At 35.3% G+C, this 57,671-nt stretch carries 39 protein-coding genes (2 of these 39 cut by a window edge); 10 read left to right on the top strand and 29 right to left on the bottom strand.

The window, feature by feature from the left end; all coding sequences use genetic code 11:
- From AVL50_RS25685 to AVL50_RS25665, 5 genes are all read right to left on the bottom strand, one after another.
- Nucleotides 1–1,202, bottom strand: the 5' portion of a protein-coding gene (locus tag AVL50_RS25685; RefSeq protein WP_062620041.1) for a 3-phosphoshikimate 1-carboxyvinyltransferase. The gene continues 10 nt to the left of window position 1, outside the view; 1,202 of the gene's 1,212 nt are visible here — the first part of the coding sequence; the start codon lies at nt 1,200–1,202; its stop codon lies off the left edge, out of view.
- 7 nt (nt 1,203–1,209) lie between these two features.
- Nucleotides 1,210–1,959 (bottom strand): lipoyl(octanoyl) transferase LipB, encoded by a 750-nt coding sequence (gene lipB, locus AVL50_RS25680; RefSeq protein ID WP_305728374.1) that lies wholly within the window; start codon nt 1,957–1,959, stop codon nt 1,210–1,212.
- Between the two features lie 119 nt (nt 1,960–2,078).
- On the bottom strand, nt 2,079–2,450 hold the full coding sequence (locus AVL50_RS25675) for a hypothetical protein (RefSeq protein ID WP_044211452.1): 372 nt from the start codon (nt 2,448–2,450) through the stop codon (nt 2,079–2,081).
- A 244-nt stretch (nt 2,451–2,694) separates the two neighbouring features.
- Nucleotides 2,695–3,630, bottom strand: coding sequence for a UDP-glucuronic acid decarboxylase family protein (locus AVL50_RS25670; protein WP_062620039.1), 936 nt, complete (start codon nt 3,628–3,630; stop codon nt 2,695–2,697).
- 106 nt (nt 3,631–3,736) lie between these two features.
- Nucleotides 3,737–4,363: an L-threonylcarbamoyladenylate synthase gene (locus AVL50_RS25665; protein ID WP_062619801.1), complete on the bottom strand. Its 627-nt coding sequence runs from the start codon at nt 4,361–4,363 to the stop codon at nt 3,737–3,739.
- A gap of 18 nt (nt 4,364–4,381) precedes the next feature.
- Between AVL50_RS25665 and AVL50_RS25660 the strand changes: the two genes are divergently transcribed.
- The 3 genes from AVL50_RS25660 to AVL50_RS25650 are packed head-to-tail and all read left to right on the top strand — an operon-like array spanning nt 4,382 to nt 6,633.
- Nucleotides 4,382–5,038, top strand: a complete 657-nt coding sequence (locus AVL50_RS25660; RefSeq protein ID WP_062619800.1) for a GNAT family N-acetyltransferase — start codon at nt 4,382–4,384, stop codon at nt 5,036–5,038.
- A 35-nt stretch (nt 5,039–5,073) separates the two neighbouring features.
- Nucleotides 5,074–5,655, top strand: coding sequence for a non-canonical purine NTP diphosphatase (locus tag AVL50_RS25655; RefSeq protein ID WP_062619797.1), 582 nt, complete (start codon nt 5,074–5,076; stop codon nt 5,653–5,655).
- A 42-nt stretch (nt 5,656–5,697) separates the two neighbouring features.
- Nucleotides 5,698–6,633, top strand: a complete 936-nt coding sequence (locus AVL50_RS25650; RefSeq protein WP_062619796.1) for a hypothetical protein — start codon at nt 5,698–5,700, stop codon at nt 6,631–6,633.
- A 169-nt stretch (nt 6,634–6,802) separates the two neighbouring features.
- On the opposite strand, the gene AVL50_RS25645 is transcribed toward AVL50_RS25650, so the two are convergent.
- The 3 genes from AVL50_RS25645 to hemC are packed head-to-tail and all read right to left on the bottom strand — an operon-like array spanning nt 6,803 to nt 8,768.
- Nucleotides 6,803–7,294 carry an NADH-quinone oxidoreductase subunit C gene (locus tag AVL50_RS25645; RefSeq protein WP_062619794.1) on the bottom strand — a complete coding sequence of 164 codons (492 nt, stop codon included), beginning with the start codon at nt 7,292–7,294 and terminating at the stop codon, nt 6,803–6,805.
- A 3-nt stretch (nt 7,295–7,297) separates the two neighbouring features.
- Nucleotides 7,298–7,822 (bottom strand): NADH-quinone oxidoreductase subunit NuoB, encoded by a 525-nt coding sequence (gene nuoB, locus AVL50_RS25640; protein ID WP_044211443.1) that lies wholly within the window; start codon nt 7,820–7,822, stop codon nt 7,298–7,300.
- A 16-nt stretch (nt 7,823–7,838) separates the two neighbouring features.
- Complete coding sequence (gene hemC / locus AVL50_RS25635) at nt 7,839–8,768, bottom strand: hydroxymethylbilane synthase (RefSeq protein WP_062619792.1); 930 nt, start codon at nt 8,766–8,768, stop codon at nt 7,839–7,841.
- Nucleotides 8,769–9,142: 374 nt separating this feature from the next.
- Here hemC and AVL50_RS25630 point away from each other — a divergent pair, with 374 nt between their 5' ends.
- The 3 genes from AVL50_RS25630 (at nt 9,143) to AVL50_RS25620 (ending at nt 11,014) form a co-directional block, all read left to right on the top strand.
- Nucleotides 9,143–9,541, top strand: a complete 399-nt coding sequence (locus AVL50_RS25630; protein ID WP_062619791.1) for a metalloregulator ArsR/SmtB family transcription factor — start codon at nt 9,143–9,145, stop codon at nt 9,539–9,541.
- A gap of 8 nt (nt 9,542–9,549) precedes the next feature.
- Nucleotides 9,550–10,080, top strand: coding sequence for an RNA methyltransferase (locus AVL50_RS25625; RefSeq protein ID WP_062619788.1), 531 nt, complete (start codon nt 9,550–9,552; stop codon nt 10,078–10,080).
- Between the two features lie 238 nt (nt 10,081–10,318).
- Complete coding sequence (locus tag AVL50_RS25620) at nt 10,319–11,014, top strand: hypothetical protein (RefSeq protein ID WP_062619786.1); 696 nt, start codon at nt 10,319–10,321, stop codon at nt 11,012–11,014.
- 292 nt (nt 11,015–11,306) lie between these two features.
- Here AVL50_RS25620 and guaA read toward each other — a convergent pair whose 3' ends face one another.
- The 13 genes from guaA to AVL50_RS25560 all read right to left on the bottom strand — a co-directional run bounded on the left by guaA (nt 11,307) and on the right by AVL50_RS25560 (nt 42,111).
- On the bottom strand, nt 11,307–12,836 hold the full coding sequence (gene guaA, locus AVL50_RS25615; RefSeq protein ID WP_062619784.1) for a glutamine-hydrolyzing GMP synthase: 1,530 nt from the start codon (nt 12,834–12,836) through the stop codon (nt 11,307–11,309).
- Nucleotides 12,837–13,009: 173 nt separating this feature from the next.
- On the bottom strand, nt 13,010–14,638 hold the full coding sequence (locus tag AVL50_RS25610) for a SusD/RagB family nutrient-binding outer membrane lipoprotein (protein WP_062619782.1): 1,629 nt from the start codon (nt 14,636–14,638) through the stop codon (nt 13,010–13,012).
- A 19-nt stretch (nt 14,639–14,657) separates the two neighbouring features.
- Nucleotides 14,658–17,897 carry a SusC/RagA family TonB-linked outer membrane protein gene (locus AVL50_RS25605; RefSeq protein WP_062619780.1) on the bottom strand — a complete coding sequence of 1,080 codons (3,240 nt, stop codon included), beginning with the start codon at nt 17,895–17,897 and terminating at the stop codon, nt 14,658–14,660.
- Nucleotides 17,898–18,418: 521 nt separating this feature from the next.
- Entirely contained in the window at nt 18,419–19,813 is a 1,395-nt protein-coding gene (locus AVL50_RS25600; RefSeq protein WP_062619779.1) for a SusD/RagB family nutrient-binding outer membrane lipoprotein, read from the bottom strand.
- Between the two features lie 41 nt (nt 19,814–19,854).
- Nucleotides 19,855–23,076, bottom strand: coding sequence for a SusC/RagA family TonB-linked outer membrane protein (locus AVL50_RS25595; RefSeq protein WP_062619777.1), 3,222 nt, complete (start codon nt 23,074–23,076; stop codon nt 19,855–19,857).
- Nucleotides 23,077–23,973: 897 nt separating this feature from the next.
- A complete protein-coding gene (locus tag AVL50_RS33750; protein ID WP_256366141.1) occupies nt 23,974–24,099 on the bottom strand; it encodes a hypothetical protein in 126 nt (41 codons plus the stop codon).
- A 1,031-nt stretch (nt 24,100–25,130) separates the two neighbouring features.
- Nucleotides 25,131–26,561: a RagB/SusD family nutrient uptake outer membrane protein gene (locus AVL50_RS25590; RefSeq protein WP_062619775.1), complete on the bottom strand. Its 1,431-nt coding sequence runs from the start codon at nt 26,559–26,561 to the stop codon at nt 25,131–25,133.
- Nucleotides 26,562–26,567: 6 nt separating this feature from the next.
- Nucleotides 26,568–29,756: a TonB-dependent receptor gene (locus AVL50_RS25585; protein ID WP_062619773.1), complete on the bottom strand. Its 3,189-nt coding sequence runs from the start codon at nt 29,754–29,756 to the stop codon at nt 26,568–26,570.
- Nucleotides 29,757–30,579: 823 nt separating this feature from the next.
- The gene (locus tag AVL50_RS25580; RefSeq protein ID WP_062619771.1) at nt 30,580–32,028 is read right to left on the bottom strand and encodes a SusD/RagB family nutrient-binding outer membrane lipoprotein; all 1,449 of its coding nucleotides are present in this window, start codon (nt 32,026–32,028) and stop codon (nt 30,580–30,582) included.
- A gap of 11 nt (nt 32,029–32,039) precedes the next feature.
- Nucleotides 32,040–35,192, bottom strand: a complete 3,153-nt coding sequence (locus AVL50_RS25575; RefSeq protein ID WP_216639088.1) for a SusC/RagA family TonB-linked outer membrane protein — start codon at nt 35,190–35,192, stop codon at nt 32,040–32,042.
- A gap of 476 nt (nt 35,193–35,668) precedes the next feature.
- Nucleotides 35,669–37,129: a SusD/RagB family nutrient-binding outer membrane lipoprotein gene (locus tag AVL50_RS25570; protein ID WP_062619768.1), complete on the bottom strand. Its 1,461-nt coding sequence runs from the start codon at nt 37,127–37,129 to the stop codon at nt 35,669–35,671.
- Nucleotides 37,130–37,149: 20 nt separating this feature from the next.
- Nucleotides 37,150–40,329: a SusC/RagA family TonB-linked outer membrane protein gene (locus tag AVL50_RS25565; RefSeq protein ID WP_062619766.1), complete on the bottom strand. Its 3,180-nt coding sequence runs from the start codon at nt 40,327–40,329 to the stop codon at nt 37,150–37,152.
- 906 nt (nt 40,330–41,235) lie between these two features.
- Nucleotides 41,236–42,111, bottom strand: coding sequence for a TIGR01777 family oxidoreductase (locus AVL50_RS25560; protein ID WP_062619764.1), 876 nt, complete (start codon nt 42,109–42,111; stop codon nt 41,236–41,238).
- Nucleotides 42,112–42,236: 125 nt separating this feature from the next.
- Between AVL50_RS25560 and AVL50_RS25555 the strand changes: the two genes are divergently transcribed.
- Together AVL50_RS25555 and AVL50_RS25550 are read left to right on the top strand one after the other, a co-directional pair.
- A complete protein-coding gene (locus tag AVL50_RS25555; RefSeq protein WP_062619763.1) occupies nt 42,237–45,245 on the top strand; it encodes an amidohydrolase family protein in 3,009 nt (1,002 codons plus the stop codon).
- Nucleotides 45,246–45,302: 57 nt separating this feature from the next.
- Nucleotides 45,303–46,595: an amidohydrolase family protein gene (locus AVL50_RS25550; protein ID WP_062619761.1), complete on the top strand. Its 1,293-nt coding sequence runs from the start codon at nt 45,303–45,305 to the stop codon at nt 46,593–46,595.
- 225 nt (nt 46,596–46,820) lie between these two features.
- On the opposite strand, the gene mrdA is transcribed toward AVL50_RS25550, so the two are convergent.
- From mrdA to AVL50_RS25530, 4 genes are read right to left on the bottom strand one after another with little or no spacing between them, the layout of a single operon-like run.
- A complete protein-coding gene (mrdA, locus tag AVL50_RS25545; RefSeq protein ID WP_063850918.1) occupies nt 46,821–48,767 on the bottom strand; it encodes a penicillin-binding protein 2 in 1,947 nt (648 codons plus the stop codon).
- A gap of 18 nt (nt 48,768–48,785) precedes the next feature.
- Nucleotides 48,786–49,820, bottom strand: coding sequence for a VWA domain-containing protein (locus AVL50_RS25540; RefSeq protein ID WP_062619760.1), 1,035 nt, complete (start codon nt 49,818–49,820; stop codon nt 48,786–48,788).
- A 24-nt stretch (nt 49,821–49,844) separates the two neighbouring features.
- Nucleotides 49,845–50,753 carry a hypothetical protein gene (locus AVL50_RS25535; RefSeq protein ID WP_062619758.1) on the bottom strand — a complete coding sequence of 303 codons (909 nt, stop codon included), beginning with the start codon at nt 50,751–50,753 and terminating at the stop codon, nt 49,845–49,847.
- A 30-nt stretch (nt 50,754–50,783) separates the two neighbouring features.
- The gene (locus AVL50_RS25530) at nt 50,784–51,656 is read right to left on the bottom strand and encodes a DUF58 domain-containing protein (RefSeq protein WP_044207638.1); all 873 of its coding nucleotides are present in this window, start codon (nt 51,654–51,656) and stop codon (nt 50,784–50,786) included.
- A 171-nt stretch (nt 51,657–51,827) separates the two neighbouring features.
- On the opposite strand from AVL50_RS25530, the gene AVL50_RS25525 reads away from it, so the two are divergent.
- Nucleotides 51,828–52,199, top strand: coding sequence for a DUF4296 domain-containing protein (locus AVL50_RS25525; protein ID WP_062619757.1), 372 nt, complete (start codon nt 51,828–51,830; stop codon nt 52,197–52,199).
- A 260-nt stretch (nt 52,200–52,459) separates the two neighbouring features.
- Entirely contained in the window at nt 52,460–54,655 is a 2,196-nt protein-coding gene (locus AVL50_RS25520; RefSeq protein ID WP_062619755.1) for a radical SAM protein, read from the top strand.
- 144 nt (nt 54,656–54,799) lie between these two features.
- Here AVL50_RS25520 and AVL50_RS25515 read toward each other — a convergent pair whose 3' ends face one another.
- The 4 genes from AVL50_RS25515 to nhaD all read right to left on the bottom strand — a co-directional run.
- A complete protein-coding gene (locus AVL50_RS25515; RefSeq protein ID WP_062619750.1) occupies nt 54,800–55,375 on the bottom strand; it encodes a GIN domain-containing protein in 576 nt (191 codons plus the stop codon).
- 9 nt (nt 55,376–55,384) lie between these two features.
- On the bottom strand, nt 55,385–55,573 hold the full coding sequence (locus tag AVL50_RS25510; RefSeq protein WP_062619748.1) for a hypothetical protein: 189 nt from the start codon (nt 55,571–55,573) through the stop codon (nt 55,385–55,387).
- Between the two features lie 97 nt (nt 55,574–55,670).
- Nucleotides 55,671–56,267 carry a hypothetical protein gene (locus AVL50_RS25505; protein WP_062619746.1) on the bottom strand — a complete coding sequence of 199 codons (597 nt, stop codon included), beginning with the start codon at nt 56,265–56,267 and terminating at the stop codon, nt 55,671–55,673.
- 198 nt (nt 56,268–56,465) lie between these two features.
- Nucleotides 56,466–57,671, bottom strand: the 3' portion of a protein-coding gene (gene nhaD, locus AVL50_RS25500) for a sodium:proton antiporter NhaD (RefSeq protein ID WP_253764325.1). It continues 165 nt past the right edge of the window; only the last 1,206 of its 1,371 coding nucleotides appear in the window; its start codon lies off the right edge, out of view; the stop codon is at nt 56,466–56,468.

Below are 57,671 nucleotides of genomic sequence, written 5' to 3'. Positions count from 1 at the left end.
TCCATTAAGAAACCTGCACTTTTCAAATCTTCCCAATAGCTAGGGTATGATTTTGCGACAACGCCAGGCTCTTCTATATCTAATTCTCCGAGCATTGATAAAGGAGCGAATGCCATTGCCATTCTGTGGTCATCATAAGTATCGATCGTTTGTCCATCGATTTTGATGCCTCCTTTTGGTACTCTGATTTCTTCATCACCGATTACTTCAATCTCCAATCCTAATTTTTTGATCTCGTTTTGAAGTGCGGCAATTCTGTCTGTTTCTTTAATTCTTAAGCTTTGAAGACCAATCATTCTTCCCTCCATACCTAAAGCGGCTACAAGTGAAACGATTGTCTGTGCTAAATCAGGACAGTGTGTAAAATCAAAGAAGAACTTATCTGCTAATGCTGTTTTTGTCAAACGAACACCATCTGCTTCAAAAGTACTCTTCACACCCAATTGCTCCATGATTTCAACAATTGCTTTATCACCTTGTAAAGAATCTTCTCTTAAATTCATGATCTTCACTTCTGCCTCATCCGAAAGTGCAACAATGCTATACCAGTAACTTGCACCTGACCAATCAGATTCAATAGTATAAGCACCACTTTTGTAATTTTGAGGAGCTACAGTGATTACATTGTCTTCCCATTTATATTCTACACCAAAACGTTCCATTAAGCTTAATGTCATCATGATGTATGGTTTTGAGTTCACATCACCTTCCAATACGATTTTTAATCCTTGAGGAAGTGAAGGAGCTACTAAAAGCAATGCAGAAATATATTGACTACTAACATCACCTCTAATGTTCACTGTGTCTGAAGCTTGAGAAAAACTTTTGATTTTATGTGGAGGATACCCTTCATTGTTCATATAATCAATGTTTCCACCAATAGAACGCAATGCATCAACTAAGATTCCGATAGGTCTCTCTTGCATTCTAGCTGTACCTGTCATAATCGTTGGGCGATTATTGGCAGTAACATATGCAGTTAAGAAACGCATAGTTGTTCCAGCATCCAACACATCTAAAGTTAACTCATCGCTATCCAATAAACGCATCATTGTTTGCGTATCTCTCGCCATAGAGATATTATCCAATTGGATCTCCTCTTTTGCTGATGCTTGAATAATTAATGCTCTGTTACTTTCACTTTTAGAAGATACCAAAGGCACATCTAAACTTACTTTCTTTGTAGGGTGATAAATTTTCATTTGTCTGTTAGTGATTTTGGTTCTCAAAAATTTCCATCTCAAAAAGCGTTGCAAGGTGGTTCTTCAACACCTCTTCCACCTCTTGCATATTGACTTTGTGACCTAATTCTTGTTCCATTGAGGTAACTGCCTTATCAGAGATACCGCATGGCACAATGTTTCCAAAGAATTTTAAGTCAGCATTGACATTAAGTGCAAAACCATGCATGGTCACCCATCTACTTGTTTTGACACCCATCGCACATATTTTTCTTGGGTTTGGATCATTATCATCACCAATCCAAACGCCAGTTAATCCATCTATTCTACCTGCTTTAATACCGAAATCAGCTAAAGTCAAAATGATAGCTTCTTCCAAAAAGCGAAGGTATTTATGTATATCCGTAAAGAAATTATCAAGATCCAAAATTGGATAGCCAACTATCTGTCCAGGACCATGATAGGTGATATCTCCTCCTCTGTTGATTTTAAAAAACTCAACATGTTCTTTTTCCAATCCTTGTTGATCCAATAAAAGGTGCTCTTCTTTGCCACTTTTACCTAATGTATAAACATGAGGGTGCTCAACAAACAACAAATAGTTTTTTGTCTCAATTGGTTCTTCTCCTCGATCTGTTCTTTTTCTATTTTCTAATTTTGTCTGAACTATAGCGTCAAACAATTCTGTTTGGTAATCCCACGCTTTGGCATAAGGCATCTTACCGATGTGTTGAAACTCAACTTTTTTATTCATGTTCCTCTCATTTTCTGTTGTAATTCACGACATGTTGCCATAACTACATTCTCACGAATACGAATACTTACGCGAATTTGCACAAAAAAAACCTCTCCTTTATAAAGAAGAGGTTCATATCTACTAAAAAGTATCTTTTTTTTCTAATTCGCTGACTTAATATACGCTAAGAAGTCACCTTGCACGCCTAAAGTGTTTGCCAATTTAAGCATAGCGGTAGCCTCCATCTCACTGATATACCCTTTTCTATTGTTGGCATCCCATGCAAGACGTATATATTTTAACCTGGTTTCTGGAGGAAAATCCATCATTACATCAGAGAGATAATCCTTAGCTCTATCAAAAGCATTTACATAATCTTCTCCGATAAACTGCGTTGCCCATTCCAATTCTTCATGACCTTGAATGTTAGTGGCAGTCTCCTCCAAGATTGCTTGTTCATCCTCATCTAGCCCGTGATAATGGAATATCACCGATTTGATTAATAGATAAGCTTTTTTCTCTTCACTAGTCATTTTTTCTAATTGGAGGTTTTTGTCTAGACAAATATAACATTAATGTTAGTTCAAGCAAATAAACGTTAACGATTAAAATAAAAATCTGCTTACAAAAATAGTTTAAAAGTGAACTTTCATTCGTTTATCTTTATAAATTTTAGAGCATATTTATATAAATTTATTTTCATAAAAATACATTAAACATGCTCTAAACTATTTTTCTAAACTAAAGATACAGCTATCTGGACTTTAAAGTCAAAAACTATTTCACTTTTTCCATAAAATATTCCAAAGTACGCTTAAGTCCTTCAGAACGATCTACTTTTGGCTCCCAATCCAATATTTCTTTAGCTCTAGTTATATCCGGCTGACGTTGTTTTGGATCATCTTTAGGAAGATCATGATAAACAATCTTAGAACCTGAATCCGTCAACTTCACAATTTCCTCTGCAAACTCTTTGATTGTGATTTCCTGAGGGTTACCAATATTGACTGGATCATGGTAACCCGACATTGTCAATCTATAGATTCCTTCTACTAAATCATCAACATAACAGAATGATCTTGTTTGTGAACCATCACCAAAAACTGTAATATCTTCACCTCTTAATGCCTGACTCATAAATGCAGGTAATGCTCTACCGTCATTCAGACGCATACGAGGTCCATAAGTATTAAAGATTCTTACCATACCTGTATTTACACCATGGAAAGTATGGTAGCCCATTGTAATTGCCTCTTGAAAACGCTTTGCTTCATCATAAACACCTCTTGGACCAATTGGGTTTACATTACCCCAATAATCTTCCTTTTGAGGGTGTACGTTTGGATCACCGTATACTTCTGAAGTAGAGGCAATCATAAAACGTGCTTTTTTCACTCTTGCCAACCCTAATAAGTTGTATGGTGCTAATGAACCTACTTTTAGGGTCTGAATTGGCATTTCTAAATAGTCAATTGGGCTTGCAGGAGAGGCAAAATGTAAGATATAATCTAAATCACCTGATACATGAACAAATTTAGTAACATCATGGTGATAAAATTCAAAATTTGGATTTCCAAAAAGGTGTGAAATATTGTTTTCACTACCTGTCAGGAAATTGTCCATTCCTACTACTTTGAAACCATTTGCTAAAAATTTGTCACATAAGTGTGAGCCAAGGAAACCAGCGGCTCCCGTGATTAATACTCGTTTCATGATATATTTAATATGTAAATTTTTGTCTTTAATGTAGTTCAACATTCAAAATCAAAACATTTTTGCTACTGCAAATAGGTCTATTCTGATTTCAATTATTTATCTACTATAAATAATCTTCTATGTCTCCCAAACCTTGACGAACTACATCAAAATCTCCACTAACTAGGTTAATTACAGTAGATAAATGAATATTTCCGTATCCACCATCAATAACCGCATCTACTAGATGACCATATTCTTCATAAATTAGTTCAGGATCTGTAGGATATTCTTGAATATCATCTTCCATTTTTAATGAAGTGGTTACAATCGGATTGCCTAATAGATTAACTAGTTCTCTTGGAATATTATGATCTGGAACACGAATACCTACCTCTTTTTTCTTGGAATCAACCAATTTAGGTACTGAATTACTCGCTTGCATGATGAAGGTAAAAGGTCCAGGCAAAGCTTTTTTCAACACCCTGAAAGTCGGTGTCTCAATATGCTTCACATAATTTGTAATATCTGAAAGGTCATAACAGATAAAAGACAGGTTCATTTTATTTGGTTTTAATCCTTTAAAACGAATCAGCTTTTTGAGTGCATTTTGGTTCATAAGATCACATCCTACACCGTAAACTGTATCCGTTGGATAAATTATTAACCCTCCTTTTCTTAAGATATTTACCACCTGATTAAGTAATCTCTCTTGGGGATTATCCGCGTTGATTCTAAAAAATTCTGCCATGGCTTTACTTTTAAAGGAGTGAAGATAATCTATACATTATTAAATTACCCATATCTTACGGTAAACTCAACAAAACTTTTCATTAATATTGAAGATCTGAATAAAAAAATTGAGAAGGCGATGGGTTATATCACTATTCCTGTAAAAACATGGTATTTACAGAAAGACAAACAAATACAAATGCATTTAAGTTTTCCATTAAAGGGTAAAATTGAAGAATGGCACCCTGTTAATAACACTGAATACCTTGATGTATATAATGCTATTGGAAAAGATTGGGGATGGACTGGGAGAGTTTTAATGAAAGAGAACGAGCTTCAAGATTGGTTAAACTCTGATCAGTCGAAATTTTATATTCTCAAAATTGAAAATAATGCAGCCGGTTTTATGGAATTGGATTTCAAGGATCCTTCAAGACCTGAAATAGTATACTTTGGTCTTATGCCTGATTATATAGGTCAACAACTTGGCCTTCCATTTCTTACTCATACAGTTCATACTATCGAATTACTTGAGGAAGTAAAAAACGTGTGGCTCCACACCTGTGAGTACGACCATCCTTCTGCTATCAAAGTATATCAAAAGGCTGGATTTGAAATTTATAAGGAAGAAGTTGATGAGGAACCTTATGATGAGGATTTTTTGAAAGAGTTTAAAGAAAAGTTCCGTAATTAGTAGTTCAATAGTGTGTGTTATTAATATAGAATAAAATGAAAAAAATCTGTTTTGCGACAAACAATGTCAATAAGTTAAAGGAAATTCAACAACAATTAGATGGACTTTATACTATTGTAAGTCTTAAAGAAATTGGTTGTGAGGAAGAACTTCCAGAGACACAAGAAACATTAGAAGGTAATTCTCTTCAAAAAGCTCAGTACGTTTGGGACAATTATGGCGTTAGCTGTTTTGCTGATGATACAGGCTTGGAAGTTACTGCTCTTGATAATGAGCCAGGTGTTTATTCAGCAAGATACGCAGGTCCTCAGCGTGATTCTGAAGATAATATGGATTTGGTATTAAAAAATCTTGAAGGAAAGAAAGATAGAAGTGCTAAATTCAGAACTGTAATTACATTACTTTGGGACGGAAATATAGAGCAGGTAGAGGGTGAAGCAAAAGGTGAAATCATCGCGGAAAGAACAGGTGATCAAGGTTTTGGATATGACCCAATCTTCAAACCTGAAAATGAAACAAAAACATTTGCACAACTATCTTCAGCTGAAAAAAATAAAATCAGTCATAGAGGAAGAGCGGTCTCCAAATTAATTGAATTATTAAAAGATAAAGCTTAGATTTAGAATTGTTCATACGAACTTTCACTACTTTTTGATATTATGAATAAACTAACATTACAATCTGAAAAAGAGTACAAAAACTTCGGCCTTGCTTTTGGACTAGGTTTTATTATTGTACAAATCTTTCCTCTTATTTATGGATTAATTAATGGAGGAAATGCAAACACTTGGACTACAATAGGCCTCATTTTCACAAGCCTTTTCAGCTCGCCTGCCATCCTATTTTTAGGTATCGGATTTTTAAAAGGATATAAAGAAAAAGCAATTTTCTGGTTGGGTATAATGGGATTATGGATGAATGTTATGCTAAACCTTTATATACAACAAGGAGGTGAAGTGGTTTACCTTGAATCTATTTTACATACTCTATCTAGAAAGCTTGTTGCTTTGATCATTTCATTATTGATCATTCGTCATTTCATCAATACCAAAAACCTTTTACAATTGTTCCTTGGTTTTGGTATTTATGTAATAATGTCAACCGCTAGTTCTTTTATTCAATTCAGCGACAACCTGAGTACTGATGAGATTGTAAGTCAAGCACTTTGGGGAGCTTTATTTTATGTCTTTGGATTAGCTTTCGGCTACACCCTGTTTAGCGTCTTTTCTGGTAAAAATGATCATGAAGGTAAACAAGCTGATGTGATAACTCCTGGGTTCCAGAACGCACAATTAGTTTTCTACTTTATGATTTTCTGCCTTTATTTTGCAGATATCTGGATGGGACAAGCCAATTTAAGAACCAATGTCAATGTGCTTTTCCAATTACTTTTTGCTTCTATTGGTATTATTTATTTCACAAAAAATATCATTACGATTGGCATGGCCTTGACACTGCTTTCACTTATTGGTAGAATTATCGCCTTCTCTAAAGATATGAGTGTGGCCAATACTTTGGGCGTAGCAATCACTTTACTTTTCTTAGTTTTATTTGAAATGTCTAGAAGGCAATTTGGCAATAAATCAAAGAAGTAAATTTATCTTCTTACTTTAAGAATAAAAAAGCAATTGTAATCTATAAAAATTACAATTGCTTTTTTTGATTATTGAAAACAGATGGATACCTACCCCTCATCAATATTTGGTGAACCTATAGGGTTAGGTTTACATTAAGGACGGGTTAACATATAGGTTTACCCCTACGTTAATCTTTTTCATATTTGATTTTAATGCCATGATACCTTTCCTCAGGTTCATAATCTTTCTGTAATGGATGACCCACCCAATCGTCAGGAGATAAAATTCGCCTTAAATCAGGGTGATTTTCGAATTGAATACCAACCAAATCATAAGCCTCTCTCTCATGCCAATCTGCCGCTCTCCATACTGAAGTCACACTAGGTAAAGCTGGATTTTCCCTCTCCAACATTACTTTTAATGTTAACTTATGACCAAAAGGAATTGAGTATAAATGGTAAATCACTTCCATAGTTTTCTTTGCTGGACCATTATCCACCCCTGTCAAACATGAAAGTGTATCAAAATATGTTGTTTTATTTTTCTTTAAGAACTGACAAACAGTTTCAATATCTTTTCCTTCCACAAGAATTTCATCTTGCGGTTTTATGGGATTGTAAGTCAATGTACAATCTGAAAGATTTTTATTGATAATCTCTAATATCTCTTCCGTTGTCATATCTTAAGCTGTTTTTTCTTTTAATAGATTTTCTACAGCAGTTGGCGCCATTAAAGTTTCTTTTTTGATTTCATCTCTCAACTTTAAAATACCACCAATTAATGCTTCTGGTCTAGGAGGACACCCTGGAACATACACATCTACCGGAATAATTCTATCGACACCTTTTACTACATTGTAACCATGTTCCCAATAAGGACCTCCACAGTTAGAGCATGATCCCATTGAAATTACATATCGAGGCTCAGCCATTTGCTCATATAAACGACGAACTCTGTCGGCCATCTTGAAAGTAACCGTTCCTGAAATAATCATACAATCCGACTGCCTTGGCGTAGCTCTAGGAAATACACCAAAGCGATCCAAATCATAATTGGAAGCAAATGTACTCATCATCTCAATTGCACAACACGCCAAGCCAAAACCCAAAGGCCATAACGAGGACAAACGTGCCCAGTTGATTAGATCATCTACTTTTGATATAACTATTTCTCCTTGACCGAAGTTTTGGTCCATTAGTCCTTTCATAGTGATGTAGTAAAGTTTAGTTTTTTAATTCTGCTAATAATTCGGCTCCTCCATTCGCTAAAGTTTCCTTTGCTATTTGAGTACCTGCCTCTTCTACTTTATCAGCATCTACAGTGTAAGTATAACGAATTTGTGACTTACCTTCTGGTACTGCTAAACCGCCTGTAATATTAATTTGTTTATCTTCGGTCCAAGTTGCCAGACAAAATGCAGGAATACTACAACCACCTTGCAATTCTTTTAAGAAAGCTCTTTCACCTCTCACACAACGTTCAGTATCTTCGTCATTGATTGCCTTTCTAACCGCTTCCTTCACTTCAACATCAAGTGTAACAGCAGATTCAATAGCAACACAACCCTGGCCTGTAGCAGGTGTAAATGTATCTAATGGCAATTCATGAACGATCATATCATCGTATTCCATTCTATGAACTCCAGCATAAGCAAGCATCAAAACATCACACAAACCGTCTTTCATTTTCTGAATTCTAGTTTGCAAGTTTCCTCTTACATCTACGATTTTAGCATTAGGGAAGTGATTTTTGAGCATTGCTACTCTTCGCACAGAAGACGTACCAATGACAATTTCAGAAGACGAATTGATTTCCAATCCTTCTTTATGACTTACAAATACATCATGACATGCTTCTCTCTCTGTAAATGCGATCAACTCAAAATCATCACCTAACGACGCCTGCATATCTTTTGCACTGTGCACTGCTATGTCAATACCGCCATTTCTTAATTGCTCTTCCAACTCCTCTGTGAAAACACCTTTTGAGCCAATTTTTGATAATGAGCGATCTAAAATTTTATCTCCTTTTGTCTCAATCAGAACTAGTTCAGCCTTATGGTTGTTTTTTTCCAAAAGCTCTTTTACATAATAAGCTTGCCATAAAGCGAGCTTACTTTTTCTAGTACCGATTTTTATTATTCTCTCTGCCATAATTGTATCTTTCTAATGTCGCGAAGATACACACTAAGAAATTCAAAATAAAGACCTTATAACGGAATACAAAAAAAAGACATCCAATATCTATCGAATGTCTTTCCACAACTGGTTAATGTTACTGGTGTATCATGCCATATAATAGGTGACTAACCTATTATCTTTACCTATAACAATAATAATGTATAGAAAGTTCATTTTGAAACATTTTTAGAAATAAAAATGATTTTCTTAGAATTTTAATATGATATTTCCTCTAAACTTCAATTTTTTAGCATTTTTTCTTAACAAGATGTAAAATCCTGATATAGTTCTTATTTGAAATCAAGATTAGTATATTTGTCAATGCAAATTAATGCGAAGACTATTATATGAAACTTAAACACTTTAATCTTTCCATCGGTACCCAAATCATGAAGGCCCTTGGTGAGGAGTCGAGAATACGTATCATGCATCTTCTTTATGAAAATGAAGAAATGTGTATTTCTGATATTGAACTAGTTTTAGATTATACACAGACTAAAACTTCAAGGCATTTGATTTATATGAAAAATGCTGGGTTACTTAATGTAAGAAAAGTGGATCAATGGTCTTTTTATTCTATCAAAGAAGAAATTTCTGGAATCATAGAAACGATCTTCAATTATATGGAAAAAGACACTACATTAATTGAAGATCAGACCACTTACAACACCTTGTTCAGTAACAGAGAGCTGGCAATCAATAAGATTGAAAGAAGAAGAATGAGTCATTATCCAATTGGAGATTAATATATAGCATGAGAAAATTAAGTATGGATGAACTTAACAGAGTGAGTGCTGAAGAGTTCAAAAACCAGGAGAAAAATAATATTGTCGTTGTTCTTGATAACATTAGAAGCCTTAATAATGTAGGTTCTGCTTTCAGAACAGGCGATGCTTTCGCAATTGAAAAAGTTGTTCTTTGCGGTATTACTGGCAAGCCACCTCACCGCGATATCCACAAAACTGCCTTGGGTGCACAAGACACTGTCACTTGGGAACACTTTACAGATACAGTGGAAGCGATCAAAAGTTTGAAAGAAGAAGGTTATAAAATCATTGCTGTTGAGCAAGTGGAAGGCTCTACTTCTCTTCAAGATTTTAAAACAACACCTGAAGAGAAAGTTGCTTTGATTTTCGGTAACGAAGTGATGGGTGTGAGTCAGGAGGCGATTGAAGCTTCTGATATTGCGTTGGAAATTCCTCAATTTGGAACAAAGCATTCATTGAATGTATCTGTTACTTTGGGAGTTGTATTGTGGCAGGTTTTACAACAAAAACTGGATTAGCCTTTCTTCAAAAAACAAGCTATTTATTTTGTTCTAAATTGTATATATAACAAAGTAGACACAAAAATAAATAGCTTATTATTTTTTTATACCATTGATATAACTAAATTGTACTTCGAAAAAGAGCAAAACTAATTATTAATTTAAAAAGCTTGGTGTATAGTATAATAAATCAATTATTTAAACATTAAACTGACTTCTCAACTCAAGCTAAAATACTTTTAATTATTTAAACTAAATGAAAAAGCTAACTTATGCATTAACATTAATGCTGGCATTCGCTATATCTTGTACTTTAAACAACAAACAAGAAGAGGCTATTCTGCCAATCGAACAAGAATCTTCAAATCTTAGAATTTCTGAGACCTATTGTAATATTCAACAGGGGCTTGGTATTATAAAACAAGGGTATCATACTAATTTCAGTATGATTACTTCTGGTATTAACAGTCCAATATCATATAGATGGTCAGTAATAGGTGGTGAAATCACAAGCTCTGCAACTGGAAGTTCAATTACTGTAAAAGTAAGTTCTAAATCTACAAAATTGACCGTAAGATGTATTGTTGAAGGAGACGTTCCATGTGGGGATGAAAAAACATTTGATGTTGAATCCTCTGGCGGTAATGATGGCAACCCTTTTACCAATGTCAACTTAACAATCAATGAATTAATCTCACCATGTTATCCAATGGGTCACCCATATGCTAGATATGAGTACTCAGGTTCTGTACCTTCTGGTACATCGGTAACTTGGTCAGTAAATACAGGTGTAATTATGTTAGCTTCTGGTAACCAGTGTCATGTGAAACCTACTTCTGTAGGTGGTATGACTGTAAAGGTTACATTAAGCAAAAATGGATACACAAAAACTTTTAGCAAAAGCACATATACTCAAAGTTGCTCAGGTGGAGGTCTTTTTCCTATAAAGTAAAACTTCATAGTTCTTTTTCAAGATAAAAGGTTCGGTTTGAGTTGAGACAAACCGAACCTGTTTTATAAAGAAACCACCCCGGTTTAAAGGGTGGTTCTGCTAGTTATTAGATAAGACTAGATTATACATTACAAATCAAAATATAATTGCAAACAACTGTAAATGCAATTTAATCATTTTTTTGTAACAAAAAATAAAAGGCATAAGGTAATATCATATTTACCCTATGCCTTTTTATATTATTGATAGGCAAGGGTAGACACATAGGTCTACCCCTACAACCCCATACAGATTATTCCCACTCAATAGTTGCAGGTGGTTTAGAACTGATATCATATACCACTCTGTTTACACCTTTTACTCTATTGATGATATTGTTACTGATTTCAGCAAGGAACTCATATGGCAAGTGTACCCAATCGGCAGTCATACCATCTAATGATGATACTGCTCTTAGTGCCACTACTTTTTCATAAGTTCTCTCATCACCCATTACACCTACAGACTGTACAGGAAGAAGCATTGCTCCTGCTTGCCATACATTGTCATATAAGCCGTGGTCTTTTAGACCTTGGATGAAAATATGATCTACTTCTTGTAAGATTTCAACCTTTTCAGCTGTAACGTCACCTAATATACGAATACCAAGACCTGGACCTGGGAAAGGATGACGGCCTAAGATTTCTTGAGGGATGTTTAATGCCTTACCTACCAAACGTACTTCATCTTTGAATAAAGTATTTAATGGCTCTACTACTTTTAATTTCATATAGTCAGGAAGACCACCCACGTTGTGGTGAGATTTGATCGTAGCTGAAGGTCCTTTTACAGAAACAGACTCGATTACGTCAGGATAAATTGTACCTTGACCTAACCACTTCGCGTTTTCTACTTTCTTAGATTCTTCTTCAAAAACGTCTACGAAAACTTTACCGATTGCTTTTCTTTTTGCTTCCGGATCTGTTTTACCCTCTAATTCAGCATAGAACTTATCTTTAGAATTTACGCCTTTTACATTAAGACCTAAACCATGGTAAGATTTTAATACTGATTCGAATTCGTTTTTACGAAGTAAACCATTGTCTACAAAAATACAGTGTAAGTTTGCTCCAATTGCTCTATGAAGTAATACCGCAGCTACTGAAGAGTCAACACCTCCAGACAAACCAAGAATTACTCTATCGTCACCTAATTGCTCTTTTAAAGATGCTACAGTTGCATCTACAAAAGATTCAGGCGTCCAGTTTTGGTCACAACCACAAACACCTACTACAAAATCTTGTAGCATGAATTTACCGTCTGTAGAGTGTGTTACTTCTGGGTGGAATTGTAAACCGAATGTATCTTCACCGATGATTCTAAAAGCGGCAACAGGAATACTGTTTGTGCTTGCAATCACCTTGAAAGTAGAAGGAAGGTTTAGGATAGTATCGCCGTGTGACATCCAAACTTGTGTATCGTTTGGAATACCTTTCATCATTGGGCTTGTGTGGTCAATGAAGTCAAGGTTTGCACGACCGTACTCACGGTGCTCTGAACGTGCTACAGTTCCTCCATTTTGGTGAGCTAACATTTGCGCTCCGAAACATACACCCAATAAAGGCATTTTTCCTCTGATGTCAGAAACATCAAAATTAGGTGCATCTTCTTCTAAAACTGAGTGAGGGCTACCAGAAAGGATAACACCTTTATACTCAGAGTGATCAATCTTTGGCTCGTGATTGTAAGGGAAAATCTCACAATAAACGTTTAACTCCCTGATGCGTCTTGCAATCAGCTGAGTGTACTGTGAACCGAAGTCGTAAATTAGGATCTTGTCCATAACAAAGGTTGTATTCAGAGATTATTTTTTGATCGTGCAAAGATGCTGTTTTTTATTGAAAAGTGATAATTATGAATACATTAATTTATACATAACTATACACTTACCTCATAAAAACAGAAAAAGGCTACCCTTTAAAAAGAGTAACCTTTTTCCTAATATTAGCTCAACAATTAATTCTTATCCCAGAATAATTTTGTTGTTTTTTCGTCACCTCCTATTGCTGAAGATGCTGATGTTTTATTTGACCCATTCAATGTACCTTCTTGAATTGGGTAAATAAATCTTGTTGGAATATCAGATAATTCTAAACCTGGAGGTGCTACAAATCCTTCGAAGTCAAGTCTTCTCCAAGTAGTCCAACCTTCAAAACCTCTATTGTACAATGCTAACCATAATTGAGATCCTATCTTTTGTTTCCAATTACCTTCAGCTGTTGCATAAGCAACATTTGGGTCAGCCAGATAACTATCAATTACAGTTGCGTCTGTAATACCCCACTCTGCCATAGACGCTTTGATACCATTATTATAGTACATTTCTGCATCTGCTGAGTTGTAACCTGCAACGCCTCTTTCTGCTAATTCAGCCTTAAAGAATTCAATTTCAGAATAACTCAAAATTACACCTGGTAAATCAGGCTCATAGAAAGCGTTACCAATATGTGAAAAACTTCCGTATGAGTTGGCTGTACCGTAAGTACCACCTTCAATCAATCTTACACCTTTTTTCTCTTCAGCAACTGTAACTGTGAAAGGAGCTGTTTTATAGACAACCGAATCAGAACCATCTTCAGCAGTATAAATTAAAACTTTACCTATTACGTCATCAGCTGAGAATGTTGAATCTAACTTTATTGTTTCACCTGCACCATTCTCTTTTGTCTGATAAGGGAAATCAATTGGATCCTTTGCAAAAACAAATAATCTAGGATCATTTAAATCATTCAACTTATTTACAACAGTGTTAGCAACAATATAATCTTTACGTCCACTTTGTACTAACGCCTCCCAAACTGGGTTTGTACTTGGCGAAGTACTAGCATACTCAATAGAAGCGTTATCTGCATTACTTGTAAAGATGTGGTCTTTAGATGCATTAATTAGAGCTTCAGCTTTAGATGGATCAGAATCCAAAAGCATTACTCCTACTTTAAATTTCAAAGTATATGCGAAAGTTTTCCAAGCAGTTACATTACCGTGATAGATTGGATCTTGGATATCTGAAAAACCAGCTGATCCATCAACAATACTTGCAATAGAGTTATCAAGTACTTCAACCATAGCATCATAAACACTTGAAGCATCATCATACTTTGGTGTTAAAATCTCTATATTAAGTGCATCCGTATAAGGTACATCGCCAAATGCATCAACAAGTGACAAATAAGTATATGCAATACAAATATCAATAATCGCTAATTGATTTGTAACCTCTTCTGAGTCAACATTTATATCCTCTAATAAAGGTTCCGTTACTCTTTTTGCTTCAACCAGGTTATTCAAAACATATACATAACCATTTCTCCAATAACTATCTGGAATTTGGCGAGGTACCATTTGGTACTGACTCTCTTCTGGATATGTGGTCTGTGCCCAATATTGAGAATACAATCTGAATGGATTTTCATTCACACTAGTATTTACCATCATATCAAACATTTCCCTTGCTCCATTTGTAAAAAGAGTATAACCAGGAACTTCTGTAGGGTTCTTAACAGGGGAATTAATGTCTTCAAACTTATTATCACTACAGCTCACTAATGAACCAGCGACTAATAAGGATAATATTATTTTTTTCATCGTTTTTTATCAATTTAGATTAGAAAGAAAGGTCTAACTTGAAACCGTAAGTAGCAGTTGTAGGATAAGCACCCGATACATAACCTTGTGCATTACCAGCTGATAAACCTGATTCAGGATCGAAGTAAGGAGTATTTTTGTGAAGAATCGCTAAGTTTCTACCTACAAATGATACTGTTACATTTTGAGCCCATGAACTGACTAATTTCTTAGGTAAAGTATATGATAAAGACAACTCTCTTAATTTGATATAGGTTGCATCATAAACTGTCATCTGACCTGGGTTTCTTTCACCATTACCCCAATAGAAGGCACCAGCATAGTAATCTGCAGGAGCTCTTACAGTATTTGGAGTACCATCTGCTTGAACGCCTGGATTCAATACTCCACCACCTTCTTCCAATGAATTTCTTACTGGGTTACCAAGGTCATTTAATCCAACTGTATTTGCTGTAACACCAGTACCTTGTCCATAGTGCATATCAAGTGAATAAACATCTCCACCTTTTTGCATATCCAATAAGAAACTTAATCTCAATCCTTTATAAGAGAATGTGTTTGTTAAACCACCATTCCACTCTGGGTTTGGATCACCGATTATTTGATCTGCAGAAGCTTTGTAATAACCATTTTCGTCAACAATTTTTTGACCATTATCATGGTAAGTATATCCAGTACCTCTTAAAATACCATACGGTTGACCTACTGTAGCGTTTGAACTAATACCGCCTTGGAAAGATCTGATCACTAAGTTATCTACATTGTCAATTAGTGATATTACTTCGTTTCTATTTCTAGACCAGTTTAAAGTAATATCCCATTTAAAGCCAGATTTCATAATAGGAGTACCTTTTAAAGCCACTTCCCATCCTCTGTTTTCAATCTCGCCACCGTTAATAAACTTACTTTCGTAACCAGTTGCTCTCGAAGTTGAAACATTGAAAATTTGGTTAAATGAATTCATCTTATAATAAGCTAAGTCTAAACCAATTCTGTTATTCAATGCAGATAATTCAATACCAGTTTCAAAACTATACGTTTCCTCAGGTTTTAAATCCTGATTGTTTTTCCTTGTTGGTAATGTGTAAATGATAGAGCTTCCGAAGTTGTCATTTCTATAATAGAAATCTGCAGTTCTATTTGGAGATGTATCATTACCTACTTTACCATATGAAGCTCTCAACTTACCAAAACTTAACCAGTCTGTTTTCAACATTTCAGTAAAAATATAAGAACCCGCTACTGATCCATATAGATATGAGTTACTTGAAGTCGGAAGAGCTGATGAAACATCATTTCTTGCCGTTAAATCTAAGTATAACATATTTTTATACCCCAAACTTACATTTGAGAAGATACCATAAACATGTTTCTCCGTTTTTTCTTCAATTGGATTTAATAATGGCAATACTGAATTACTTAAAGCATAAATACCTGGCACAGCTAAACCTCCATTAGTAGAAGAACTAACACTTTCAAAATTTTGAACACGAATATTTGAACCTAGTAAAGCAAATAAAGAAAAATCATCATTAAAATATTTGTTAGCAGTTAACATTAAATCATAGTTAAACTCGCTTACGTTTCTTTCTAATCTTGAATATCCTGAGCTCTCATCATTATTAGCCACACCGAAAGTAGTTGCTACTGAACCTACTGCTCTTCTTTCTTCTCTGATTTCTGTATATTGATCCATCGTTGCGCGACCTAATACACTTAACCATTTGTTAGGCTTATAATTCAATGATGCATTACCATATACTCTATTTCTTGAATCAGTTTGGTAGTTTTCGAAGCGGCTCCAATAAGGGTTGTCCCAGTAGATTGGAGTTTCAGGATCATTATAATCTGCAGCGTTCCATGTAATGTTTCTACCTGTTTTATGGTAAAGGTGCTCTAATGATTTTACATCAACGTTTGTTTGCCACCATTGTCTGAATTGAGACATTAAGTTATCAGAATAACCAGTAGAGTTACGACCTGTAGTCGAATTCATATTTACGTTAACACTAGCAGAAGCTTCTAATTTTTCATGCAGTTTTGTTGTACCAGTTAATGAGAAATTGTCTCTCTTCATTTCACTGTTAGGCAAGATACCCGTAGATTTATAATTTGTATACCCTAACCTGAAAGTACTTGTCTCATTACCACCCTCTAATGAAATACTATTATTGAAAGTGTATGAAGTTTCAAAGAAGTCCACTGGTGTTGTGGCCCCAGCGGTCCAAGCATAAGCTTTTCCATAATTTTCAGAATCTTTGACGAAAGAATCCCAGTGGTAAACATTTAAATTAGGATCGAATTTAGCACCAAAAGAACCATCTTCTGTTGTTGGAACTACAAAATCCAAATTGCCATCACCATTTACATCATCATCTAAGAAATATCCTGTAGACCCATAATAAGGTCCATAACCTGCTCCATATTGATTTTGGTACTCTGTAAAAGTGTTTTTAAGAATTTTACCTACAGTAACACCAGTTGAAATATTGATACCAATACCTTTTCTTTTTGAACCTTTTTTAGTTGTAATTACAATCGCACCATTTGATGCTCTTGAACCATAAAGAGCAGTTGCAGCGGCACCTTTTAAGACACTCATTGTCTCAATATCTTCTGGGTTAATATCTGAAGCAGCATTACCATAGTCATAACCACGACCACCTTCTTCTTGAGATGTTGTATTACCAGTACTGTTATCAATTGGCACACCATCTACTACAAATAGAGGCTGGTTATTACCTGTAATTGAGGTAGTTCCACGAATCACAATGTTAGTTGACCCACCAAAGTTATTGTTTGTTCTGATTTGAACACCAGCAACTTTACCTGATAATGAATTTACAAAGTTTGCTTCTTTTACAGTAGCAACATCTTCTCCTTTTACTGTTTGAGTTGCATAACCTAAAGATGCTTTTTCTCTTGTTACGTTCAATGCCGTAACTACAACTTCTTCTAGTTGTTCTACATCTTCTTCAAGAGAAAGTGAAATTTGTGATTGAGAACCAACAGTAACTTCTTGTGATTTATACCCTACTAATTTGAAAACTAATATTGGATTTTCTCCTGTTGCTATTAAACGGTAAGAACCGTCAATACCTGTTACCGTACCTTCAGTGGTACCTTTCACAATAACAGCTACACCTGGCAAAGTTTCCCCTGTAGGGTCTTTGATTACACCAGACACTGTTCTCTCTTGTGCCAACGTAGCAAAAACTACAGAAAGCATAAGAGACACTAACAAAAGTGCTTTTTTCATAATAAAATAATTGAATTGGAACTTAAAAGTCAGTCCTAGACATAGATTGAAAAGTCTAAAAAATGGACTCTAAATTATCTTGTTGAGATAATGGAAAATTAACGGTTAAAAGTTATGTTTTTGGAACTTTAGTTTAGAAAGTAAAAATTTGACCATAGTATAGAATTAGTTTTAAAATAAATTGAAATTGGAATGTTGGTTCTTGTAATAATTGTATGTTTTGTTAATTACTACTTCGCTAATGTATAACATTAACTTCTATTCTCTAAAAAAATACAACGAAAAAAATTTATTATTTTTAACAAAACAATCTAAAAAAGTCTTCTATATATAGAAATAATACAATGTTATCAGATTATTTTTAAAGAAATGCTAAATATTATACAATTTAAAAAAAGTTCTATTTTTTGTATACCATTTCTATTCGAATTCAAGAAATAAAAAAAGAGGTGATCTCAAAATGAGACCACCTCGTTCAATCTATAAGGAAGAATCCACTTCCAATTTCAATTATTTTCTAATTATTGATTTACTGCAGTTGGAGTAAATACATCAACCAATTCTGGAGTATTTGGATTTGTATTAATTTCCACCTGTGGATACAGTAATCTTTGAGGCAATTGAGTACCTGTATTAGGAGTAATTTGAACTCTCAAAGGATCTTTGTAAGTTCTTCTCATTTCTGAAAAACCTTCCAATTGACCAACTAATGCAGTATATCTTTCCGCTAAGATCTCACGAACATAAGCATCTGCTTTAGATATGTTATCTTGATTTAGCATTCCACCTGCATCAAAATCTGCATCTGTATAAGCATCATACTGTAAAGCTTCTCCATCTACATTATGGTACAATGGATCAATATATCCACCACTAGCCATATAACTTCTGTATTCATTAAGTTTTGTCAATGCAGTAGCTAAATCATTAGCTCTTGCTGAAGTTTCAGCAATTGTTAAAACATTTTCTCTGTAAGTTAAAAGAGGGAAAGTAGATGTTTGACCAAAGAATCCATCTTCTAAAACATTTAGATCATGAGAATAAGTAGTACCTTCTTTATATAAATAGCTACTTAAGTGAACTGTTTTTGTTTTTGCATTAGCTCTACCTTCAAGGTACCCTACCCCAAATGAATTATCAGCTGTCAAATAATCAGGTCTTTCAACTGTACAGAAAGTCCAATAAATATTTGAGTTGATTGTCAATGAAGTACCATGCTCTATTTCAACATTTTGATCAGCTGAAGAAATACCCAACTGAGCATTCTGAAGAGCCATATCATAGTTTTTAGTATGCATATAATATCTTGCTTTCAAGCTATATGCAGCCTCTAAACTAAAGTTTAAGATATCACTTGAAACTACACCTTCATTTGATTTGATATCTTCAATTGCCTGATCCAACAATGTTTGCACCGCAGTAAAAACTTCTGCTTGAGAATCATAAACTGGAGTAGAAATTCCATCAATTGCTTTTCCTGCTTCAGCTCCAGGAACATCACCCCAAAGGTCAGCTGCAATACCTAAGCTATACGCCATAACGATTTTACAGTAACCTGCTAATATTCTGTTCCCTCTTTCCTCTGCATCTTCCATTGCCACTTTTGCATTACCATAGGATACTCTATATAAGATATCCCAAGCAGAATCAAAATCGCCTGCTACAACGTTATACTCATGGATGGGCTGGTACTGTAATACACTTCCTGAGAAGTATCCTGACCAAATACCTGCAATTCTTGCAATATCACCTTCATTGATCATTGCCAAACCTAATTGAGAAGATGGCAATACAACACTAGCTGGAGCATAGGTAGGTGAGTTAGGACTTATGTTAGTATCCTTTACAAGCTCGCTACAAGACATTGCTCCTACTGTTGCAGCTGCTACTAATATATTTTTAAATATCTTTTTCATTAGATATATATTTCTTATTAAAAATTTATGAATCGGAATGATTACCAGTTAAATGCTGCTGTAAACACCCATGATCTTGTACTTGGGTTGTTGAAGTAATCTAATCCTCTACCATTTGCAGTTGCTCCTGTTAAGTTTGTATCAGGGTCAACACCTTTATAATCCGTCCATAAGAATAGGTTACGTCCTGTTACAGAAAGATCTATTGATGAAATCTTGATTGCTCTCTTTAAAGCAGGCATTCTTAAGCTGTAGCTTAATGTAACTTCTCTTAATCTAGTCCAAGTTGCATCTTCTACGAAGTTTTTACCAGGACCTGTGAATCCAGAACCAGGACCAGAAGTATACCAAGACTGATCTAATGCTACAGGACCTCCACCGAAGTCAGCAATTTCACCTCTGAAAGTATCTCCTGATGCATAAGTAGTACCATCCCAAGCTGTAACTTCAGAGCTTGCTGTAGTTTCACCACCTTGATCAATTGTCTTACCAAAGTACGATAATGCTCCTCTTGTACCATTCCATACATCACCACCTTGAGAATGTTCAACTAAAGCGTATAATCTGAAACCTTTATAAGATACAGTAGCACCTAAACCACCTCTCCAATCTGGATTTGGATCACCAATTACTTTTTCTTCTGGATCTTCCATTGGGAATCCATTATCATCTAAAACGTAAGAACCGTCATCATTTCTTTGGAAGTCAGTACCCCAAAGTGCTCCTACTGGATGTCCTTCAGCTGCACCAGATGCTGTTGAAGTGAAACCTGTTAATAAGATAAACTGTGAACCATTGATATCAGTTACTTTACTATTGATCTTCGTCCAGTTTAAGTCTACTGAAACTCTCCAATCTGCATTTTTAAAGATTTCATATCCTAAATCTAATTCGATACCTTGGTTTTCTAGAGAACCTGCATTTTGGAATTGGTTAGCAAAACCAGAAGAAGGAGCTAGATCAACATCTAATAATAAATCATTTGTCTCATTAGAGAAATAAGTAATACCTAATTTAGCCTTATTTGATAAGAATCTTAAATCTGTACCAATCTCCCATTCAGTCTTGATTTCAGGCTTAAGGAAAGGGTTACCAGCTCTAAAAGACTGGCCGAAACCTCCACCATAACCAGACATCGCTAACGAAGGACCCCATGATTCAGTTACTGTTGTAGCTGCATAAAGAGTTCTAGTTAAATATGCTCCTGGCTGAACACCAACTTGCCCCCATGAAGCTCTTACTTTTGCAAAACTCAATGCTCCTGAATTTGTATTTAAAATCTGGTATGCAGCATCCGCTGAAGGATAGTAATAAACTGACTTTTCCTCTTCTCCATAAGTTGAAGCAGCTTCACCTCTTAGAGTACCATTCACAAATAATCTATCTTTAAAAGAGAAATTAGCTGTACCATAAACTGCTGCAGTTTTGATTGTTCTGTAGAAGTTTGAAGGTGAATTAACGTCGTTTGTTGAGTTTGTAAAGTTAGGAGGTGCTGTAGCTAATGTAAATTCATTCATTTCACCACCTCTACGCTCATAATCTCTTTGGTTATAGTTGAAACCAAGAACACCTGTGAACATTAAATCTGAAGTGATTTGCTTTTGCACACGACCTAATAAATCCACATTAAACTGTAATTCTGAAATATTATCTTCTTCATAAAAACCTGCACCACCTGTTGCCGCAGACCCTTCTGCAAAATATGTAGCTCTATTTTCTTGGAAATAATCTACACCAGTTCTTAAAGTAAAGTCTAACCATTCTACAGGTAATAATTGAGCTTCGGCAGTACCGATAAATCTATTTAATTTTGATGGGTTCGATTGCTCGTTTACAGTCCATAGTGGGTTATCGTAACGCGGAGCACCTGTTCCTAGAGGATCTCTATAAGTTCTTTGAGTGTTTTCAATTACGGTACCATCTTCTCCATAATATGTACCTTTATAATCTCTCATATCAAAATCTGCAGGAGTTCTTAATAAACCTAGCATCAAACCTGAAGTATTTGAACCTTTCTGAGTTCTTTCTGACTTTGAGTGAGTGTAATTGAATGTGTTCGTCAATTTGAACTTATCAGAAAAACGTTTCATTGTGTTCAAACGAGCTGTTGTTCTTTTGTAGTTCGAATTTTTAACTACACCTCTTTGGTCCATATCAGACACCGAGAACATAAAAGAACCGTCTCTATCACCACCTGAGATTGAAATATTTTGATCTAAGAATGATCCATTTTGGAAAATTTCATCCCAGTTTGAATTTGTGTATACGTCACGACTATTTTTCTCAGAAATAGGGTAGTAAAGGTTACCATTTTGAGCTTCAAATCTAGAACCTGTTTCATCATAAATATCGCTTCCTCCTTTTCTATCAGCAATTTTATCTCCCCAAGATGTAAGGATACCTTCTACGTAAGCACCGCCCCATCCTTGTCCATAAGTAGATTGTAACTCAGGCTTTCTATTGATTTCATCTATTGAGTAAGACGCACGATAAGAAACATTCATTTTTTTACCTGTCGAAGAACCTTTCTTTGTTGTAATAACAATTACACCATTTGCAGCTCTAGAACCCCAAAGAGCAGCTGCGGAAGCACCTTTCAACACTTGCATAGACTCAATATCATTAGGGTTAATATCATTTAGTCTTGACTGCTGTGCTACACCATCTACTGAGTTAGTAGACTCTCCTACACTTGAGTTGTTGATTGGCATACCATCAACAATAATCAATGGATCTAGACCTCCGTTAATTGTTGCTTGTCCACGAATTTGGATAGATGAACCAGCACCAGGATCACCAGATGTACTGTTAATTCTTACACCTGAAGCTTTACCTGCTAAACCATTAATAAGGTTAGCTTCACCAGATTGTACAATACTTTCAGCTGCTATTTTTGAAGGAGCTGATCCTAGTTTGTCAATATCTTCCTCAAAACCTAAGGCTGATACTACAACTTCATCCAGTTGTTTCATATCTTCCTCTAGGGATAACGAAATAGCTGAGCTAGAGCCTACCGCTCTTTCAACCTGAACAAAACCTACCAGTTTGAAAACTAAAGTTGGATTCTGACCAGAAACTGTCAGCCTATACCCTCCGTCGATGTTTGTTACAGTACCTTGTGTAGTACCTTTTAATATTACGGCAACACCAGGCAACGGCTCGCCATTCGCATCCGAGATTGTACCGGATACAGTTCTCTCTTGAGCAAGCGTAGCAAAAGACAAGCTCATTAGGAGAGAAAGAAGCATAATTGCTTTTTTCATAGTTAAAATAAATTGAATTGGAACTTAAAGTTTAAATATCGGTTAGGTTTAGTCCAAAAAACCCTTCCTTCTATAAAAAATTTTGCTCGTTATGAATTGGTAGCAAAAAATATATTCCGTTTAAATATTAGTAGTTATATACAAAGTATTAGTAGTACATTATATCAAATGATTAATTATCACGTCCTCAAATGTAATAGAAATTTCTTAAATATGTAAACAAATGTTAGTATTTTTTTAACTTTTCTTAAAAATTACACTTAAACAAACACAGTGAAATCTTCCAATAGTACAATAATCACCCAAAAAATTAAGGATTTTCTTCAAAAAATAATAATTCCAATTCTTCCTAATTTTCACCCCTAAATTAATGTTAAATTCCACAACTCTTTATTTTTATAGTATTCATAGCTAACCTATATACTATTATAACAAGTTAATCTTCATGGATAAAAAGCTTTAATTTATTCTTTTCTGATTCGTCCTAACTCATATACATTTCACTTTCAAAAGACTTTTATTATTCTTTAATTTCTTATACGAAGTTGTAAATAAGAATCATCTTTTCCTTTATTACTCTTGTCAAAATTGTTACATATGATCAATAATTAGGGAATTCCGGTAAATAGTTTCATCACCCATTAAAACAGAAGTATTCTATCTATTTTAGTGGGTGGTTTTATATAGAATTAGTTCAAAAAAATACCCCATTAAGAACTATATAGACACATTTATCCAAGGGATATTGGGAAAGTGACTTTTTATACTACTAATTTAAATTGCCTTTCTTGTGGTATTTCAAGTGGTTTCGTTTCTTTTTTTTCCTCATTAAAACAGCATTAGAAATAAGAATTCCAAACACAATCTATTGTTTTTCATCCGCTTCTGTTCTCACTTTTATCTTGCCGAGCCCATAACTTCTTTTATAGGTTCCAAAAAAACTTCCATTTGGGGCAGTCTTCCTTTTGCGATGATCTCAACTATGCTATTTTCTTCCTTTGTATAGGATTTTGGATCTTTCATTTTAAAGTTTATGAAGGTGTTTTTACTAGTTATCGACGGTTTTTATTGGTAGCATAGATCCCATCTGCTCTATTTTACTTCTAAAGATTTTTTGATGTTTATAGAAGCTCTATTTTGGTATGTACCTTCACTAAAAGCATTGGATGATAAATGATCAATAATACTGATTCCTTCTACTTACAGAATATGAGCTTTGAATCCAAAATCTACTTTTTTAGTTCTCCTCTTACAATCGGGCGAAACCAAGGCTTGGAAAGGGAGATGATACGGTCATCAATACGTTCCTTTTTATGATCAAACATATATAGTTGATGGAAGTATATTTTCTTGATTATACACAATTTACCACTTTCATAACAGGTAGTATCCATCAGTAATAGATTAGAAAAATCAATACCTTCTTTCCTGTATTTTAATAAGGTAAATTGAAGTTCATCAATATCAATGATTGATGAAATGTGAGAACGAGTTGTACTTGGTAGAGTGTAATGTATTTTATTGTTTCATTATCTTTTAAAAAAAGCGAAAACAAAACACCTGATAAGTTCAATCTGTATTCAGTCTGTCAATTAATTAATCATCTCTTAAACCAGAGTAGGACTTCAGAAACATAAGAGCTAGTTTGTCCTTAATTATTGAACTATGACTTTCTTCCCTCCTTTTGGGAAATAGGAAGTATATAATTGCTCAAGTTTTTCTCAGAGAATTTTTTCCTAATTCAGGATTCTTAAATTTATATTATTGAAGAGTTTGAACTTGTTCAAGCTTGAATATTTCGAATTGCATACTATTTTGAGCTTGATTTGTACCTTTTTTTTGTGTGGCAATCCAAATTTAGGCAAGCTAAAACCCCTGAAAAAGTCAATTTTGACATTTTCAGGGGTTTATTATATATTCTTATATTGTATAGAAATCAAGTAGTTAACCTTTTACCACGATTCCCCAATTATTATCATATAAAAAGAGACTGTTCCATAAACTTAGTTATGAAACAGCCTCATATATAACTAATTAGTTATTATAAACCTTAATTATAAATTAGGGTTCGCATCAAGTTCAGCTTGTGGAATTTCAAAAACCCAACCATCAGCTCCAACTTCTCTTTCCATTACCTGTGCAAAACCTGAATTATGACCACCATTTGTTCTATCAAGTCTTTCTTTCTTTCTTAATAAATCAAACAAACGATAACCTTCACCCCATAGTTCAACTCTTCTTTGGAAAGAAATTTCATCTAGTAATGCAGCACCCGTTAACGATGTGACGTTGTGACTAGCATCTCTTACTGCAACTAATTCTTGTAAAACTTGTGCGGCTTCAGCATTCTGTCCTAACATTGCTTTTGCTTCAGCTTCAATTAAAAGCATTTCCTCAGCACGCATTAATACATAATCACCTGCCCAAGTAGATGGAGATGTCATTCTATACTTATTAAACATGTAAGGTATATCTGCATCACCATCTGTAATTAATGATTTCCTAGAATCAGTATCTCCCAAACGATCAAATAATTGTTTATTAATACACTTTTGCATACCTAAACCAGCATAACCAAATACTGTGTTATCCACAAAAGAGAACCAAGATGCATAGATAGTACTTTGATCTCCAATCACCTGTAATCCCCAAAGCCAACCTTCAGCTCTTGACGCATTACTAAAGCCATTATTAAATGCAGTACCAGTTGCAAGATTAATACCAGCTCTTGCTTTACCTGCATACTCTGCAGCAGTCGCCCACTGGTTCTTAATTAAAGCAGCTCTTGCTTTTATACCATAAACAACCTTTGCATCCACATGTGAAGAGTGTTCTTGAGAGTGTGCTGGCACTTTATCAAACTCCGCTTCAGCCGCTACTAAATCTGCATCAACCTGATCATATACTTCTTGAACAGTAGATCTAGCAGCTGGAGGTGTATCAGGAGAAGATGGTTCTATATAAATAGGAACTCCTGGTGCTGCCTCATTTCCAACATAAGTTTGTTGGTAAAGTTGCACTAGATTTAAATAATAATAAGCTCTCAAACCTAACGCCTGACCTTTAACTACTGCTTTTTCATCATCAGAACCTGCTAGCTCATCTACTTTTGCTAGAATTGCATTTACGTTAGCGATGTTTTCATAGTAATAGCTCCAGATATATTCAGTTCTATCTAAAGTAGCGTCATAATCGGTCCAAGTATAAGCATCTGTGAACCAACCATATCCACGATTTAAGTGATAAAAATCATCTGCTTTCAATTCTAACGCCTGTTTAATAGCCATTTCTCCAAAATGGTCAGTTCGTTCAGAATATGAATACATGTTTCTATATATACCATTTAAAGCTACTTCTGCACCTTGTACAGAACTTAGAAGTACACCCTCAGATACATCACCTGTTGGGGCAACATCTAAATTATCAGTACAGCTTGATAAAATACCGACAGCTGCAAGTAAGCCTAAAAATTTATTGAATTTCATATTATATTATAAAGATAAGTTCAAACCAAATGAAATTGTACGAACAGGCACATAAGTATAATCTGTTAAGCCTGATGAAGCTGGATTAATAAATAATCCCTGACGAGCATTCGAATACCATAAATTATCAGCTGTAACGTATGCTCTTACGTTTGAAGTTTGGATTTTATTTGCAATACTTCTTGGCAATGTATAACCTAAAGTAAGGTTTCTAATACCAAAGTTTGTTGCATCTGTTAAAAATCTTGTTGATGTTCTGTAAAGGTTTGCATTTTCATCTAATTGTAAACGAGGCACATCAGTAACATCTCCTGGTTGTTTCCATGCTTTATGTACAGCATCTACATGCAATGCACTACCTGCTCTAACTCTGTTTAATGTTGCATATGATCCATCATAAACACTACCTCCTACTGAGTATGTAAATAATACTGAGAAGTCAAAACCTTTATATGTAAAAGTGTTTGTAATTGAACCTTGGAAATCTGGAATAGCAGTTCCTACAATATAACGTCCTGCCTCAGAATAAACATTTGTTGTTTCACGTTCTCCAGTAGGTTCACCATCATCTCCAATAACATCTTTATAGTAAAGAGCATCACCGTTTTGAGGATCAACACCTGCAAATTCTCTTAAATAGAAATCATAAATAGAGTTTCCTACTTTCCATTGTTTCGTACCGTTGATAAATTCACCTTGTGGTAACTCAGTAATTTCGTTTATGTTTTTACTCCATAAAAGACCAATATCCCAACCGAAGTTCTTAGTTCTAACAGGAGTTGCATTTAAAGTAATCTCTACACCTCTATTTTGTACTTGACCAATGTTAGCAATAATACTACTAAAACCTGTTGAAGGAGCTAGTGGCTTACTCATGATACCGTCTTCTGTTGTACTTTGATACACTTCGATGGCACCTGAAATTTTATTCATGAAGCTAAAGTCAACACCAATGTTAAACATTGCATTTTTCTCCCATTCCAAACTTGGGTTTGCTAATGAGCTCAATTTACCACCAGGGTATGACGAGTTAGAGAAACTTAAATTATACAATGCTTCCCATGGGTAGTAATCATCATCTCCATTACTATCTACAACTTGCTCGTTACCTAATTTACCGTAAGAAGCACGAAGTTTTAATTCATCAATCCAAGAAGTTGATTTTAAGAAGCTCTCTTCTGATAATCTCCAAGCACCACCAACTGACCAAAAGTTACCCACTCTTGAATCTTTATTAAAACGTGATGTCGCATCTTGACGTAATGAAGCAGAGAAGAAATACTTCTGATCAAAGTTATATTCTAAACGACCAAAGTAAGAATCCATTCTATGATCTAACTGATAAGAGCTAGCACCAGAGATTGTCGTTGCAGGGTTCAATTCTGTTAAACCTGATAATGGGAAACCTGTTTTTGTTGCTGACAAATATTGGTAATTCAATGAATAATATTCGTGACCTAATACTGCATTTACATTATGCTTATCAAAACCTTTTTGATATGTCAAAATTTGGTTAAATGTATATGACATATTCATATCATTTGTTCTCACAGTACGACCAGCTACATTTTGCGCATCACCATACTCACTATTTTGATGCTCAAGGTAGTTAGTTGCATAGGTATCTGTTGATATATTCGTTTTAAAACCAAAACCTTTACCAAAATCAAAATCTAAATAACCTCTTGCTCCAATACTATGTCTTTCGTTATAGTTTTGATCTAACTGAGTTGTAGCCACTACATTTGAATTACCTGCATAAGGTCTTACTAATGATTCGTAACCTTCATCACCTGGATTCAAATCTGTATTGATGTTTATTTGCTCACCGTTACCAAAATCAAAGATTTTGTTTCCGTTATCATCATAAACAAAATTACCTTGTCTATCTCTAATGTATACTGGATAGATTGGACCCATTGCACGAGTTGAATAGAATGGATTAGAAGTTGCTGTTCCGTCAGCACCTAAAAAGTTACTTGTTGTGTAACCATAGTTTACATTCAAACCAGCTTTCACCCATTTCTTAATATCTGTATTTACTTTTAACCTTGCTGTAAACTTTTCAAAACCAGAGTTCTTTACAATACCTTCTTCATCTAAATAACCTAGCGACAATAAATAATCAGTCTTATCACTTGCACCGTTTACATCCAAGTTGTATTCTTGACGTATTCCAGTACCGATTAATTCTCCTTGCCAATCATCTTCCCAAAGCATTTGAGCAGTTTCATTAAACTCTCCAAACTCATTGATTAATGGTTGTCCATTTGAAATTTTGAAATTATTATAATTACCAGTAGTACCCATCAAGTTTTTTGACGCTTCTAAACCAGCCTCTTCTGCAGATAGTGGATTATCTTCTCGGTTCATGTATTGTTGCTTAAGACCTTCATACATTGCCGACATATAATCCTTAGAACCTACTCTCTCGTATTCCTTGAAAGCTCTTTCTGAAACACCATATCTTGTCGAGAAGTTGATTTTTGGAGCACCTGTCTTACCACTTTTTGTAGTAATCATAATGATACCATTTGTTGCTCTTGAACCATAGATGGCTGTACCAGATGCATCCTTTAATACTGAGAATGATTCAATATCATTAGGGTTAATTGCATTCATTTGACCATCAAAGATAGCACCATCTACAACAATTAGTGGAGCATTTGAAGTACCGATACCTGCAAAACCACGAACAACAATATCTGGAGATGATCCTGGTTGTCCTGAAATACCAGTTACTGATAAACCAGGTACAGAACCTTCTAATGAAGATAACGGGTTTGATGTTTGTACCTTAGTAATTGTCCCTGAGTCTACAGTAGTTGCAGCACCAGTAAATGAAGTTTTCTCTGTAGTACCATATCCGATTACTACTACTTCTTCAAGTTGTTCTAAATCTTGATTTAAAGTGACATTAACTGTTGATTGAGTACCAACTGCCACTTCTTGTGCTTCATAACCTACAAAACTGAATACCAATACATCAGATGCAGATTGTTGTTGAAGTTTGAATGCACCATCGATATTGGTGATGGTACCTTTTGATGTCCCTTTAATGACAACTGTTACACCTGGAAGAGGTTGACCGGTGCCTTCTTCAGTTACAACACCTGAGACAGTCTTTTCTTGTGCAAAAGTATTTACAGCGAGAGCTAAAATAAATACAATTGACGATAGAAGTCGTTTGTACATAAATAATTGAATTAAATTAAGCTTAAGATTGCAGTATCCGTTTTTAACAGAATTATTGAATTGGAAGTCCCTAAAAAAACGTTTATACTTTAAATAGTTGAATCTTTAAATCTTTTCCTAAAACTTAAAAAAAGAGAATATTAAAAAATTTAACCTATGTTTACATTGCAATATCTTATTTTTCACATATTTTTTTTAACTATCTTTAGTTAATGAATGTGAAAATATACAAATAAAAATATAAACACCTGAATAATAACAATTTAACATTTAACCAAATTCATCAATTAATTGAATAATATGCTTTATAGTAGGGTTAAATTTGAGATTCGCCACTAAAAAATATAATTTCAATTTAAACCATTAATTTTAGAGTTTGATGCAATAGGTAATTTAACTTTCTCAACACCTCATTTAACATATCAATTTATAATAAAGATTATACTCTTTCATTTTTATTTTAAGGGAGATAAACTTCAACTGCACAAGGTTAAATGAATAACAAATCACTTATAAAAGTTAAGAATTAATCATTTGATCATAACAATCTAAATAATTTTTCAATTCAAATTATGAATATTCAAAAGAGCTAAAATCATCATAACATATCACTTACTCTACATGTGATACTTAATGATATGATATATTTTTTATGCTATATGTTAAAGTAGAGAAAAGCTAATTCTTTATGATTTCGACTAACGATATTCTTTTAAGTAGACTTAAAAAAATAAGCCCAATGGAAATAAATCCATTGGGCTTAACCAAAAAGTACGTTCATAAAGTTACATTACAAAAGTTTTTGAACCTTATGATATGTGAACTAACGGGAACCACCAGCCCACCATACATTATCATTATATACATTAATGTTTAAATAAGCTTCTCTAACATTCACGTTATTATTTACGTCATCAGCACCATAAGTATATCTTAATGGGAATTTCTCCACTTTAGGGTTTTGGAAGTTCACATAAGATGGATGTGCTCCTCCGTTCATTGCCTTTAATCTACGGAAGTCATTATATGCTTCGATAGCCTCTGATTGGAAGAATGATACATACTTCTCACCCATAATTCTATCAATACTGAAGTCTGTAATTGTCGCTACATAAGTATCAGCTTGATCACTAGTTAAATTAGCATATTCAAATGCTGCTTTTATTGCCTCGATAGCTGCGGTTTGACCAGAACCTACTGATTTTCTTTCTAAAGCTTCTGCTTCTAAGAATTTCAACTCATGGAAAGATAAGAACTGAGTAGCGTTGGTTCTATCTTTGAAATAAGTTGAGATACCATACTTATTTTGATTTTGCTCATTTTGACCATTTTCTCCTAAAACTAACACAGCGTCTTCATCATCACTTTTAGGGATAAAATAAGTTGCAATTCTAGGATCATTGTTTGCAGACATCATATCATGTAATGATTTTGAAGAACCATATTGATCACGTGTTACGTACAATAACGCATAAGGGTTATTACTTGATCCTCCATTATATACATATTTAGCTTCTTCAGCAGCACTTGTAAATGACTTTGCAACTTCAGCAATTACTTCATCATAAACATTTGGTCTCACATGAGATAAACGCATTAAAAGTCTTGCCTTTAAACCATGAGCAAACTTTGTCCATAATTCTACATCACCTCCATAAACAAGGTCATAGCCTCCAATACTATTAAAACCACTAGGAATACTTAAATTTTCAATACCCGCATCGATATATGCAAAGATTTCATTGTAAATATCTTCCTGCTTATCAACATTCGGCAACATGAAATCTTCTGCATTCAATGCTTCAGACCAAGGTACATCACCACAAACGTCTGTAAGAATTGATAAATTATACGCCGTTAATACTTGAGCAATACCCAAGTTAGCAGTATTTCCTTGTTCTTTTCCTTCTGGAGAACAAATTTCAATTACATCTTTCGCATCTCTTAAAGCTGTATATGCTCCATTCCAAGAGTTATTGTAAGTTGATGCAACTGCTAACTGTCCGTCTTCACGAATTTCAGATTGATAAAACTGATTGTGAGTACCTACATAGTGCTCTACAAATAATGATGCATAAAAAGCAAAATCACCATTAGCTACTTGTACAGCTGTTCTGTTGATCAAATCTGTTAGAATCAAATTTGTTGACATCTCTGTCGGGTTATTTGGATTCTGGTTGATTTCGTCCATCTTATCCTCTGAACAAGAGAATAAGGTTGCGCCTGCCACACATAAAATGGCAAACTTGTTTATATATTTTTTGATTGTCATGTTATGTCAAATTAGAATGTTAAGTCAACACCAAAACCAAAGCTTGAAGTGTTTGGCATAGAGAATCTTTCGAAAGATCCACCCATGTTATTATTACCTTGAGATGATTCAGGATCTAAGTTTGGAAGTTTAGACCATAATAAGATGTTACGAGCAAAAGCTGATAATCTTACTCCAGTTGTTCCGTTGAACACTTTTTCTGGGAATTGATACCCTACAGCCAATTCTCTTAACTTGAGGAATGAGTTATCATAAATAAATGACTCATTGATACCGTTTTCTCTTAAGTATAAATCTTGGTGAGATTTTTCGCCATTTGGTCCAATTACAATATCGTTTGGAGAACCATCTTCTTTTACACCTGGATAAATAATATCTTGATCTCTGTTTTCAGTTGTTTTTGATACACCATAAAGTTTCATCAAACCGTTAGTACCTGAGTACATTTCACCACCATGTTTCCAATCTAATACTGCTGATAAGTTCCAGTTCTTATATTGAAGACTTGTATTGAATCCCAAGATGAAATCCGGAGTTACATCACCAATAATACCCTCTTGTCCAACCATTGGTAAACCATCTTTATCAACAATAATATTGTTATTGTCATCTCTCAAGTATGTTGAACCGTAAATTACAGGATAAGCAAATCCTTCTGCAGCTCTAACTTGTGGAGTTACAAATCCACCTAAGAAAATTGATTCCACACCTGGTGCTAATTCTTCAACTACAGATACAATTCTCGAATAGTTGAAAGTCATATCCCATCTTAAATCTTTCTTCTGAATAGGAACTAATGTTAAGTTGATCTCATGTGCATCTGTACTGATGCGACCGCCATTTGTCAACTTCTGAGAATAACCAGTAGATTTTGCCAATGGCACAGCAAAGATTTGATCTTCTACGTCCTGACGAGAATAAGTATATGATAATACAATACGATCATTGAAGAATCCTAAATCAGTTCCAAGTTCATATGATGTTGTATTTTGAGGTTTTAACTGAGGATCATAAAGTGTTCCGTATCTATTGAAACCTGTCACACCATTCATTGGGTAATTGATAGGGTACTCTCCAGACCACCATCCTCCAGAATATGATGGAATACTATAATAGTCTTCATAATAATCACCTGCTTGACCTACTTGTGCCCATGATGCTCTTACTTTAAATAATGATAATTCATCTACATCTTTCAAGAAATCAAGCTCGCTCAATACAACTGAAGTTGAGATTGAAGGGTAGAAGAATGATCTATTACCTCTTGGCATACTCGATACATAATCATTACGACCTGTAGCTGTTAAGAAGAAGATTTGCTCATAAGAATAGGTCAAACTACCAAAGAAACCAACTGTTCTCGTCATACGTTGTCTCTCATCCATTGATTGAACCTGAGTATTTGAAATATGTTGCCAACCTCCACTATTGAAATTAGCACCATATTGCTCATATTTCTTTTGAGTATTGTCGTTCAATTCATTACCCAAAATTGCTGAAATTTTGCTCTTTGAAGTGATTTCCCAATTGAAATTAACTGTAGCCAAAGAGTTAATAGTATTATTTGTTACACCATAGTTTTTGATAGATCCTCCACCAGCACCATTGAATACGCCTCTGTTTCCATATTCAAAAATATCTTGGTAATGTGATGTATAAGAATCAACACCCAATTGATATTTCACACGGATATCCATGTTATCTCTCAATTTAGATTCATATTGTAAATAAGCATTACCATAGAATCGGTCTGTTTTCTCATTGAAAACATTGTTTTCTGCTGCCCAATAAGGGTTAGGGAAGCCCAAATTTCTAAAAGAAATCTGATCATAAGGATCTGTAGGGTTTGCCGAAGGAATTCCTTTTAAGTTATATGAATTAGGTGCAGCATAAACACCTGCTAAAGCCGCATCGTTACCAGCTGAAAGCTTATCAATTTCAGATTGAACATAGTTAGCTGAAGCTCCTGTGCTAAAGTTATCATTTAATGAAGCATCTAATCTAGCTTTTGCATTCCATCTAGTCATTCCAGTACTTGGAGCAACACCTTTTTGGTCTACATTTGAAATACCAACACTATAGTTAACATTATCAGTTGATTGACTAATATTAGCAGAAGTATTAACTGTATAACCTGTTCCAAAGTAATCTCCAAAATTATCGTACGTACCTGGAGTTACCCAAGGATTCATACCTGCATGTTCTAATTGAGGTACAAAATACTTACCTTCATGACCTTGGTGATTACCTCCATAGCCTGTCCCATTAGGTCCTGTAGGTCGACTTGGGTCGTTATTAATATCATTAGGTAAATCTGAAATTCTTGGTCCCCATGCCATTGATGAATAAGGATCGAAAACACCAGCAGAACCTTGAGCATATTTTGTCTGATACTCAGGAGCTCTTGAAACAACATCAAATGAAGTCGTATTTGAAACGTTCACAATAGGTTTTGAACTTCTTCCACCTTTACCAGATTTTGTTTCAATGATAATTACACCATTAGATGCTCTAATACCATAAAGAGCTGCCGCTGCTTGACCTTTTAAAATATTGATGCTTGCAATATCGTTTGGATCAATATCTACAGCTCTGTTTGCTACGTCAGCACCAGTTACAGATGAACCCGTTGAGAAGTCTGGATTTGAAGAAATCGGCATACCATCCACAACATACAAAGGAGCATTGTTGCCAGTAAATGATCTAGATCCACGAATATTGATTTGTGTAGATGCACCTGGCATACCTGAAGATGGCTTAATATCTACACCAGAAACTTTACCTTGAAGTGCACCTGCTAAACCAGGGTTACCTGCTTGTTGTAATGTTTCAGCATTTACTTCTTGATAAGCATAACCAATAGATTTTTTATCGGTCTGTTGTCCCATCGCTGTTACAACAACCTCGTCTAATTGCTCAGCATCTTGTTCTAATGAGATGTCGATTCTAGAACTTTGTCCTACTGCTACTTCTTGAGTAGAGTAACCTACAAAACTGAAAACTAGAGTTGCATCATCTCCGATAGTAAGGTGATATTTACCGTCTAGGTCAGTAATAGTACCTTTACTTGTTCCTTTTAATAAAACTGTAACACCAGGAAGGGGATTACCTTCCTCTGACACTACACCAGAAATGGTGCGGTCCTGCGCAATAGAACTCAACATTGTTATCAATGCAAGCACTATTGTGGATAGAAGTCGCTTGTTCATATAATTGATTAAATTAAGCTAAGATTGTAGTATGCGTTTTTGAAAGAAAATAATTGAAATGGAGTCTAAAAAAAACGTTAATACAAAATTTAAATTGGTTTCTAATTAGGTTTTAGATTGCTCTTGATAAAAGTGAATCTTTTTTAATATTAACCTTTATTCGTACCGCAATATCAACTTTTAACTTTATGGCTTGTATTTATTTAAGTTAATGAGTTTTAAAATTGAATTAATATACTCATAAATAACTGATTTACAATATTTAAAATAAATAAAAATAAAAAATAAAGAATAAAAAATAACTAAAATTAAAATATTCAAAATTTATTAAAAAATAGTATATTGTACATTTTGTTATATTTTACAGATAACAAAAAAAGGTACACTTTATATAATTAAGTGTACCCTTTACTAATAATTATTTTGTAATACTAACGACTTCCACCTGCCCACCAAACATTATCAGTGTAAACATTTGTACTCTCTAAAGCTTCTCTTACAAACTGATTATTATTGACATCATCAGCTCCATAAGTCATTCTTAGAGGGAATTTTGCAGGCTGAGGGTTTAAGAAAGTAATATAACTATCTGCTCCCATTGCCTTCAATCTTCTGTAATCATTATAGGCTTCCAACGATTCAGAAATATACTGTGCAATATACTTTTCGCGCATTACATAATCAGCATCAAAAGTTTTACTACCTTCTATATATGTTATATAAGCATCAATTTGTGTTTGACTGATATTTGCAGCGGCCAAATGTGCTCTTACAGCAGCAACAGTTGCAGCCTGAATGTCTGCGGTACTTCCTCCTGACCTTGCTTGTGCTTCAGCAATCAAGAATTGTAACTCGTGATAGCTCATAATGTAAGTATCTTGTGTTCTATTATTAAAATAGTCTGAGATACCATATACACCTTGAATTTGATCAATATCTCCGTTTGGTGCAAAAGCCAATGAATCTGTCCCAGGATATTCTACAAAATATGTAGCAACTCTTGGATCTTGATCGTCCATATTGTTTCTCATACTTTGGCTTGATCCATAATAATCCCTTTGAGTATACATTAAATAATAAGGGTTATAAGATGTGGAGCCATTATAAGTTGATTTTGCTTGCTCACTGATAGAAGCAAACGACTTTGCGGCATGTGCAATGACATCTTGATAGGTGTAATTAGTTGGGTCAACGTGAGATAATCTCATTGTAAATCTAGCTTTCAAACCCCAAGCTAATTTCGTCCATGCTGCACGGAAATCTGATGATCCTCCATAAATCATATCATGAACTCCAATAGGCTGGTAATTACCCTCATTTTCTTTTGCTAAATTGGCAATTCCATCATCCAATAATTGAAAAATAGCTTTATAGACATCTTCTTGTTTATCCAGCTTTGGTCTTAAGAAATTTACAGGATCTAAAGCTTCACTCCAAGGAACATCACCACACATATCAGTCACTACTGATAGGTTATAAGCCATTAAAATTTGAGCAATACCTAATGTATGGTTGTTGCCTACTTCAATTCCTCCTTCGGAACACTTTTCAATCACCACCTTCAGATTTCTTAATGCTTCATATGATCCTACCCATGCAGAGTTGTAGGTTGTTGCCTGGGTTAAAGAGGCATCTAATCGAATCTCTGCTTGATGAAATTGATTGAAAACACCTACTTGATGTTCTATAAATAATGAGGCATAAAATGCATAATCACCATTTGCTACTCTTACTAATGATGCGTTCATGGCATCTGTCATCACAAACTGTGATGGAGCATCCAGAGGATTATTCGGGTTCTTATTAATTTCATCCAAGACATCTTCTGAACAAGATGCTAAGGAGAGTATTATTCCAATCAGGAATAACTTCATATATTTTATTTTTTCCATTTTTCTTGTTAAGATTTAGATTAGAAAGTAATGTCTACTCCAAAACCAAAGCTGTTTGTATTTGGCATTGAGAATCTTTCAAAAGATCCACCCATGTTATTGTTACCTTGTGAAGACTCAGGGTCAAAGTTTGGCAGTTCTGTCCATAATAAGATGTTTCTTGCAAACACAGACAAACCAACACTTGTTGTTCCTTTGATAATTTTTTGAGGGAACTTATACCCTACAGAAAGCTCTCTTAATTTTACAAACGAATTATCATAGATATACGCTTCATCGATATTACCCTCAACATTATCATATCTTCTTTGATAGGCTCCAGTATCAGATTCTCCACCTCTTTGAATATCATTTGGAGAACCGTCTGCTTTTTCACCAGGGTAAATAAATGGATTTGTTCTGTCTTCAGTTACCTGACTCACACCATAAAGGTTTACAAGACCGTTAGAACCTGAGTACATTTCACCTCCTTGCTTCCACTCAAAAGTGGCTCCTAATGTCCATGTCTTATAATTTAAAGTTGTTCCAAAACCTAAAATGAAATCAGGAGTTACATCTCCAATAATTTTAGCTGGACCTGCCATTGGTAAACCATAATCTGCTGAATTTGGATCCTCATCTACTAAAACTCCTCCATTAGGTCCTCTTTGGAAACTACTACCATAAATTACTGGGAAGGCAAACCCTGCTGCTGCTCTCACTTGAGGTGTTGTAAAACCTCCTAAGAAAATACTTTCCACACCGTCTGCTAACTCTTCTACTTTACTGATAATTCTAGAGTAGTTAAAGTCTAGTGACCAAGTCCAATCTTGATTCTGGATAGGAATGATATTCAATGTCACCTCATGTGCATTCGTATTGATCTTACCACCATTAGTTTCTAATTCTCCATAACCTGTTGAAGCTGTCAGAGGTACTGCAAAGATTTGATCCGTCACATCCTGTCTAGAATAAGTATAAGACAAGTTAATTCTATCGTTGAAGAACCCTAAGTCGGCACCTAATTCATAAGAAGCTGTATTCTGTGGCTTAAGGTTAGGGTCAAATAATTTATTATTTGGAGTGTATGAGTTTACATTGGCGTCATTAATTGCTAATGGATAACGGATAGGGAAAGGTCCTGATCCGAACCAGCCTCCACCATAAGTTGGTACAGCGTAGAAGTTTTCAAAATATTCACCTGCTTGACCAACCTGAGCCCATGAAGCTCTAATTTTCAATAATGAAACTTTATCAGCATTGTCCATAAAATCCATCTCACTCAATACTAAACTACCTGAAATTGATGGATAGAAGAAGTTTCTATTATTTCTAGGCATAGTAGAAACATAATCCGTACGACCTGTTGCTGTAAGAAATAATAAGCTCTTATATGAATAAGAAACACTAGCAAAGAAACCTACAGTACGTGTTCTTCTTTGTTCTTCTTGTGCTGAAATTACTTTTGTATTTTCAATATGTCTCCAGCCACCAAAGTTGAACTGCTGTCCTTCCTGAGTATATGTCTTTTTTCTTGTATCGTTTATTTCATTACCAACAATAGCACTAAGGTTATTATCTGAATTGATCTTCCAGTTATAATTAATGGTTGTCAATGAGTTCAAAATATTATTAGTAACACCTCTGTTTGTGATGTATCCTTCTGCCCCACGATGACCATATTCAAAAATATCCTGGAAGTGAGTAGTATAAGTATCTATTCCCAATTGGTATTTTACTCTGATATCCATATCGGGGTTGATGTCCGTTTCATATTGAATATAAGTATTACCAAAGAAACGGTCTGTTCTATCATTGAAGATATTATTATTCGCCGCCCAGTAAGGGTTATCAAATGTTTGAGATCTATAATAAATTTGCTCATACGGATTGTCTGGATTAGCAAACGGAATACCTTTCAAATCATAAGATGTTGGAGCTGCGTATACACCTGCTAAAGCCGCATCATTACCACCAGATAATTTATCAATATCAGTGTTGACATAGTTGGCAGAAACACCCACAGAAAAATAGTTGTTGACAGTAGCATCAAATTTACCTTTTGCATTCCACCTTTTCATTCCTGTAGATGGAGCAACACCATTTTGTGTTGTATTACCTAAACCGACACTATAGTTGGCACTTTCTGTTGATTGACTGACACTTACCGAAGTATTTACTGTAGTACCTGTTTCAAAATAATCACCAAAATTATCGTAAGTGTTTGGCTCTACCCATGGATCTAAGCCTGCTAATTCTCTTTGAGCAACAAAGTATTTCCCTGGCTGTCCTTGAGAGTTACCGCCTACATCAGGATCATCCGGTAATTCAGACATTGGAATACCCCAAGCTTGTGAACTATTAGAAACATATCTTCCTCCTGTACCTTGTGAATAAGTAGTTTGATATTTTGGCTTACGGGATACTGTTTCCCAACTGGTAAAGTTATTTATTCTCACCACTGGTTTTCCCATTTTGTTCCCTTTACCACTTTTAGTTTTAATGATGATTACACCATTAGAAGCTCTAATACCATAAAGCGCCGCGGCGGCTTGTCCTTTCAAAATATTGATACTTTCAATATCGTTAGGATCAATATCCACAGCTCTATTTGAAATATCACTACCAGTCACAGAACTACCTGTACTGAAATCTGGATTTGATGAAATAGGCATACCATCAATCACATATAAAGGAGCGTTATTTCCTGTAAAAGAACGTGCACCTCTAATGTTAATCTGAGTTGAGGCGCCCGGCATACCTGAAGACGGCTTAATGTCTACACCTGAAATCTTACCTTGCATTGATCCTGCTAAACCAGGATTACCTGTACGCTGCAGATCTTCTGTTTGTACTTCCTGAACAGCATATCCCAAAGACTTTTTGTCTTGTGTTTGCCCCATTGCAGTGACTACAACTTCATCTAGCTCCTCTGCATCTACTTCCAAAGGCACATCAATAACAGACTGTGTACCTACGGGTACTTCTTGAGAAGCATAACCAATAAAACTGAAAATCAGGACATCATCATTATCAACATCTAAGGTGAATTTACCGTCAAGGTTAGTAATTGTACCTTTTGAGGTTCCTTTTACCACTACTGTAACACCTGGTAAAGGCTCTCCTCCGTCAGAGACTGTACCGGTCACAGTACGCTCCTGACCATATGCTCCTACAAAGCTAATTGTAACAGCAATTAAGAGTAATAGTATTTTTTTCATAAAATAAGAAGAAATAATTGAGCTTTGAGTGGAGTAAGATGAAATAGTATTTATTAAAAGATTGAGAGGTTATCACAAGTACTAGGTAAATGTTTTTAGAAAGAAAATCACTTTCACCTATGTTAAAAATAGGGATGCATGATTGTTGATAATTTCTGGGTGCTTTTTCATATTAGATTTAAAATTCAATACCCGATTAGATTTACACTAGTATTTAAATAAAAGCTTCAATGAGAACTCCATCTCTTTCGTTTTGGATTTTTGTTTACTTCATATGACCTAATTGGATTTTTTTCAACTATGAAGAATCAAAAAAGAAATAGAAAAACTGTTGCTTCAAGGCAATGTGTAATTTTAATGTTAGACTTAATTATTGATAGAAGATACAGACTGTCTTCGTGCTTTATAAATTTAATCAATTCATTAACAGTTAAATAAACATTAACATCATTACTTAATGGAATACAATACTACATTGAATATGTACAAGTAAAAACCATCTCATAACAATGATTACATGTAATAAATGAGATAAAATAAACTATTAATCATCAAAAATTAAGTATTCTCATAACATTATAAAGAATTGAAGGCATGAGCAAATGTATCATTGCTTATAAAACACAATGCATCAATATTGGTTTTAACTTCAGAATAAACATGATAATGAGATTGGATAAATTTTTCATTCTACAGGCACTGATTGTTGTTAAAGTATTTGGGTTTTAATTTTCAGCATCAGTGCCTGCTACATTAATGAAATTAGCATAAGTACGTGTTATATTATAAACGATTATAACAGGTATAAAGGTAAATGTCTAGCAATCACAAAAAAAAGAGGTAACAACATAAAGATTGTTACCTCTTTTATTAGAATAGTGTAAAATGTTATGAATCATAAGTTTATTATAATATACTTTCAATTTCTTTATTTTTAAACTCAAAATTCAAGTTTTCATCCAATGATTTCACTTTTGTACTATTCAAAACTAGTGCTACACTTTCTCCCAATAATAATTTAAGTACAAAAACCGGAACGTTAGGCAACAACAAAGGACGCTGATAAAACTTGGCCACTCTTTTGGTCATTTCTTTATTGGTTAATGGAGTAGATGTCACTGCATTATAGACACCTTTCATCTTGTCATTATCTACTGAAAAAATGAGTAGACGGACAATGTCTTCCAAACTGATCCAAGACATCCACTGCTGTCCACTTCCAAGTGCGGCGCCAGCACCAAGTTTAATTGGTAATACTATCTTTTCTAACGCTCCTCCTTTATTGGACAAAACAACGCCTAATCTCAACTTTACCAATCGACTAACTGTTAAAATATCCATGGCATCTTCCCACTTTTTCACCACCTCAGCTAAAAAATCATTCCCTGCTTTTGAAGTCTCATCCAGCAAGTCATCACTTCTATCTCCATAATAACCAATAGCGGAAGCACAGACCACTGCTTTGGGAGGAATTTCCAATGCATTGATTGTCTCCATCAATAAAGTAGTGGCACCTACTCTGCTGTTTAAAATTTCCTCTTTTGCTTTTGATGTCCATCGTCCCTCTCCCACATTTTTTCCAGCTAAATGTATTACTACATCTACCCCGTCAAATGCTTTACTATCTATCATCTTATTGGGTATATCCCACTTGTACCGAGGAATTGTTTTATCTAAATCTTCTTTACGAGACAGCCATCCTACTTTATGACCACCTCTGATTAATGCTTTTGAAAGTTCTTTACCAATTAGGCCAGATCCTCCTGTAATAAGTATTTTCATAAATAGTTATTTTTAATACCAATATAACCAATTAATAAAGATGTTGTTTTGCTTTGTTTTGAATACTGATTAAGTTAGTGTCTCAATATAACACAACCTCCAATTCAATTAATTAAAACTTCAATATGATTAGACTCAACTCTTTACTAGGTGTTGTCCTTTTATTGATTTGTACTTGTTTCAATATATTCGCTCAAGAAACTTTTACAATCAACGGTGTTCGGGACGACAGGAGTAATTATTACGCTATCACTAACGCAACAATTCACATCTCCCCTTCGGAAAAATTAGAAAATGCCACACTTGTTATCAAGGAAGGCAAAATTATAAGTGTTAATAAAAGCAATGCTGTGCCAAAAGGAGCGGCGGAAATTAATGCGAAAGGAAAACATGTTTATGCCTCATTTATCGATGCCAATTCACATTATGGTATGCCCGGCGTGAAAAAAGGCAGTTTCTGGTCATGGACGAAACCTGAAAATATTGGACCTCAAAATCCTAAAGCCTATAATGCCAACGATGCGATAAGAGCTAATAATAATGCCGCTGAACTTTTTAAAAGTGATGACAAAAAAGCGGAGGCAATGCGTAAAATAGGTTTCGGTAGTGCTTTGACTTATCTACCTGATGGTGTGGCTAGAGGTACATCAGCTTTAATTACTTTCGGAAAAGGAAGAGCCAATACTTTAATTCTTGAAAACCAAGTAGGCGCTCATTATGCTTTTGACAAAGGTTCTTCGGCTCAAATGTACCCTGTTTCTACCATGGGTTATGTAGCACTTTTAAGACAGACTTATTATGATGCTCAATGGTATACTGAAGGTGGCAAAGAAAAATTTACAGACTTAACGTTGGAAGCATTTAATGCTACGCAATCTTTCCCTCAATTCTTCGATACCAAAGACCTTTTTGACTTGGAAAGAGCGGCTAAAGTTGGGAAAGAATTCAACAAAAAATATATCTACGTGGGTAATGGTGACGAATACCAAGATTTAGCTACCCTAAAGCAATTCCAGCCTTCTCTGATTATCCCTATCAGCTATCCTCAACCTATCAATGTTGTAGACCCAATTGATGCAATGAATGCTCCTTTCTCAGAAATGAAACACTGGGAATTGGCTCCTTCTAACTTAGCTATGCTTGAAAAGGAAGGATTTACATTTGCCATCACTGCTTCAAAGTTGGATTCAAAGACTTCATTTTTAAAGAATTTACGTTTGGCAGTTGAAAGAGGGCTTTCTGAAGAAAAAGCATTAGAAGCGCTTACAGTCACTCCTGCTCAGTATATCAATGCCTCTTCGAGATTAGGTACTTTAGAGCCTGGTAAAATCGCCAACTTCATTATCACTTCTGATAATATCTTTTCTAAAAAAGGAAAAGTACTTGAAAACTGGATCAGAGGTCATCAGTTTGTCATTGAAAAATGGACAAATGACGACTTGATTGGCAACTACGCTTTGAAAGTGAATAATACTACTTACACTCTTAAAGCATCAGGTGATAATCCTTCTGCTCCTAAGTGGAATGTTTCTATCAACGACTCCACAAAATTGGACACTAAAGCTACTTTACATCAAGGAATGATGACGTTAGCTTTTGCAGGTGACACTACTAAAAATGCACCTAAAATTCGTCTTTCGGGATGGGCTGATCAAAACGGTAATTTCAGTGGTGAAGGTAAAGACACTAAAGGCGAATGGGTGAAATGGACTGCGGTGAAAGCGGTGGCTTCTTCTGATAAAAAAGAGGATCAAAAGAAAGATAAAGAGGAAAAAGCCAATGTTCTTGGTGATGTTATCTATCCTTTCAGTGCTTATGGAAGCAAAGAAATTGCAAAACAAGAAGATATTTTAATAACAGGTGCTACAGTCTGGACCAATGAAAATGAAGGTGTTTTAGAAAACACTGATGTTTTGATTAAAGAAGGAAAAATTGTCAAAATAGGTAAAGGTTTAAAGGCTAGTAAAAAGACACGTGTGATTGACGGGAAAGGAAAACACCTTACAGCTGGAATTATTGATGAACACTCTCATATTGCCTTGTTCAGTGTGAACGATGTAGCTGTAATGTCTTCAATGGTAAGAATGGAAGATGTTGTCAACCCGAATGATGTAGACATTTACCGTCAATTGGCCGGTGGTGTTACTGCTGCACAATTACTTCACGGTTCTGCCAATCCTATCGGCGGTCAGTCTGCTATTGTTAAGATGAAATGGGGACACACTAACCCTGAAGAACTTCTTTTCCCGAATGCAAAACCTTTTATCAAATTTGCCTTGGGTGAAAATGTAAAACGTTCAAGCTGGCCAATGTCGCATCGTTTCCCTCAAACAAGAATGGGTGTTGAAGCGGTTTATAACGACGGTTTTGCTAGAGCAAGAGCTTACGATAAAGCTCATAAAGAATATGCCGGTCAAGGTCCAAAACCAAGAAAGGACCTCCAACTTGAAGCATTAGCACAGATCTTAAATGACGAGCGTTTTATTTCATGCCACTCTTATGTACAGTCAGAAATCAATATGCTGATGAAAGTAGCAGACAGCTTTGATTTCAGAGTAAATACTTTCACTCACATTTTGGAAGGCTATAAGGTAGCTGATAAAATGAAGAAACATGGAGCAGGTGCTTCCACTTTCTCAGATTGGTGGGCTTATAAATTTGAGGTCTATGAAGCTATTCCTCAAAATGCCGCGTTGATGACTTCTCAAGGTGTGACAGTTGCTATCAATTCTGATGACTCTGAAATGGGAAGAAGATTAAACCAAGAAGCAGCTAAAAGTGTAAAATACGCTGATATGTCAGAAGAGGAAGCATTAAAAATGGTCACGCTTAACCCTGCCAAATTACTTCAAATTGATGATCAAGTGGGATCAATCAAAGTTGGTAAATCTGCAGATGTGGTACTTTGGACAGATCATCCACTTTCTATTTATGCTAAGTCTGCTTACACTTTAGTAGACGGTACGGTGTATTTTTCATTAGAAAATGATGAGCAATTAAAAAAGGAAATGACAGCAGAACGTGCTCGCTTGGTGGCTAAAATGCAAGAGGCAATTAAAAACGGTGCAAAGCCAAAAGATGTTGCTCCAAAAATCAATCATCATATGCACTGTGATCACTTGCATTTAGATTAATACCACGTAGGGGTAGACCTATGTATCTACCCGAAAAAAAAGAAAAACTCATTCAACATGAAAAAAACATATTATATATTTTCTGTCATTTGTGGATTGCTTTTGTCGATCAACGCAAATGCACAGGTGCCAACACCAGCCAAGGCACAGTCTAAAGGTGTTGTGCTGAAAGGAGGAGAAATTCATGATGGGTTAGGAAAAGTAATTCCTAATGCTGTCATCGCTTTCAATGAGGGAAAAATCACCTTTATCGGTGAAAACTTTTCTGACGATAGCTATGAAGTAATTGATATTTCAGGTCAAAAGGTATACCCTGGTTTTGTACTGCCGACTTCAGAACTTGGATTAGTGGAAATTGAAGCGGTAAGTGCCTCTAATGATAATTATGAAACGGGTAAAATCAACCCTGAAGTACGTTCTGTCATTGCTTACAATACCGATTCACATGTTATCCCAACAGTGAGAAGCAACGGTGTTTTAGTAGAACAAGTTATGCCTAAGGGAGGTCTTTTCTCAGGCCGTTCTTCAGTAGTACAATTAGATGCTTGGAACTGGGAAGATGCTTTAATCAAGGAAAACGATGCTCAGCATTTACGTTGGCCAAGAAAGTATTACAGCCCTTCATGGACAAGCCCAGAAAAAGGTTTGATTATTTCGAAAAGCTATCATCAGCAAGTGGCTTTAATTGAGAAAACATTAAGAGACGCCGAAGCTTACAGTCAAGGTGAACCTACTCCTGTTCCTGATTTTCCTTTGGAAGCTATGAAGGAACTTTTCTCTGGAAAAGAACAACTTTTTATTCATGTAGATGAAGCAAAAAGTATTGTTGAGGCAGTGAAATTAGCTCAAAAGTATAATGTAAAAAACATTGTAGTGGTAGGTGGTACTGATGCCTGGTTAGTGGCAGATTTCTTAAAATCAAATGATATTCCGGTTCTAATGACTGACGTTCACAGCTTGCCTGTACGCGAACAGGATGATGTGGACCTGCCTTACAAAAGAGCTAAATTATTACAAGATGCTGGCTTGACAGTAGGGCTTACACATTCAAGTCCTTCCAATTCAAGAAACCTTCCTTTCTATGCTGGTACTGTAGCAGCTTATGGGGTGGAAAAAGAAGATGCTTTGAAGATGATCACTTCTAACACTGCCAAAATTCTTGGAATTGAGAAGCAATACGGTAGCCTTGAAGTAGGTAAATCAGCGACTATCATTGTCAGTGAAGGTGATGTATTGGATATGAGAACGAGTAAAATCAATCATGCATTTATTGATGGAAGACAGATTGATTTAAACAACAAGCACAGTATGTTGTACAAGAAATTCAAAGGGAAGTACGATAATCAGTAATCTTATTGGGGTCGTGGGGAGCTGTAGGGGTAGACCTATGTGTCTACCCGCTGATCCACCAATTAACACAAAAGGTCATAATTCTGTAAAATTATGACCTTTTGTGCTTCATGAAAATCTACGTTCATTGAATGTATTCATTGATTCAGCCATTCATTATCATTTATCTGATAAAATTATTAGACAAATTGACAGCGGGTAGACACATAGGTCTACCCCTACGGGTTATGCCTCAGGTGATGTTGTTACCTTGATTGAATCTTGTTTTGCTCTTTTCTTTTGAAGTTCTAATCTTCTTGCTTTTGCTTCTTCCCTTTTTTCCTTCAAAATACGTTCTCTTTCCCTTCTATCCTTTTCTCTCTGAATCAGATCAACGCTATCTACATATTTTTCAAGATAACCTCTTTTCACTTCTCCATTTACATATTTCTCCATCATCAAGCTGGCAATTGGCGCCGCCCAAGTACCACCAAAACCTGCATTTTCAACATATACAGCAATCGCGATCTTAGGATTATATAATGGAGCAAATCCCATAAATATGGAGTGGTCTTCACCGTGAGGGTTTTGAGCTGTACCTGTTTTACCACAGATTACAATATCAGGGCTGTAGGCTCTCTTTGCAGTACCAATGCGTGGCACTTCTGACATCGCTCTGGCAATATGATCTACATATTCAGGTTTTACATTCACCTTATGTTTTTCCTTATATTCCGGCAGTGGTCCTTCTCCTCCAACATCCTTAATGATATGAGGAGTATAATAATAACCTCGATTGGCGATGATTGCTCCTAAATTGGCCAATTGAATTGGCATAGCTAGCACCTCACCTTGCCCAATACTGATGGAGTGAATGGTACTGATTTTCCAGCCTCCACCTTTATAAATTCTATCGTATAATTTAGAACTTGGTACCAAACCACCTTTCTCATAAGGCATGTCCACCCCAAGCTTACGGCCTAAACCATATTCCATCACTTCTTCTTTCCATTCATCCAATGTCTTACGCAAAAGGTCCGACGTCTCATAACGTTTTCCTTCGTCGTTCAGCATTCTTCGGATCTCTTGATAATACCAAGGATTACAAGAGTTGACGATAGAACCAGAAACATTTAATGGTGATTTATGATCATGACAACCCACTAGATGTTTGTTACAATTGAAATAAGTTGTCAAGGTATCAACAGCTCTGCTCTGCAATCCAATCATAGCCATAACGGTTTTGAAAGTAGAACCCGGAGGATAACGAGATTGCATGGCTCTATTAAATAATGGTTTATCTTCATTTCTTGATAAGTCACTGTATATTTTTGAGACTCTTTTACCTTCTCCAGTCAATTCGTTAGGGTCATAAGAAGGTGCTGAAATCATGGCTAAAATCTCCCCTGTACTCGGATCAATAGCTACAATTGCACCTTTTTTCCTTCCCATTAACTGCTCTCCATAGGCTTGAAGATCTAAGTCAATAGAAGAAGTTAAAGTGGCTCCGACTCTAGGAATGGTATCAAACTTACCGTCTTCAAATTTACCTTTTGTGACACCTTTTACGTTTTTCATGATGTAGCTTACACCACGCTGTCCACGCAATTGCTCTTCGTAATATTTCTCTACACCACTTTTACCAATGAGGTCACCACTTTGGTAATATTTAGCTGTATCTTTCTGTAAAAAAGTTGACGAAACTTCCTTTACATAACCAAGTGCATTAGCTAAGCTTTTATGAGGATAAGAACGGATGGTTCTTGCTTGTATACTGAGTCCTTTATAAGAGATAATTCTATCCTGAATTTGAGCGTACTCCTGTTCTGTCAATTGCTTTTTGAAAATAGAAGGCTTATACCATGAATATCTTTTGGCTTTTTTGATATTGTCTCTGAACTCTTCCATAGAATAATCCAGCATTTCTGCTAAACCTGTAGAATCTTCTGGAGCAAGTTTGAAATATTTAGGTACGATCATGATATCAAATACCGCTGCATTAGAGGCCAATAGCTTCCCATTACGGTCATAAATCATACCGCGTAATGGGTATTCCACTACTCTTTCCACTATATTAGCTTCCGCTCTTGTTTTATAGTTTTTACTGAATACCTGAATATTCATCAACACTATAGCATAAGTGATAAACAGTACAGAAAAGCCAATGATGATATGCCAACGTCTTACTTCCATTCTTCCCCTTCGTTCTTCTTAATCTTCTAAAGCATTTGTAAGGAATGTGCTCTTCAGCGCCATCCATATCAGGAAGAAAGCAATACCCCAAACTAAATAGATGTGGTAAAAATCTTTCGTGTCCTTATATCTTGTTTCTTTGATTTCAGCTTTTTCGTATTGATCAATTTGATCAAAAATTGCTGTTAAAGCCTTATTGTTCGTAGCCCTAAAATACTTTCCTTTACCAATTTTTGCAATTTCTCTTAGAGCAGTTTCATCCAAATGTTGCTCAATATATCTAGGTCTGCCAAACATGTCTGTTCCGTAAGGTACTCTACCTTCTTTTCCTACACCAATAGCGTAAACTTTTACGCCATAACCATAGGCCAATTCAGCGGCTGTTTTGGGATCAATACTACCTGCCGTATTTTCACCATCTGAAAGTAAAATCGCTACTTTTGATTTCGTCTCGGACTCTCTCATACGGTTAATTGCCACGCCCAAAGCAGAACCAATCGCTGTTCCTGGCTCCTTGATCATATCGAAATTAATATCTCTGATCAAATTTTTCAGAAGACTATAATCCGTAGTCAATGGTGCATAGGAAATTGCTTCACCTGAAAAAATCACTAGACCAATTCTATCTTGAATTCTGCCATCAATAAACCGTGTAGCTACTTTTTTAGCTGCCTCCATTCTATTCGGTACAAAATCTTCAATTTTCATGGAATGGGAGATATCCAAAATTAGCATAATATCGATACCTTCCGTCCACTGTTCTACCTGTTCATTGGTCTTCTGAGGTCTTGCCAAAGCCACTAGCATTAATGCCATTGCAATGGAAAGTACTAATGGAGGTAAAAAACGTAATAAAGTACTCCAATCCACTTTTAAGTGTCCTTCAGGCAAAGCGACATCCAATTTCTGACGTACTCTATAGCGAAATAACCATCTTAATAAAAAGAGGAATGGTATACCTAAAATCCCGTATAAGAAAATAATATTTCCCCAATCGTACCCTTTTAAGACCGCAGGTGTAAACCAATCTAATGATAATATATTTTCGTACATGATTGTCTTCGTACTTAATCTTTTCTATTTCTTAAAAACAAATGCTCCTTCAGGCTTAGTCATTGCATATTCTTGCCCCTGTTTCGCCCATTCTTTCAATCCTTCTAGAACTGCTTTGGCTTCATCTTCACCTTGTCCTGCATAAATCACTCTATCCAGTACTTTCAACTGTGCTTCCAATTCTTTGGAATGTAAAGCCAGCCCTGCCTCTTTGGAGGTCATAGCTTGAATTGGAATAGCTATTACTGAAGCCATAAATGATTTCCAGATCACCACAGATTCTTCAACATTGTTGACGGTCATATCTCCATCCAAATGACTGCTGTAATTGTGTAAGAATTGAACATATCGTTTCTGAAGCTTTTTCTTTCTGTAGTATTCTTTGATTTTTCCACCAAAACCTAGTAAAACTACCAAGGCAATCACTACAAGAACTCCAATAAATATCAAGAGATAAGGATAATTGAATTCTTGATGCACTGGCACAAAATCAACATTGGCATACAACTGTGCAGAGTCTGGCATAACCTGAATCAGATCTTTGAAGAAGATACCATCCAGATTGGCCACTATTGAATCTTTTTCACCTTGATTATAAACCCAAACCGGTAATCCTAATTCATAAACTGAATCAATATCATAAGTAGACAAAGTATATTCTACACAATCCACACTTATGCCGTTGGTGGTTCTTGTTGGAAAATAGGTCTTATCTAACAGTTCAAATGGAGCAAAATTGAAAGTAGAATCAGGAAATAATACTTCTGCATCAGCGGAGTGCTCATAACGGAGAGTGTACTTCACCTCCTCACCCAACATAATACTGTCGGTACTAAATCGACCATAAGGAAGGTTTTCCTCCTCTTGTCCTACTACTACATTTGCTGTTAGTATGAATGCTATTAAAAGTATATTCGTTAAAATCTTATTCATTAGAATACGCATTATCAGTCACTCTAATTTTTATTTTTTTGATGCATTTCTGACTTTAAACAAGTTGATCAGTTTGGGTACATAGTCCTCCTGTGCATTGACAAAAAGGTAGTTGCCTCCATTTCTCCTGATCAGATCACTTAGAGCTATTCTATTTTTAGCATAAAACTTATCCAAGCGGTCTCTGAATTGTTTTGAAGAGGTATTGACCCAAATGGTTTTACCTGCCTCTTTGTCAAAAAGCGGTGCAATACCAATTCTTGGGAAAGTGGTTTCTCTGTCATCTCCCACATGAATTACAATCAAGTCATGTTTTCTACACAATGCCTTCAGATGTCTCTCGTAACCTTCATCCACAAAATCGGAGATAACAATTACAATGGTCTTTCTTTTCAGCATTGCCAACGCTTGGCCCAAGGCTCTGCCGATATTTGTTTTAGGTGATCGTGGTTTTAGTCTAAACAACTCACCAAACAGCTGGTAAGCATGCTTCTGTCCCTTATTGGGCTTCATATACCTTTCTTTATCATCAGAGAAACATAGTAGTCCAACTGAACTAGCTTCTTTGATGGCTGACAAGGACAATACACCTGTTATTTCTTTGGAGATATCTATTTTTTTCCTTCCCTGCTTACCAATATCCTGAGAGGCACTCACGTCCACTACAAAGAAAACACTTTGTTCTTTTTCTTCCTTAAATGTCTTGACAAAAGTTCCGTGTCCCTTTGCGCTTACATTCCAATCTATATGTCGGATGTCGTCTCCGTACTGATACAACCTCACATCGTCGAACTCCAAACCTGACCCTTTGAATACAGAGTGGTAATCGCCTTGCATATGCGAGTCAATCGCTTTTCTGATACGAATTTCGTAGCGTCTTAGCTTTTTGAGCAGTTCTTTCATTACAATTCGGTGTTTCTTCTTAACATTTTCTCTTTTCCGAGTTACCAAATTTAGTTCAACCATATTGTTGTGAACAACTTGAAAGCTCATTTAACACTATTTAACCACAATTTTGGCTGTGGTAACAAAATATGATTCCTGCATTTAAACACTTTGGGTATTTTTGCCTTTATGAAAAGAATATTTAATGTACTCGCATTAGGACTTTTACTTGTTAGTTGCGGTCCTGAAAAACCACAAGCTCCGGCGGATTTAGTTCCAAAAGACAAAATGGTTGAAGTATTGATAGATCTATACAAAGCTGAGGCAACAGTGTCTACGCAACATCTTCCAAAAGATGAAGCAATGAACGCTTACCTTCAATTGGAAAGTGGAATATACTCTAAAAACAGTATTGATTCTGCAACTTTCAATAAAAGCTATGCTTACTACTTAAAAGAGGATGTTGAAGCTGCAGCTGAAATCCAAAAGCAAGTAGTTGAAAAATTAAAGCAAGTCAAAGAAGAACTTGCTCAAGCGGCTGGCGGTAAACCGAAAAAGTAATTCATTGAAGTCCATTGGTCGTAATACTAATGAGGCTTCATCAATATACCAAAGAGAGAGCTTATGCAAGTTTATAAACTCATTGAATATGGGCTTTAATCTTGTGTAATCTCTTTTTCGAGGTCTTTTTTAAGTATCTTAAGTTAAAGAAGGCTTTTAGGCACCTTTGAGTGCCTTTTTCTGTTTATATCAAATTGAGTATCAAAAAGCAATTCACTCTTGATATACTCAAAATTATGGAATCACAAGATCACTCATAAATGTCTATTAAAACATTATTAGTCACCCCTCCACTTACTCAGTTAAATACTCCATACCCTGCTACTGCGTATCTGAAAGGTTTTTTGAGAGAAAAAAACATCGATACTTTCCAAGTGGATCTGGGATTAGAATTAGTATTAAAAATCTTTAGTGAAGAAGGACTTTCCTCTTTATTTGATGAAGCTGAAGAAGTAATCGGTGATTGCTCTGATAATGTGCAGAGAATATTTATGCTTCAAGATGATTATCTAGAAACCATCACTCCTGTTGTTCGTTTTCTTCAAAACAAGGACAATACACTTGCCCATAGCATTTGCCAAGATAATTTTCTGCCAAGAGCAAAAAGATTTCAGCAGGTCAACAATGTCGACTGGACTTTTGGTACCATGGGTATTAATGACAAAGCAAGATATCTAGCTACTTTGTACCTTGAAGATCTGGGTGATTTTATTATTGAAGCTATTACTGAAGATTTTGGTTTCAGCAGATATGCCGAACGTATAGCAATGTCGGCTACTAACTTCTCTCCTATTGAAGAAGCGCTTCAGCAACCTTCCCATATTCTTGATCAGTGGTTGTTAGAAATTCTTGAAGAAAAAATTAAGCTTTGCAATCCTGATCTTGTAGCACTGACTGTACCTTTCCCAGGCAACCTTTATGGTGCATTAAAATGTGGCAAATACATCAAAGAAAACTATCCTGAAATAAGAGTGGCTATGGGCGGAGGCTATCCTAATACTGAATTAAGATCGCTTCAAGACAAAAGAGTATTTGAATACCTCGATTTTATCACTCTTGACGATGGAGAAGGGCCGTTGATCAACCTTCTGAAATACTTGGATGATAAAATATCAGATCAACAATTACAGCGTACTTTTCTAATGAATGAAAAAGGGGAACTGCAGTTTATCGATCAAAAAGTGCAAAGTGTTATTCCACATTCTGAAGTAGGAACACCAGATTACTCTGATTTACTCTTAGATCAATACCTTTCTGTAATTGATGTAGCCAACCCTATGCACCGCCTTTGGAACGACGGTAGATGGAACAAACTTACTGTTGCTCATGGGTGCTATTGGAAAAAATGTACTTTCTGTGATATTTCCCTTGATTATATTGGAAGATATGATCCTGCTCCTGCGAATTTGATTGTAGACAGAATTGAGAGAATTGTAGCTGAAACAGGTCAAACTGGATTTCACTTTGTAGATGAGGCCGCACCTCCTTTGGCATTAAGAGACATTGCCATAGAGTTGATTCGAAGAGGAACGAAAATTACTTGGTGGGGCAATATCCGTTTTGAGAAAACCTTCACACCTGACCTTTGTAAACTGTTAGAACTTTCGGGTTGTGTTGCAGTTTCTGGAGGTATTGAAGTAGCCTCAGATCGACTGCTTCAATTAATGAAAAAAGGAGTTTCAGTAAAACAAGCAGCACAGGTTACAAGAGCATTCAGTGAAGCCGGTATTATGGTGCACGCCTACTTGATGTATGGCTTCCCAACACAAACGAATCAAGAAACAATTGACTCATTGGAAGTGGTGCGCCAGATGTTTAGCAATCATTGTTTGCACTCTGGTTTCTGGCATCAATTTGCCATGACAGCTCACGCTCCTGTCGGTTTAGATCCAGAGGTTTATAAGGTGGAACAAAAAGAGTTTGAATTTGAAGGATTTGCTTGGAATGATCTTCCTCACAAAGACCCAACAGGGGCAAAACATACACGATTCAGCGAAGGTTTAAAAGCTTCTATCTTCAATTATATGCATGGTGTTGAGTTAGATCTTCCTGTTCATAGATGGTTTAATTTCTCAACTTCTCCTACTACATTAGCTCCTAGTCTTATTGAAGAATATTTAGCTGAGACAGGTAAAGAAGATCATGAACTGTCAAAACATTCATTGATTTGGCTAGGCAAAGCTCCAATGCTGGAAATAGATGAAGAAGAAGATCTAGGGCAACTTATTTTTATCAATAAGAAAGAAGATTTAGAAATAGAATGTCATCCTATCTTAGCAGAATGGGTGGCCAACAACATTGAATCTTTCAGCATTTATAATGAAGAAGGGTTCTTAAAAATTGAAGAAGTGGCCGAAGCTTTTGAAGAAGAAACTGGGTTTGCTTTTATTGATTTCACAGAAAGCGAAGTCTGGAAAACACTGAGGGAAAATGGACTTTTAGTGATAAGACTTTAGTTTTTAGATATAAAGAAAAAGTCTGTCAACTCCATAATAAAGCGAATTGACAGACTTTTTTGTGTAATATATGTTTGAATACGCAGTAAACTGAATTTATGACTATTTCTAGTATTTAGATTTTTGGCTTCGCTTACCTTGTCCTTAATCTACTTTTTGAATTTTTCCAGATCCACTCACTTCAGTTTGTACATCTGTTGGATTTCCTTTATAAAGAATATTCCCACTTCCTGACACTTTTGCGTATAATTTATCATTACAGGTAAATGATATTGAACCAGAACCAGAACTTTGTGCATCAACATCAGAAGAAATCAAATTGTAATCAGAAATATTTCCAGAACCTGATACTCTAGCGGTAAAAGTAGAAGACATACCTTGCAACTGCACATTACCGGAACCTGAAACATTTGCAGATAAATTTCTCACCGTAATGTCATCAATTAAAGCTGAACCACTACCTGATACATCTACATTCATCGTAGTAAAAACATCATCAAAACCTGATATATCAATAGTGCGACTTCCTGATACTTTTGTAGAAAATGAACCGTCTCCTGACACTGGTTCGGTAACAGTTACATTAGCAGAACCTGAAACATCTGCCTTGTTTATTTCTGGAATAATGATGTGTAACTTAAAATCGTATCTTGAGATATTTGAGTTGAGTCTGATTTTCCAAACTCCATTTACAACTTCTCTGGACAGTGCATTAATCACGTTCTGTTGCTATTCTATATAAACTTTTTGTTCTGGGCCATGCTCTACAAAAACTTGGCCTGCAACTCCAGCTTCTATCCCATTAAAATAATCGATATTGAGCTCTTCATTAACCACTGGACCTTCACCTTTTTCATTACAAGAAAAGGTAAATCCAATAAGAAGCGTGAAAAGAAAGAAATTAATTAGGTTTTTCATGATTGATAATTTGTTTAGATACAAACTTATATTCTATCAAGCTATATCACAAAGAAACCTTATCATTTTGAGAATTGTTAAGTCCAGTCAATGACAATTACTCTTGTAGATAAGGATTTAAAATATAACCCGCTTCACCAGTAATTAATTCATAATTGACTCTTCTCAAATTTCCTGTGGGATAAGCATTAGAATCTTCATATCCATAAAGTGGATATGTTCTTTGAATACCGCTTGATGTGAAATCAATTTCATCATGCCCCATATATCCTACCGATAAATCATCATTGTCTGTAATGGACTGAATATAAATTTTACCATAACTCTCATCATTAAAAGAAGCTATACCCAACAGCCTGATATAGCCACCTGAGCCGGCGGTTCTAACAGCTATATAAAATTCCTCGAATCCATCACTGTTCAAATCAATTACATAAAATTGTTCTATAGGATCTACTCCTTCAAATGTGAGTATTTCATTGGAATTAGGAAAATTCATGCCCTGTATTGTAATATTACTAACACTTTTGGATAACTTTTCTTCCGTTAATGTGAATAACATTCCTGATTTGGTTTCAATACTGTGGTTAACAATTTCAGGAATTATATCAATTGAAGAGTTATCAACAGTTTTCTTTTGCTTGCTGGTTTTAACATGATCACAACTGATTGAAATCAAGGTAAAAAATGACATTATCAACAGTTTATACATAGTTCTTAGGATTGTGAATAAATCGGTTTTAAAGTTATTACTACAATATTAGCAAATTATGTGAATTAGTGCTCGATGATTTTGAATAAAAGACAAAAAAAGAAAGTTACCAACAACACGTGTTGATAACTTTCTTTTTTATGAAATCTCTAAGATTTTATAATTATAAAGTTATTCACATTACATTACCATCATTTCAAGATAGAAAAGAGAAATACCGCCTAGGTATCCGATCGCTGCAATCCAGCCAATTTTTCTCAAATACCATAAAAAGCTGATTCTTTCCATTCCCATTGCCGCTACACCCGAAGCTGATCCAATAATTAGAATACTACCACCTGTACCTGATGCATAAGCTAACATTTCCCAGAATTTTCCATCCACTACAAAATTGGCCATCTCACCTGTTGCACCAGGTTCAGCAATTGGGTACATTCCCATAAATGCCGCTACAATTGGCACGTTATCCACAACAGCTGATAGAACACCGATTATTGTATTTTGGAAATAAATATCAGTAAAATGTTCCTGCATAAAACCCGCCATTACGTTCAAATGACCTGCAGAACTCAATGCACCTACTGCCAATAGAATTCCCATTAGAAATAATACAGTAGGCATATCAATTTTAGTTAAAATTCTACCAACATTTAAGCGTCTCTTATCTTCTAGTGTTTTTGAGTGAAGCTTGAAATCAGTTAAGAACCACATTGCTCCTAAACCTAATAGCATTCCAATGAAAGGAGGTAAATGAGTGTAAGATTTGATAACGGGCACCGCCAATAAAGCTACAATACCCATGATCAAAACAATGAGTCTATCACGTAAAGGAATAAAAGCTTTGTGTTCATCTTCTTCCAATTGTGGAGGATCAATTTCTCCCTTAAGTTTCAAGCATAAAATACCCAACGGAATTAACATAGCGACCAAAGACGGAAGGAAGATTTCCTCAATAATTTTCAAAGCTGTGATCTGCCCGCCAATCCAAAGCATGATGGTCGTAACATCACCAATTGGCGACCATGCACCACCTGCATTAGCTGCAACAACTACCATACTGGCAAAATACCAGCGAGTTTCATCATCTTTGATTAGTTTGTTCAGCACTGCCACTATTACAATTGTTGTGGTTAAGTTGTCTAACGCTGCAGAAAGAAAGAAAGTAAGGAACGACATGATAGCCAATAATTTCGGCTTATTCGTTACTGTAATTCTGTTGGTAATTACCCTAAATCCCTGATACTCATCAATGACTTCCACAATGGTCATTGCACCCATTAGGAAAAAGACAATAGATGCAATCTCTGAAAGGTGCTCTGTTAATTCATGATGGACTAAAAAGTGAGTAATAGATTCTTCAGATGAGTTGTTTCCATCTGCTAACCA

Origin of the sequence: Flammeovirga sp. SJP92, assembly GCF_001583495.1 — a bacterium.
Classification (GTDB): Bacteria; Bacteroidota; Bacteroidia; order Cytophagales; family Flammeovirgaceae; genus Flammeovirga.
Note: the sequence above shows the minus strand (reverse complement) of the source record. Positions and strands in the feature narration are given on the sequence as shown.

Coding starts and splice junctions, on each gene's coding strand:
- AVL50_RS25550 (WP_062619761.1), top strand. CDS start 45,303: ATGAAAAAAACATATTATATATTTTCTGTCATTTGTGGATTGCTTTTG.
- AVL50_RS25645 (WP_062619794.1), bottom strand. CDS start 7,294: ATGACAACGGAAGAGATATTAGAGATTATCAATAAAAATCTTTCAGAT.
- AVL50_RS25655 (WP_062619797.1), top strand. CDS start 5,074: ATGAAAAAAATCTGTTTTGCGACAAACAATGTCAATAAGTTAAAGGAA.
- AVL50_RS25510 (WP_062619748.1), bottom strand. CDS start 55,573: ATGAAAAACCTAATTAATTTCTTTCTTTTCACGCTTCTTATTGGATTT.
- AVL50_RS25535 (WP_062619758.1), bottom strand. CDS start 50,753: ATGAATAAGATTTTAACGAATATACTTTTAATAGCATTCATACTAACA.
- AVL50_RS25540 (WP_062619760.1), bottom strand. CDS start 49,820: ATGTACGAAAATATATTATCATTAGATTGGTTTACACCTGCGGTCTTA.
- AVL50_RS25585 (WP_062619773.1), bottom strand. CDS start 29,756: ATGTACAAACGACTTCTATCGTCAATTGTATTTATTTTAGCTCTCGCT.
- AVL50_RS25605 (WP_062619780.1), bottom strand. CDS start 17,897: ATGAAAAAAGCACTTTTGTTAGTGTCTCTTATGCTTTCTGTAGTTTTT.
- AVL50_RS25590 (WP_062619775.1), bottom strand. CDS start 26,561: ATGAAATTCAATAAATTTTTAGGCTTACTTGCAGCTGTCGGTATTTTA.
- AVL50_RS25625 (WP_062619788.1), top strand. CDS start 9,550: ATGAGAAAATTAAGTATGGATGAACTTAACAGAGTGAGTGCTGAAGAG.
- AVL50_RS25570 (WP_062619768.1), bottom strand. CDS start 37,129: ATGGAAAAAATAAAATATATGAAGTTATTCCTGATTGGAATAATACTC.
- AVL50_RS25555 (WP_062619763.1), top strand. CDS start 42,237: ATGATTAGACTCAACTCTTTACTAGGTGTTGTCCTTTTATTGATTTGT.
- AVL50_RS25665 (WP_062619801.1), bottom strand. CDS start 4,363: ATGGCAGAATTTTTTAGAATCAACGCGGATAATCCCCAAGAGAGATTA.
- AVL50_RS25610 (WP_062619782.1), bottom strand. CDS start 14,638: ATGAAAAAAATAATATTATCCTTATTAGTCGCTGGTTCATTAGTGAGC.
- nuoB (WP_044211443.1), bottom strand. CDS start 7,822: ATGAAAGGACTAATGGACCAAAACTTCGGTCAAGGAGAAATAGTTATA.
- mrdA (WP_063850918.1), bottom strand. CDS start 48,767: ATGGAAGTAAGACGTTGGCATATCATCATTGGCTTTTCTGTACTGTTT.
- AVL50_RS25630 (WP_062619791.1), top strand. CDS start 9,143: ATGAAACTTAAACACTTTAATCTTTCCATCGGTACCCAAATCATGAAG.
- AVL50_RS25505 (WP_062619746.1), bottom strand. CDS start 56,267: ATGTCATTTTTTACCTTGATTTCAATCAGTTGTGATCATGTTAAAACC.
- AVL50_RS33750 (WP_256366141.1), bottom strand. CDS start 24,099: ATGAAAGATCCAAAATCCTATACAAAGGAAGAAAATAGCATAGTTGAG.
- AVL50_RS25595 (WP_062619777.1), bottom strand. CDS start 23,076: ATGAAAAAAGCAATTATGCTTCTTTCTCTCCTAATGAGCTTGTCTTTT.
- AVL50_RS25575 (WP_216639088.1), bottom strand. CDS start 35,192: ATGTTGAGTTCTATTGCGCAGGACCGCACCATTTCTGGTGTAGTGTCA.
- AVL50_RS25650 (WP_062619796.1), top strand. CDS start 5,698: ATGAATAAACTAACATTACAATCTGAAAAAGAGTACAAAAACTTCGGC.
- AVL50_RS25675 (WP_044211452.1), bottom strand. CDS start 2,450: ATGACTAGTGAAGAGAAAAAAGCTTATCTATTAATCAAATCGGTGATA.
- AVL50_RS25600 (WP_062619779.1), bottom strand. CDS start 19,813: ATGAAAAAGATATTTAAAAATATATTAGTAGCAGCTGCAACAGTAGGA.
- AVL50_RS25520 (WP_062619755.1), top strand. CDS start 52,460: ATGTCTATTAAAACATTATTAGTCACCCCTCCACTTACTCAGTTAAAT.
- AVL50_RS25670 (WP_062620039.1), bottom strand. CDS start 3,630: ATGAAACGAGTATTAATCACGGGAGCCGCTGGTTTCCTTGGCTCACAC.
- AVL50_RS25525 (WP_062619757.1), top strand. CDS start 51,828: ATGAAAAGAATATTTAATGTACTCGCATTAGGACTTTTACTTGTTAGT.
- AVL50_RS25530 (WP_044207638.1), bottom strand. CDS start 51,656: ATGAAAGAACTGCTCAAAAAGCTAAGACGCTACGAAATTCGTATCAGA.
- hemC (WP_062619792.1), bottom strand. CDS start 8,768: ATGGCAGAGAGAATAATAAAAATCGGTACTAGAAAAAGTAAGCTCGCT.
- AVL50_RS25620 (WP_062619786.1), top strand. CDS start 10,319: ATGAAAAAGCTAACTTATGCATTAACATTAATGCTGGCATTCGCTATA.
- AVL50_RS25560 (WP_062619764.1), bottom strand. CDS start 42,111: ATGAAAATACTTATTACAGGAGGATCTGGCCTAATTGGTAAAGAACTT.
- guaA (WP_062619784.1), bottom strand. CDS start 12,836: ATGGACAAGATCCTAATTTACGACTTCGGTTCACAGTACACTCAGCTG.
- AVL50_RS25580 (WP_062619771.1), bottom strand. CDS start 32,028: ATGACAATCAAAAAATATATAAACAAGTTTGCCATTTTATGTGTGGCA.
- AVL50_RS25565 (WP_062619766.1), bottom strand. CDS start 40,329: ATGAAAAAAATACTATTACTCTTAATTGCTGTTACAATTAGCTTTGTA.